We start from the raw sequence: 57,671 nt of genomic DNA on the forward strand, positions 1-57,671 counted from the left end.
TATCGAGGCGGTCGGCCCGGGGGTCGACGAGTCGCGTATCGGCGAGTATGTCATCCTCGCCTGGCGCGCGCCGTGCGGCGAGTGCCGTTTCTGCAAGACGGGCCACCCCAATCTTTGCGCTGCCAGCCTCAACGCCCAGAAGCGGATGCGCACGACTGACGGTGTCACCTTGACGCCAGTCCTCGGCATCGGCACCTTCTGCACCCACACGCTCGTCCATGCCAGGCAGGCTGTCCCTGTCTCGCCCGACCTGCCGCCGGAGCAGATGTCGCTGATCGGCTGCGGCGTGATGACCGGCGTCGGCGCAGCACTCTACTCGGCCGGCGTTCGGCCCGGCACGAGCGCGGCAGTATTCGGCTGCGGCGGTGTCGGCGATAGCGTCATCCAGGGCGCGAAGCTGGCCGGCGCGACGACGATCATCGCCGTCGACATCGATCCCCGGAAGCTGGAGTGGGCGAAGCAGTTCGGCGCGACGCACACGATCAACGGGCGCGAGGAAGACCCTGTTGCGAAGATCAAGGAGATCACCGGCGGCAACGGCGTCAACTACTCATTCGAGGCGGTCGGCATCCCACAGACGCTGGAGCAGGCGCTGTTCTGTCGCGATCTGGCCGGGACATGCGTCCTGATCGGCGTGCCTGGCCCTGGCCCGACGTTGGAGCTGGATATCCAGCGCTTCTTCGATCTCGGCGGCAGCTTCAAGGTCTCCTGGTATGGCGACTGTCTGCCAACCCGCGACTTCCCGCTGCTGGCTGACTGGTACCAGCAGGGCGAGCTCAACCTCGACGCCCTCGTCACCCGTCGGATCAGTCTCGAGGAGACCGAGGAAGCCTTCGACGCCATGAAGCGCGGCGAGACGCTGCGCTCGGTCATCGTGTTCGACCGCTAGGCGGTATTCCTCGCTGCTACCCATAGAGCTCTCACTCCTCTCCCAGCATTCGGAGAGGGTGGGAGCACTGTGTGCAACGATGGCGGCCGCCCCTTACATTCTCGCCAACCCTGCCTTCGCCGCCTGCTCCCACCAGGCGACGTCGGCGCGCCCACCTTCGCGGTTCGCTTCGTCTCCGCGAAATGCGACACGGGCGGCGATCCAGCCGTGGCGCAGCAGGCCGCCGAGGAGGCTGAGGTCGCGGATGGTGGCCCAGCTGGCCGGGTCGAAGCGCGGGCCGAGGCAGGTGGCAAGGGCGCGCTCGTAGAGCGCCAGCGATGCCTCGCGCGAGATCGGGCTGTGATCGGCCGAGCCGGCGATGTACCAGACGATGTCGAGGCCGGCGACGTCGCGTCCGGCCAGCGCCCAGTCGATCAGTAGCACACGCCCATCCTCGATGCCGATGTTGGCCGGCCGGGCGTCGGCGTGCGCGAGCGTCTGCGGCAGCGACGCCAACGCGGCGACGAGCGGGGCTGGGTCGTTCGCCAGCGCCAGCGCCTCGCGAGCGATGCCGGGATCGAGCAGGCTGGTGAGCTTCTCCCAGCCATCGGGGATGATCTCGTTGAGCGCGCCGTGCTCGCCGGGGTCGCTCTGTGCCGCGTCGGGAGAGACGACATGGTAGTGATGCCACGGGTCGCAGAGGAACTGGTCTGGCCCGATGTCCCAGTAGGCCGCGTGCATCGCTGCAAGGCCAGTGATAATCCGCTCGTGGGCAGAAGGTGGGATCGGCTTGCCCGACGGCAGCAGTGTATCGGCGACGTCGCGCATCAGAACCGCCCAGCCCTCATCGTCGCGGGCGGTTGCGAGGTAGGCATGAACCATCTCGGACGGCAGCCTGTCGAGCAGCCCATGTGCCCAGAGCGCGGCCTCGCGCCCGTGACGATCGTCTGAGACGCGCATGAAATAGTCCCAGGTGTGCGCGACGCGCTTCAGGATCAGCCGAAGGGATCCAGTCTCGATCACCGAGAGAGCGCTCCCGGAATGGGCCGATTCCTGCTGGCCGAGCGCGATGTGGCGGACGTCATCGACCGGCCGGCCGACGATCTCCGAGAGGTTGGCCGGCGCAAGCATCTCTTCGACTGAATCCCAGGTCCGGCGTGTCAGAGGTGGCCTCCTGTCGGCTGCTGGCGGCAGAGATGGCGACGGGGAGGCGTAGATTCGCCTCCCCGTCGCCATCGTATCGTGGCTTGCGCGCTGGCTAGGACTCGAGCAGCAGCGACATCGGGTCCTCGAGCAGCTCCTTGACCTTGACCAGGAACTGGACCGCCTCTCGCCCGTCAACGATGCGGTGGTCGTACGAGAGCGCAAGGTACATCATCGGCCGGATGATGACCTCGCCGTTGACTGCGACCGGGCGTTCCTGGATCTTGTGCATGCCGAGGATGCCGACCTGCGGCGTATTGAGAATCGGAGTCGAGAGCAGCGAGCCGAAGATGCCGCCGTTGGTGATCGTGAAGGTGCCGCCCTGCAGCTCGTCGATGGTGAGCTTGTTCCCGCGCGCCTTCGTCGCCAGGTCGATGATCTCCTGCTCGATCTCGGCGAACGTCATCTTGTCCGCATCGCGGACGACCGGCACGACCAGCCCATCTTCGACGCCGACCGCGATGCCGACGTCGTAGTAGCGCTTGTAGACGACCTCGTTGCCCTGGATCTCCGCGTTGACCGCTGGGAATGCCTTCAGCGCGCCAATCGACGCCTTGGTGAAGAACGACATGAAGCCGAGGCCGACGCCGTGGCGCTCCTTGAACGCGTCGCGGCGCTCCCTGCGGACCTGCATCACAGCGGTCATATCGACCTCGTTGAACGTCGTCAGCATCGCGGAGGAATGCTGCGCCTCGAGCAGGCGCGCCGCGATCGTCTGGCGGCGGCGCGACATTCGGACCCGCTCCTCGCGCCCGCCGAGCATCGGCGTGGCGGGCGGCGGTGGCGCGACGGCCGGGGCTGCCGCTGGCGTGGGCTGCGCCGCTGGCGCAGCTGGTCGCGCGGCGCTGGCAGCCTGGCGGACGATATCGTCGGGCAAAACGCGGCCGCCCGGCCCCGATCCATCGATACGGGCCAGATCAACCGCATACTCCTCGGCCAGCCGGCGGACGGCCGGCCCGGCGCGGCGAGCGATATCGTCTGCTGCCGGCGGAGCGGCGGCAGGAACGGGCGCCGGTGCGGAGGCGACTGGCGCAGGGGCAGGGGCAGCTTGCTCGGCCGGGGCGGTTGCGGCGGCTTCGCCGGCCACGAGCGTGCCGATAACTTCGCCGACCTCGACAGTATCGCCCTCGTTGCGAGTAATAGCTCCGATCACCCCCGACTGCTCGGCGGGAATCTCAACGTTGACCTTGTCCGTCTCCAGCTCGACGATTGGCTCGCTCCGGGCGACGTGCTCGCCCGGTTGTTTGAGCCATTTGACGATGACCGCGTCCACAATGGATTCGCCAAGCGTTGGGACCTTGATCTCAAGCGCCACGTTCGTCTCCTTCGAAGGATCCGATTCAAAGGTCGGCGGCCACGTCCAGCCGGCCGGAACGGTCTATTACGGTAACGTCCAGGCGTTCCGGACGATGCGGGCCTGATTCTCCGCGTGCGCGTCGGCCGAGCCTTCGGCCGGGCTTGCCCGCTCCGGCCGGCCGATGTACTCAATCTCGGTCTTGATGCCCATCTCGCTGCGAAGGACGTACAGCTTGCCCAGCATGTACCACCACGAACCCATGTTCAGTGGCTCCTCCTGAAGCCAGACGATCTCCGTCGCGTTCTTGTAACGCTCCAGCACGTCCCGTACCTGGTCGGATGGGAAGGGATGCAGAAGCTCGATACGGACGACCGCGATCTCCTCGTTGGTATCGTGCTGCTCGTGGGTCAGATCCACGTAGACCTTCCCAGTGCAGAATATGACCCGACGGACCGCTTCGGGCTTCTCGCTGGCAATCGGATCGTCGATGACCATCTGGAACTTGCCGTCGGTCAGGTCGCGCAGGCTCGACCCGGCGCGCGGGTGGCGCAGCAGGCTCTTTGGCGTCATGACGACGAGCGGGCGCGGGTCGGGTTCGAGCAGTAGCGCCTGGCGGCGAAGCAGGTGAAAATACTGGGCAGCCGTGGTGCAGTTCGCGACACGCATGTTGCGATCCGCGCACAGCTGCAGATATCGTTCGAGGCGACCGCTGGAATGCTCTGGCCCCTGACCCTCATAGCCGTGCGGCAGTAGCAGGACCATGCCCGACGTCTGCCGCCACTTGGCCTGGCCGGCTGCGATGAACTGATCGATGATGACCTGGCCACCATTGGCGAAGTCGCCGAACTGCCCCTCCCAGAGGATGAGTGTCTCCGGCGCATAGACGCTGTAGCCGTATTCGTAGCCGAGCGCGGCGGATTCCGACAGCGGGCTGTTCCAGACGGCGAACGCGGCCGCGTCTGGCAGCGACTGGAGCGCGGTAAACGTCGAGCCGTGGTCGGGATCGTGGAGAACGAGGTGGCGCTGCGAGAACGTGCCGCGCTGGGCGTCCTGGCCGGTTAGCCGGATCGGCGTGCCCTCCATCAGGATCGAGCCGAAGGCGAGAGACTCGGCCAGTGCCCAGTCGATTGCGCCGTCGGTGTCGAGCGCCGCCTTGCGCCGTTCGAGCTGTCGCTTCAGCTTCGGATTCAGGGTGAAGTTCTCGGGGAACGTGTGCAGCGCGTTGTTGATCTGGTGGAGGACGCCCGACGACACGGCAGTCTCGATATCAGCCGGCTGCAACGAGGTCAGCGCGTGGTGGTCGTCGGCTGTTGGCTTCTCCCGGGACGCTCCCTCGCGGATTTGCTGGAGGCGATCGATCGCGGCGGCGAGGACCTGGTCACCCTCCCCAGCGCCGATGACGCCGCTATCCTCCAGCTCTTGCGCCCAGATTGCGCGGGCGGTCGGGTGCTGGGTGATTCGGGCATACATCTCGGGCTGGGTGAACGTGGGTTCGTCACCTTCGTTGTGACCCCAGCGTCGGTAGCCGATCAGGTCGATCAGAAAGTCGTGCTTGAATCGATTGCGGTAGGCGATCGCCAGCCGGGCAACCTCGAGACAGGCGGCGGCGTCATCGGCATTGACGTGGACGATCGGGATTTCGAACCCCTTGGCCAGATCGCTGGCATACAGGGTCGAGCGTGAATCCTCCGGCAACGTCGTATAGCCGATCTGGTTATTGGTGATGATGTGGATCGTGCCGCCGGTTGTGTAGCCAATGAGCCCGGACAGGTTCAGTGTCTCGGCGACGATGCCCTGGCCGGGGAACGCCGCGTCGCCGTGAATCAGAATCGGCAGCGCCCCCATCGGGTCATGGGTCGGCAAGCCCGGATTGTCGCGGCCTTCCTGGGAGGCGCGCGCCATGCCTTCGACAACCGGATCGACGAACTCCAGGTGACTCGGGTTTGGCGCCATGATGACCGGCACGTCGACCCGGGTTCCCGAGCCTGGCCCGGCCTCGCGACGCAGGCCGAGGTGGTATTTCACGTCGCCGGTCCAGCCGACGTCGCTGGTGTCAGTCTGAGACACACCGCTCCGTGGCCCATGCTCGAACTCGGAGAAGATTGCCTCGTACGGCTTGCCGAGAACGTGGGCGAGAACATTGAGGCGACCGCGGTGCGCCATGCCGATGAAGATCTCGTGGATCCCGTTGCGCGCGGCGTCGCCCGCAACGACGTCAAGCATCGGCACGACGGCATCGGTCCCTTCGACCGAGAACCGCTTCGCGCCGAGGTAGGTCGTGTGGAGGAATTTCTCGAACGCCTCAACTTCGGTGAGGCGGTTGAGCAGGGCCTTCTTCTGCTCGGCGTCCAGCGGCTGGTGAAACGCGCCCGATTCGGCGGCGTCGCGAAGCCAGTTGCGCTGCTCGACATCCTGGACATGGTCGAACTCGTAACCGATCGCGCCGGAGTAGATCTCGCGTAACTGCTCGATCGCCTCGCGCGCGTTGCGCGACTGTGAGACGAGCGGTCCATCAACGACCTGGGCCGGCAATCGTTCGAGATCGGCGTCGGTCAGCCCGTAGCGCTGCTGATTCAGCTCGGCGGCCGGCGGGCGTGGGGGGGCGACCGGGGCAATGCTGGCCGCCAGATGCCCGTAGATCCGGATATTCTGCGCATAGTTGGCTGCGGCGAGGATCTTCGAGACGTCCGCCGCTGGCGCAGCAGCCGGCGCAGCCGTTGCCGCGCCGTTGCCGCCGATTGGCGGTGGCGTCCATTCGGCGAAGAACGCGCGGGTCTCGGCATCGACCGACGCGGGGTCGGACAGGTACCGATCGTAGAGCTCGAGAATGTAGCCTGCGTTCGGACCATGGAACGCGAAGCGTGCCGACTGTCGCGCCGGGGTGATTTCCTGTGCCATGTCGGTCACCTATCGTTTATGGACGATGCCCGCCATTGGGCGGTCCCTCTGCCCTCGCCCCTTCGGCTGGTGTGGAATGGCGGCCGCGAATGAGCCGTCTGACCAGCCACTTTTCCCTGATGATAGTACAAATGCCGTTACGATGCTTCCACAGGGGAGCGCAATTCGCGGGGGGATTCTATGATCGAGTGGCGAAGCGATGTCGAGCAAGCAAAGACGGACGCGCTGAGGCTGCGGCGACCCATCGTGATCGACGTTTTCAAGTCGCCCTGACGAGGCTGTGATCGGCTGGATGCCGATACGTATGCGGACGCTGAGGTCTCCCGACAGATTGGAGAGCGGTTCGTTCCGCTCAAGCTACACCTGTTCGATGGCCCACGCGATATCGTCCGGCCGCTGGGCGTCATCTGGACGCCAACGATCCTCTTCGCCGATCGCCGGTTGGCAGTCCACTACCGTTCGCTCAACTTCCTGCCGCCCCGCGAGTTCATGACAGTGCTCGATATCGGCGAAGCCGAGGTTGCCCTGCGCTGGAACCAGACCCAACGGGCGATCGACCTGCTCCGCGGCGCCTGGCAAGCTGATCCCGACGGCGCCCTGGCCGACGAGGCACTCTACCGGTTGGGGATCGCCACCTTCTTGCTGACACACTCCGACGCGGCGATGTACGAGGTTTGGGACCTGCTTCGCGAGCGCTATCCTGCCAGCATCTGGTCGCGGCGCATCCCATAGCATGGCGGCTGGGATGCTTGTGGGGAAGATGTCCTCACTGGGACCGGTACTGGCCGGCCGCGAGCGTCAGCATCGCCCACGCGCTGGCATCATGCCGGGTCGTCATTGTCGCGGTCGAGTATCCTGCGCGAGCATGATAGTCGCGCGGATCGGAGGATGGTGGACGGCCAGTGGTGCGTCTGACGAGGGCTAAGGGACGGGATGCAATCGTCGCGCGCTATGGCAGCGTGCGTTCGTTTGTCCTGCGCGCGCTCTACACCTGGTTGACACTGACGATTCTCTACCTCGGCCTCTGGCCGATGCTGGTGATCTACGCGGGCGCGCCGGGTGTCAACCCTCAGGACACGCCGCTCGAGTGGTTCCAGCTGCGGTTGCTGGCGCCGTTGCTGACGGCAGTTGTTGCAGGCTGGCTCTGGCGGGTGTCGCCGGTTCCGACCGACACTGCTGACCGCGAGCGTATCGTTGCGCTGGCGAGGCGAGGGCGGCTCTGGCCGCAGGTGCTGCTGTTTCTGGCCGGCACGATCGTCGTCATCGCCGTGTTCATGCTGGCTGCGAACTTCTCCGGCGGATCGCGCCTGCTGCTGGTGACGCTGGCTGAGGCGGCCGTCATGGTCGTCATCGTCTCTGGCTACCTTCACGGCGCGCTTGATCTCGTCTTGAAGCCGCATCAGGCCACGCTGGCGGTGGGTGGGCTCTATGCGCTGACGTTCGCGATGCGCGCGATGCTGTCTACTGCCTCGCAGGAGTCGGGCGGAGACACGCTGGTCGCGCTGGTGGCGGGGCTTATCGCCGGGCTGTTGATCGGTCTGGCGGCGGCCGGCCTGCGCGCGGCGAGCGGCAGCATCATTCCTGGCATCTTCTCCCTCTGGCTCCTGTTCCTGCTCCTCGGCCTCTCCAGCTTCTACGCGACGTAGCGACAGCCCGACGCTCCTTGACGTGACCACGACGAGCCCATAGTATTCCGCAGGAATATTCAAGCACTGACTAAGAACGTCTACAGCAATCGTCGCACAATCCATACCGTGTCCTGGCGGCGATTGTGTCGTGAAGTGAGGCAGGGCGTGGAACGATCGCGTCGGATCATCGCAGCCAGTATGGCGCTCGTGCTGATTCTCGCCACGGGTGGCTGCGGCGGTAATTCAGCTGACAAGACAGCAATCCCGTCGAGTATCGCCGCCAGTCCCACCGGCGCGCCGGCGGTGTTGCCAACAACCTCCGGAACCGGGTCTCCGACTTCGTCGCCGACGAGCGCGCCGCTCTCCGGGTCCCTGACGGTCTTCGCTGCCGCGTCGTTGACCGATGCGTTCACCGAGATCGGCAACCGGCTCACGGCGGAGAATCCCGGCCTTCGGATCTCGTTCAACTTCGCCGGTTCGCAGGCGCTCGTCACCCAACTGCAACAGGGCGCGCGGGCGGACGTGTTTGCGTCGGCAGACCTGAAGCAGATGACGGCTGCTCAGGGCGCGAACCTGATCGACGGTAACCCGATAGTCTTTACCCACAACCGACTGACGATCATCGTTCCCGCCAGCAATCCGGGTGGCATCAACGCGCCGATCGACCTTGCTAAGCCCGGCCTGAAAATCGTCATCGCCAACAAGGATGTGCCGGTCGGTCGCTATACACGACAGTCGCTCGACCTGATGAGCGCCGACCCGGCCTTCGGCGCGGACTTCCGGGCGCGCGTCGAGGCGAATGTCGTCTCTGAGGAGAATAACGTCAAGCAGGTGGTCACCAAGGTACAGCTCGGCGAGGCAGACGCCGGGATCGTCTATGCGTCCGACGTAACGGCGGCAGTGCAGGGCGATGTCGCGACAATCGGGATCCCGGATTCCATGAACGTGATCGCGGAATATCCGATTGCGCGTGTTGCTGGTGGTAACGCGGCGCTCGGCCAGGCGTTCATTGACGCGGTCCTGTCCGCGGCCGGGCAGCAGACGCTACAAGCGCACGGATTTCACTAGCATCGTCCGCAAAAGCTGCAACCTTGTGCCCGGTATCTTCCGCACGGCGATGGTGTGGCCTATGATAGCAGTGGTGGCCTGCGCCTTGCAGGTCTGATGATGCTCGGTGCTGGCAGGTGGCGCGAATGTCGCGACACAGCCGCCGGCCGGGCTCTCAGCCCGGAAGGGGGATATGCATGAGCTCTATTTACGACCCACATCGACCCCAGGAAGGGTGGGGCCGTGGCTGGGAGATTGGCATGGGGGTCGTCGTTGGGTTTCTGATCCTCCTGGCGATTCTGACGCTGATTTTCTAACCAGCAAGTGTTCAGGCAGCGGAGAGATATCTCGCCGCTGCTCAATCTGACCATGCTAACTGGGGTCTGCCGACCCGATTGGCTCAGCGTGATCGTTCAGACAGGGTCGTCGATCAGGGGATGGCTACCGAGCAGCGCTACTTGCGAACGGAGCGCAGCAGGATAACTGGCTGGCGAACATGGTCGAGGATCTTCGCGGCGACGCTGCCGGTGAAGAAGCCCTCCAACCCCGCCTTGCCATGCGTGCTGAGCAGCACGAGACGGCAATCCGTCTCATTCACCGCCGCCGCGATCTCGTCGGCGACATCGCCACGCCGGACGAGCGCGACGACCGACGGATCGCCGATCTCGTCACGGACCCCGACGAGATAGCGGGCAGCTTCCCGGACCTGCATTTCGAGCAACGCCGCTGTGGCTGTTGGCAACATCGTCGCTGGAACAGTCCGCTCGCCACGAATTGCGCCAAGGGTCGGCACGACACGAATGAGCGTCAGCTCCGCGCCGAGCGCCGTCGCCAGGTCGCGGGCCAGCGGCAGCGCTTGAGCGGCGTCGGCGGTGCCATCCAGCGTGACGGCGATGCGCGGGCATTCAAACTGTCGCGCCGACTGTTGCTTCGGCCGGACGACCAGCACTGGCCGGTCGGTCTGCTGTAGCACCTGCTGGGCGATGCGCCCGAAGACGAACCCGCGGATTCCGCCCCCACCGTGTGTCGTGATCGCGATCAGATCCGCGTCGAGCTCGCTTGCGTGCTGAGCGATGCTGGCTGCGATGTCGTGCTCCGGGTTAGGGTGGACGTGCTGGGCGAAGGTTGTCGAGCCGTCCCAGCGACGAGCGACATCGGCCAGGTAGGCCGAGGATTCATCTTCCTCGCTCAGATGCAGCTCGCCGTGGACGCTCTCGGGCGCGTCGTGCTCGAGGACATGGAGCAGCGTTACTGTCGCGCCGGTCACTCGTGCGAGTGTCAGGACCGGCGGGAGTGATGACTCGGCCAGTGCCGAGCCGTCGAGTGGGACGAGGATGTTGCGGATCTCCGATGTCGTCATCGTCATCATCCAAAGAACGTCTCGTAGAGCAGAAACAGATTGAGCCCAATGATAAGCGCGGCGACGATGCTGGCGAGGATCGTCGTTACCTTCAGGTTCGTGAGGTCACCCATCAGGTCGCGACGATGGGTAAAGCGCACGAGAGGAATCAACGCGAAGGGAATGCCGAACGAGAGGACAACCTGGCTGATAACCAGCGTCTTCGTCGCCTCGATGCCGAGGGCGATGACAATCAGCGCCGGGATCATGGTGATCGATCGTCGGAACCAGAGCGGCACCTGCCAGCCGAGGAACCCGCGCATGATGACCTGGCCAGACATGGTGCCGACGGTCGATGACGACAGGCCGGCCGCCAGCAATGAGACGCCGAAGATCGTGCTGGCCGATCCACCGAGCAGCGGGGTGAGGGTCTCGTAGGCGCGCAGTATGAGATCGTCCCCCTCGGAGATCACGTTGGTGCCGTGGAAGGTGACGGCTGCCATCAGCAGCATGGCTGCATTGACAAACCCTGCCACCCCCATTGCGATGAAGACATCCACCAGCTCGAAACGGAAGAGTCTCCGACGCTGGTTGGCGTCTTGGGCGACGATGCGATCCTGCGTCAATGCTGAGTGCAGATAGATGACGTGCGGCATGACTGTCGCGCCGAGGATGCCCGACGCGAGCAGAATGCTCTGGGCGCCGGCGAGCTGTGGCCGGGCGATCGCCGACATCGTGGCGCCGAAGTCCGGCTTGCCCAGGAAGAGCTCGACGATGTAGCAGGCTGCGATGACGCTGACGAAGCCGGTAATGACCGCCTCCAGCGGCCGGAAGCCGTAATGCTGCATGCCGAGGATGGCAAACGTGACGATGCCGGTCAGGATGCCGGCCGGCAGCAGCGGGATGCCGAATAGCAGATTCAACCCTACTGCCGCGCCGAGGAACTCGGCGAGGTCAGTCGCCATCGCGACAACCTCGGCCAGCCCCCACAGGCCGTAGACGACCGGTCGGGGATATTCGCGGCCGATCAGCTCGGCAAGATTGTGGCCAGTGGCGATGCCCAACTTCGCCGAGAGTGACTGGATCAGCATCGCCATCAGGTTGGAGACGACGACGACCCAGATGAGCATGTACCCGTAAGATGCGCCAGCGTCGATGTTCGTTGCGAAGTTACCGGGATCGACATAGGCGATGGCAGCGATGAAGGCCGGCCCGAGGAACGGGAGGATCCGTCTCCATTGTGAATGACTGCTGGCTCCGGACAACACATCGCCGGCAGTGGCAATCGTCGCAGTGTCCGCTTTTCCGCCGATGACCTCGCCGGCATAGCGGCGTCTCACATGATGCTTGTCGGCGCCGTTCTGGCTCGTCGTGCCGTTGGCAGGCTGGCCTGTTCCTGGTTGCTCGTCCGGCATTGAGTAATGGTGTCACCGATCCTATGGCATCCCGCACGTCAGTATTAGTCTAGCCTCATCCTACGCCCATGCTGGCAAGTGCGCAATACTGGCTGATCGAGCGGGACGCTTGAGGCTACGATCGATTGCAGGAAGGGGGTGACCATGGCAGCGCGCGGGAAGGGGGTCGGCGTCCTGACCCGACGCGACTTCTTCGGCGACCTGGCTGACGCCGCCCGCCGCCAGCTGCCCGTGGAGCGACAAGAGTTTGAGACGCGTCAGACGATGAACCTGCTCAAGGTGCATTACGGCGCGAACTACCGCATCCACTACGAGATCTGGATCAATGCGGAGAAGCAGCAAATCGAGGTCGGCCTGCACTTCGAGGATGGGCCGGCCAGCACCGCGCGGCTGCTGACGCACTTCGACGCCGCGATTCTCGAGATCAAGCACGAGCTCGGCGCGCAGGTCGAGCTGGAGCGCTGGACACTCTCCTGGGGCCACCTGTTCGAGCTGCACGAAGTCGAGCCACTGACGCCACTCTTTGCCGAGCAGCTGGCCGGCCGGCTCGTTCGCTTCATCGATGTTCTCCAGCCAATGCTCGAAGAGGGCTACGAGTTGGGACTTGCCCCGCGAACCCCGCACCCTAGCACGTTCCACGAGCGTTTCCGTGGCCGTGGCCGGCGTGGTTAGCCCGCGGTAAACGCCTTCAGCCCCTTGACGCACTGCGTCGCGCCAGACAGAAGCATGTAAGAGTCGGATGAGGTGACGAGGAAGCGCATGCCCATGTCGTGCCAGCGCTGCATGTCGGCCGGTTCCTTCTCGACCATGCCAACCGCCTTGCCGTGCTTGCGGCCGACCTCGGTGATCCGGGTCGCGGCGGCCAGGAAGTCTGGGTGGCTGAAGTTGCCGGGGCAGCCGATCGAGATCGACAGATCCTGCGGGCCGATCAGCAGCACGTCGACACCATCGACCGAGGCGATCTCTTCCAGGTTGTCCAGCGCGGCGGCCGACTCGATCTGGACGATGACCATCCCCTCACGGTTGGCGTCCTCGATCGCTTCGACCACACCCTTGCGGATGTAGGCGTTGCGCCCGTCGCCGCCGGCCCCACGCCGGCCGAGTGGCGGGTACTTCGCATACGACACGGCTGCCTCAACTTGCTCGCGATTCTCGACGCGAGGGATGATCACGCCTTGCGCGCCCGAGTCGAATGCCCGGGCAACCAGTGAGTAGAGATTGTCGGTCGGTCGGACGATCGGGACGATGTCGCAGAGCAGCGCGGTCTGGACGAGGCCAAGCATCGTCTCCCAGTCGAACATCGCGTGCTCCATGTCGAGGAAGAGGAAGTCGAACCCGGCGGCTGCCATCAGCTTGATGCCGCCGATCGAGCGCATCTCGCTGATGATCGGCCCTGCGACTGCCTTGTCCTCGCGAAGCGCTGCCTTTACCCGGTTGTGCTGCACGGTGCGTCCTTTCATGGTGGGGGGAGACCTCACCCCACCGGCCCCCTCTCCCGCGGGGAGACGGGGGTGTCAGTAGTCGAGCGTGGTTGTTACCAATCTCAATTCGTCAATGGTGATGCTCCCATCCCTCATCCCTCGTCCCCGATCCGAAATCCCGCCATCGCCTCGTAAAGTGTGATCAGGGCGGAGTGGTCGAGTTGGCCGTCGCCGCGGGCGGCCATGCTCTCGTAGAGCTGGGTGACGAGCGCCGAGACGGGCAATGGCGCATGGAACTCGCGCCCGGTCGACATCGCGATATTCAGGTCCTTGCGGTGCAGATCGATCCGAAATCCCGGCTCGAACTGGTGGGCGATCATGCCCGGGCCGCGCATCTCCATCACACGGCTGGCCGCCAGCCCGCCACTGAGGACCTGCACGACCTTCTCGGGATCGACTCCCGCCATCGCGCCGAGCAGTAATGCTTCGCTGACGGCGGCGTAGTGGATCGCGACGACGATCTGGTTGCACGCCTTGACCGTCTGCCCGGCGCCGGGCCCGCCAACGTGGATGATCGTCTTGCCCATCGCCTCGAACAGCGGCCTGGCCCGGTCGAAATCGGCCGCGCTGCCGCCGGCCATGATCGACAGTGTTCCGGCGATCGCTCCTTTGTCACCACCAGAGACCGGCGCGTCGAGCGCGCTGGCGCCCCGCGCGATCAGGGCATCGCTTACCGCGATCGCGGTTGCGGGGGCGATCGTGCTCATGTCGATCAGCAGATCGCCCGCGCCCATCTCGGCGAGGATGCCCGCCTCGCCGAAGACGACATCGGAGACTTCCGGCGAATCGGGCAGCATTGTGATGACGATATCGACGTCTGCGGCGACAGCGCGAGCGCTCCTGGCTGCTGTCGCCTGCTCGACCTCGGCCACGATCTCATCGACGTCGTCCTGGCTTCGGTTGTAGACGACGATTTCGTAGCCTGCTTTTGCCAGGTTGCGAACCATCGGCCTGCCCATGATCCCCAACCCGATGAACCCGACTCGTTCTGCCATCTCTCCTCCGTCTTGTCGCCGGGCGGCGCCAACGTGGGGCGGCGCACGCTGCCCGTCCGCGGGAGCATGCTACCGTCCGGAGGATGAGGGGTCAACCGGCTGATTCGGGCGGGTGATCCGCCGTGGCTGGGCTATTATTTGCCAATGTGATCGGAGATGAGGACATAGGGGCATCGTGCGTCGCGGCGACGCACGGCGGTTGGCGGCTGAAGGGAAGACCGGACATGACCAACATGGAGGACAGGATGTCGGGCGCGTCCGGCCGGGGAGCGCCGCCGAAGATTCTCATCATCAATGACTCTCCGGAATTCCTCGACCTGATGCGTGAGATCCTCGTTTCGGAAGGCGGCTACGAGGTCGCAACCCTCGATCAGAGTGAGGGAGTCGTGCATCAGATCTCTCGCAATCGACCCGATCTCGTGATTCTCGACATCGTCTTTCATCAGCCACCTGATGGTCTCATCGTTGCCGCGATGCTTGCCGATGCCGAGCATACCCGCGGCCTGCCAGTGCTCTTCTGCACAGCTCTCGGCGAGCGCGATATCGCGGAGGAAGCCCACCGCGAGATTCACAGCCGCAATCAGCGGATTCTCTACAAACCGTTTGAGATCGACACGCTGCTGGATGTCATTGCCGATATGCTGGAGTCGCCGGGGGAGTCGCTTACGGTACGGGATGCTGCCGGGTGACAAACCGACGCATCCTGAGGGGCCGGCCCCTCAGGATGCGTTATCGAGTCGTCTGTCGCAGCCAGCCCGCCGGGCCGGTAGCCATGTCGTCGGGCAGGCGATCTTCCCGGTTCAGTCCCCGGCCGGCTGGAGCGCCCCGACAGTCTCGACGCGGCGCTTGGGGGCGCTTCCGCCGAGCAGCCGCAGGCCGTTCGAGACAACGATGATCGTGCTGCCCTCGTGGCCGATGACGCCGAGCGGCAGAGTGGTTATGCCAAGCAGCGTGCCGGTGACGAGGACAACGATGACACCCAGCGCGAAGGTCAGGTTCTGGCGGATGATTCTGCGTGTCCGCCGGCTGAGCTCGACGGCATAGGGCAGTCGAGTCAGGTCGTCGGCCATCAGGACAACATCGGCTGTCTCGAGCGCGACATCGGTGCCGGCCGCGCCCATTGCGATACCGATCGAGGCGGTCGCCAGCGCCGGGGCGTCGTTCACTCCATCGCCAACCATGATGACCGTGCCGTACTGGCGCTTGAGCTCCTCGATGATGTCGAGCTTCTCCTGCGGCATCAACTGGCTATGAAACTCGTCCACGCCGGTCTGTCGGGCGATGGCTCGCGCGGCGCGCTCGTTGTCCCCTGTCAGAATGATCGTCTTCTCGACGCCGAGCGCCTTGAGCTGCTCGATGACCTCACGGGCAACCGGTCGGACGGTATCGGCGACACCGATGACACCAAGGAACCTGACGCCGTCGGCGTGCTGGATGCCGACGAACATCGTCGACTTGCCGTTGTCGCGCAGCTCGTTCGCCTCGTCGATCAGCGCCGCCGGGATGGCGAATCCGCGGTCGACGAAGAGTGCGTCGTTGCCCGCCAGGACCATATCTCCATCGACGACCGCCTCGATGCCCCGACCGATAATCGATGTGCCATCGTGTGCTTCCGGCACCGGCAGTCGCCGTTCCAGCGCTGCCTCGACGACCGCCGCGCCGAGCGGATGCTCGGAGAGCCGCTCGACCGCAGCGGTCAGGCGCAACAGCTCCTCTGGCGCTACCCCGCTGGCCGGGCGCAGGTCCGTCATTCGTGGCCGGCCGACGGTGAGTGTGCCGGTCTTGTCGAAGGCCACGACCCGCGCGACGCCGATATCCTCCAGGTGGGCAGCCCCCTTGAACAGAATGCCCTGTCGGGCGGCATTGGCCAGCGCCGAGAGGGTCGACGCCGGTGTCGAGATAACCAGCGCGCATGGGGAGGCGACCACTAGCAGAATCATCGCCTGGTAGAACGTTTCGTTCAGTGTCCGGTCGGTGGCAAGCGCGGGAATGATGGCGTAGAGCGCCGCGGCGAGGATGACGCCGCCAGCGTAGAGCCCCTCGAACCGATCGGTGAAGCGCTGGGTGGCTGATTTCTCCGCCTGGGCCGTCTCGACAATCTGGATGATCTTCGCCAGTGTGCTTTCGCTCGCCAGCCTGGTGACCTGGACGTGCAGGACACCGTGGCCGTTGATCGTTCCGGCGAAGACACCGTCGCCAGCGCGACGGACGACCGGCATCGACTCACCGGTAATCGCTGATTGATCGACGGCCGATTCGCCTCGGACGACCTGGCCGTCGGTCGCGATCCTCTCGCCATTCTTGATGATGACGACGTCGTCGAGCCGTAGCTCCTCGACCGGAACGATCGACTCGGTCCCGTCGCGCAGCACCCGAGCCTCGTCGGGACGCAGATCCATCAGTGCGCGGATGGCGCTATAGGTGCGGCCCATTGCGTAGTGTTCGAGGGTGTTGCCGAGGGAGAAGAGGAACAGCAGGATCGCGCCCTCGACCCAGTGGTCGATGATTGCCGCGCCGATTGCGGCGACGATCATCAGCAGGTCAACGTCGATATTGCGATTCCACAGGCTGGTGAGCGCGGTTCTGGTCGCGAAGGTTCCGCCTGCGATGTAGGCGACGACGTAGAAGGCGACCTGGCCACTATGGCCGATGACGCCGGCCCTGCCGAGTCCCCAGCCGAGCAGGAGCGCGATGAGCGTGGTAACCGTTGCCACCGCCAGGCCGTAGCGATCCAGCAGGCTCGGCCGTTCCTCTTCGACCTTGTGCTGGTGCGGCCGGAGGTCGTGTTCCTCTATTGATGCGATCACGGGTGTGTCCGTGTCTATCGCCATGTGCGCCCCCGTTACTCCTCGCTGGCATCACGGTGATGCCAGTTGAGAATCATTCGCACATAGTATCAAATCTCACTCGTGACGAGGGCAACTACGGAATCGCTGATACCGTTACAGTCATGTGTCAATACGGGAGGGTGGCAGAGGCAGCCGGGAGGCGATGAGACCCCCCGGCTGGATTCGATGCGCGTGTTTCGGATGGCTGCCGGCGCCTAGGGGCCGGCCTGGACGCCGGGCAGGTCGTCGACCGGGAGCTCCAGCGGCGGCTCGGGCGCAACGGTCTCGGAGTCGACGACCGGCACGATCTCGCGATCGTCGGCCAGCAGGGCAATGGCGACGACCTCGTCCATGCTCTCGACCCAGTGGAACGTCATCTCGTCGCGGATCGTCTCCGGCACTTTGACCAGGTCGCGCTGGTTCTCGGCCGGCGCCATCAACGTCCGGATGCCGGCGCGGTGAGCTGCGAGCGTCTTGTCGCGCAGGCCGCCGATCGGCAGCACCCGTCCACGCAGCGTGATTTCGCCAGTCATCGCGATGTCGTTGCGCACCGGCCGGCGAGTGATAGCCGAGATCAGAGCGAGCGCCATTGTGATGCCGGCCGAGGGGCCGTCCTTCGGCGTCGCGCCCTCGGGCAGGTGGATGTGCAGGTCGATCTTCTCCTGGAAGTTTTCGGGAATATGGAGCTCCTCGGCGCGCGAGCGCGCATACGAGAGCGCCGCGCGGGCAGATTCCTGCATCACCTCGCCGGCCCGGCCGGTGATCGTCAGATTTCCGCGTCCTGGCATGCTGGCAACCTCGACCGGGATCAGCTCGCCGCCAACCTCGGTTGTGCCCAGCCCGATCGCGACGCCGACCTGCGCCTCGCCGATGCTCTGCTCGAATCCGAAACGTTTCGGCCCGAGGTACTCCTCCAGCTTCGTCTCGGTCAGCTCGATCGCACGCTGCCCGTTTCCCCCGATGCGTCCCTTGACGACGTCGCGAGCGACCTTGCGGCAGATCGCCGCCAGCTCGCGCTCGAGCGCGCGGACCCCGGCCTCGCGGGTATAGTCGCGGATCACCCGCCGCCAGACTGGCTCGGTGATTGCGAGCTGTCCCGGCTCGAGGCCGTGGGCGGCGAGCTGCTTCGGCAGCAGGTGCCGTGAGCCGATCCCGACCTTCTCCTGCTCGGTGTAGCCAGCCAGCTCGATGATCTCCATCCGGTCGCGCAGCGGCCGGGGGACGTTGCTCAGGTAATTGGCGGTCGTAATGAACAGCACCTTCGACAGGTCGTAGGGTATGTCGAGGAAGTGATCGGTGAAGTCTTTGTTCTGCTCGGGGTCGAGCACCTCGAGCATGGCCGAGGCAGGATCGCCGCGGTAGTCGGACGACATCTTGTCGATCTCGTCGAGCAGCACGACCGGGTTGATTGTGCCGGCGGTCTTCATCGCGCCGATGACCCGGCCGGGGAACGCGCCGATGTATGTGCGCCGGTGGCCGCGGATCTCTGCTTCGTCGCGGACGCCGCCGAGGCTGACCCGCACGAATGAACGGCCCATCGCCTCAGCAACCGAGCGGCCGAGGCTGGTCTTTCCGACCCCTGGCGGGCCGGCCAGACAGAGGATCTGAGCGCCCATCGCCACCGGAATGCCCTGGTCGTGCGTCAGCTTGCGGACTGCCAGGAACTCGACGATGCGCTCCTTGACCTGCTCCAGCCCGTAGTGGTCGGCGTTGAGGACCGCCTCGGCATGGTCGAGGTCGAGGTTATCCTCGGTCTGGGTGGTCCACGGAAGTGCCATGACGGTGTCGATATAGTTGCGGACAACCGTTGCCTCAGCCGAGACGGCGGGCATCCGCTCGAGCCGGAGGATCTCTTTGTTCAGGCGATCGGCAATGGACTCGGGCAGGGCGGCTTCGCGAATCTTCTCGCGCAGCGCTTCGATCTCGTTGCCCCCCTCGCCGGCCAGCTCGTCATGGATCGCCTTGAGCTGCTCGCGCAGGTAGTACTCACGCTGGTTCTTATCGATCTGCTCGCGGACCCGATTCTTGATGCGCTGCTCGAGATCGGCCATCTCAACCTCGGTCGTCAGGTGGACGGCGATATTCTCCAGCCGGCTGGCCGGGTTGAGATTTTCCAGATACTCCTGGCGCCTGCGGACCTCGCTGATGAGCTGCGTCGTCAACAGGTCGGCCAGATGGCTGCTGTCCTGCGTCGTGAGGATCATCTCCATGACCTCGGCGCTGAGCTTGCTCTTTGTCTCGCTGTAGCGTCTGGTCAGCTCGCGGGTGATCTCGATCAGGGCGGCAGCCTCGGCCGGGGGGATCTCCTCCTCATCGGCCGGCTCGGCGCGGACGGTGTAGAACGGGCGGGAACTGTTGTCGAACTGGACGATATCGACTCGATGGAGTCCTTCGAGGACGACCTGGATGTTACTGCCCTGCTGGCGCTCGACCGAGACGATCTCGGCTAACGTGCCAACGGAATACAGATCATCGGGGCGTGGGTCATCGACATCGGGATCGTGGTGGGCGGTCACAACAATCCGCCTGTCGCGGTCGAGCGCGTCTTCGACTGCCTGAATCGAGCGGCTACGGCCGACCAGCAACGTCACGACATTGCGAGGGAAGATCACGACGTTCTTGAGCGGAAGGAGCGGATAGCGGACCGTGTAGAGATCGTAGCGGCTCATCTATGAAACCATCCTCATCGGCCCTCGTCTGCCCCGATCGCTGGCCACGACGAAACGAGGGGGACCGGCACAACTCCTCCGGACACTGTCAATACCCACTGTCCGGCCTCGGCAGGCGACCCGTCGCCAGAGCCTGGTTGCATCATCTTGAATGCGGACCGCGCACGCTGGCCTCTGCATCGTTGCGCCCCCATTGTAGCCGATCGGCCCACCTCTGGTGACTGGCAGGCAAAGGGCATGCGCCAGTCTGGTCGAAGCGTCCGGGCGGGCGCGGTCAGCGCAGCACCGTGTACGTTCGCGGCTGGCTGGCGTCCCGGGTGTCGCGCAGGCTCAGAATCTCGGGCCGGCCGGCGCCTGGCAGTCAGAGGATGCCTCAGCTGCCGAGCGGCTGTCGTCGATCGACGGACGCAGCCCGCAGAACCGGTCGCCAGCGAACCCAGACAGCGACCGCCAGGAGCGCCATCGAGACTGCGGCGAGAATCGGCTGGATCGGCTCGAAGATCCGCACAGCGCCGCCCGCGCCGAGCAGCAGGACCACGATCTTGTTGCAGGTCGGACAGCCGATGGCGAAGAACGACAGGAACCCGCCGATCGTTGTCTTGCCCTGCTGGGTCGAGCAGACGTTCGCTTGCGGAAGCGCGTACGACGCCGCGAGTAGCCCGCCGAGCAGCGCGGTGACGATCAGAAAGACATAATCCTGCGGACGAACGGGCAGCATCCGAGTGAAGATCGGGTTCGGGATGACGTCGGTGGGGATGCCGATCGCGAGCAGGGTGAAGGTGAATCCGGCAAGACCGTAGATCGTAGCTCGGACGGTCTCTGACATTCGATTGGCGGTCTGCATCTGCGCTCCTGTCTACATTGACTCCGTTGATTGTGGCCCACACGCGCTATCCCGCGCCAGTATCGCGCGGCTTGACAAGCCCGCCGGCATCGGCGACGGTGTTGAGCGTCGATGATCGAAGGGAGGTTGCGCATGACAGCAACAATCGGGATGGACGAGGCCAGAGAGCGGATCGCCGCCGAGGCACGGGCGCTGCACCCGCGACTGGTCGCGATCTCTCAGGATCTGCATGCACATCCGGAGCTGTCATTCGAGGAGCATCATGCGGCAGCGCTGTTGACCGGCGAGCTGGAGGAGCACGGCTTCGAGGTCGAGCGCGGCACGGCGGGGATGGAGACTGCCTTCATCGCGACGTACGGCAGCGGCGAGCCGGTTGTCGCGATCCTGGCCGAGTACGACGCGCTGCCGAAGTTGGGCCATGCCTGCGGCCACAACCTGATCGCGACCTGGGGTGTCGGCGCGGGGATCGCGCTCCGCCGGGCGCTGCCGGACATCTCCGGCACGATCAAGGTGATCGGCACGCCCGCCGAGGAGGGGGGCGGCGGCAAGGTCATCATGGCCGAGGCCGGGATATTCAACGGCATCGACGCGGTGATGATGATGCACCCACGCGACACGACCTACGCGGATCGCGGCTCGCTGGCCATCGCCCACTACGAGGTCGCCTTCCACGGCAAAGCGTCGCACGCCTCGTCGGCGCCGGAGAACGGGATCAACGCCCTCGACGCGCTGCTGCAGGTCTACTTCTCGATCAACCAGCTGCGGCAGGCGTTCCCTCCGCAGACGCGGATCCACGGCATCATCACCCACGGCGGCGACGCAGCGAACATCATCCCCGATTACGCGGCCGGCAGCTTCCTCGTCCGCGCCAACGACCAGACCTACCACGAGAAGCTCAAGCAGCAGTTTCGTGATATCTGCGAAGCCGCCGCGCTGGCAACCGGCGCGCGCGTCGAGATCGACGAGGGGATCGGCTACAAGCAGCGCGTCTGCAACAGCGCGCTGGTCGAGACCTTCCGCGACAACCTGGAGCGGCTCGGCATCGCGTGTGAAACGCCAACAGCAACGACCGGCGTCGGCTCCAGCGATATTGGCGATGTCAGCCAGCTTGTGCCGACGATCCACCCCTATCTGCAGATCTGTGACAAAGGCACCTCTGGCCACACCACCGGCTTCGCCGAGGCGGCTGGCAGCGCCAGAGCCGACGAGCTCACCGCGACTGGCGCGACGTTGCTGGCCTGGACCGCCGCGGAGGTCCTGCTGCGTCCGGAGCTCCGCGAGCAGCTGCGTCTGACGTTCCGCGAGCAGATCGGACGAGACCCCGCGCGCTGAGCGACACGCGAACGACGTGGCGCGGTTTCTGCCATATCGGAGCTATCTGCTGGTCGCCATCACCGGAAGGGGCGTCTCGACGATGATCCGATTGAAACGCGCGTACGAGCCAGCGTCGGACGACGACGGCGCGCGCTACCTGATAGACCGGCTCTGGCCGCGCGGGATAAAGAAGGAAGATCTGCGCATCGACGGCTGGCTGAAGGAGATTGCGCCGAGCACCGAGCTCCGCAAGTGGTTCGGTCACGATCCGGCGAAGTGGGTCGAGTTCCAGCAGCGCTATCGGCGCGAGCTGGAGGATAACGCCGCAGCATGGCAACCACTGCTCGATGCGGCACGGCAGGGAACCTTGACCCTGGTCTACAGCGCGAAGGACACCGAACATAACGACGCGGTCGTGCTTCACGCATTGCTCGAAGAGCGGCTGGGCCAACACTAACGGTTGCCGGTTGTGTTCCGCGAGGTCCCGACCTGCCGTTCTTGCAGGGTGACACGGCGGCCAATCGATCTATAATGTCGTTGTCGAACACCGCTGCGACCGCTCACCGGGCCGGCATCCGACCCGCGGGTCGATCGTCTCAATGCGAAGGCAGATCGTTCGATGGGATCGGACCCGGGGTAACTGCGACATCAGTCGAGGGCCAGTTCGTCGTCGACGCACGGCAGCGGATCATTCAGTGGAGCGCTTCCGCCGCCGCGCTGACCGGCGTGTCCGCCGACCATGCCCTGTCGCGCCCATGCTACGAGGTTGTTGGCGGTCTCGATGATTTCGGCCGGCCGGCCTGCCGGTCTGGCTGCCCTGCGTTCGCGGCCCTCCGCGCCGGTCATCTCGTTGGTCATTGCGCGACGCCCGCCCGGCACGACACGAGCCCATCGACCCGGCTGCACTGCGAGCTTCACGCGCTGCCGGCCGCAACTGGTGGCGCCGTCGGCCGTCTCTTCGTCGAGGAAAGCGAGTCCGATCGCAGCGGCGTGGCGGGAGGCGCGGATATCCTCGGCGATCTTGCCGCGCTGGCCACACTTGCAAGCTCGCTCACCATCGCCGATTTCCCAACCGGCGTCGAGCGCGCGCTCGACATCCTCTGCGACGCAACCGGAACCGAATCGGCCGAGCTGTTTCTGACCGAGCCCGCCGGACACGACATGCTGCTGACGACCTACCGCGGGCCGTTCCGCAGCGCCTTCTGCCAGATGGTCCGCTTCGCACCGGGCGAGGGGTTCCCCGGCCGCGTTCTGGTCGAGCAGCGTCCAACAGGGACGAATGCGCTGGAGGAGGACGATCGTTACCTCCGCTCGCGGGTCAAGGCGAAAGGGTATCGATCGTACCTCTGTGTGCCGCTGACCGTGCCAGAAGGGGTCATCGGTGCGGTCTGCCTCAGCTCGCGTGATCCGGATGTGTCGCTGCCCGCTGCAGAGCGCCTGCTGACATGGGCGAGCACGCCGATTGCCACCGCGCTCCAGGCCGGGCTGTTGCAGGTTCGCGAGCAGGTGCGTGCTGGCACGATTGCGCCGGTTATCGTGGACGACCGGGAGCCGGATGCATTGCTGGAGCGCGTGCTGCGTCACACCTTGACCAAGGCGGAAGCCGACGGAGGCGCGATTGCGCTATTTGGCAACGGCGGGGGTGTCGCGCGACGCGTTGCCGCTGGCGACGCGGTGGATATCCGCTGCCCCGCGCTATCGGGCGGGGCCTGTGGTTGCCCTGCGCTCGACGGGCAGCATGGCGTTGCGCTCTTTGGCGCCCGGGCCAGCTGGCCGGTCGCCTGTCGCCGCGCGCGTAGCTTGGGGGCGATGCACTACTGCCTGCCGATGCAGGATGGCGGCGAGTCGATCGGGGTGATCCAGCTCGTCTACCGCGACGCCGCGCCCACGCCGCCGACTCGTCATCTGCGCATTCTGCTGGAGGTCGCTGACCAGGCGGCCAGTCTGGCCCGGCTTGCCCGCGACCGGGAGGAGGCGCGACGCACCGCCGAATCGACGATGCTGCGCCTGCTCCAGTCCCGATCAACCGTCATGGAACTGTTGCCAGCCGAGGGCGAACCGCTGCTCCGCGTCCGCTGCTTCGGCCGTTTCGAGATCGAGCGCGACGGCGCGCTTGTTGCGCCGGAGACGTTCAAGCGACGCAAGGCGCTGACGCTGCTGAAGATTCTGCTGACGCACGCCGATCGACCGGTGTCGATCGAGACGCTGACCGAATGGCTCTGGCCCGAGAGCGACCCACGTGCCGCGGCCAACCGACTCTACGTCGTGGTGCATGCGCTCCGCGAGGCGATCGAGCCGGCCGGCGCACATGGCGACTGGTCGTTCGTGCGCACGAATGGCGACCAGTATCTCTTTGACACCAGCGATTGCTGGGTCGACCTCGTCGAATATCGCGCCGCCCTCGACGCCGGCCGTCAGGCAGAGTCGGCCGGCGAGCCAGAGCGAGCGCTAGCTGCCTACGACGCGGCCACGCGCCTCTATCGGGGCGACCTGCTGGAGGACGATCCGTTCGATGAATGGTGCCTGATGGAGCGCGAGCATCTGCGCGAGACGTATCTCGACGCATTGCATGGCGTCGCCGTGCTGTCGCGCGAGCGGGGCGAGATCGACCGGGCGATCGACGCTTATCGCCGGGTATTGCAGGTCGATCCATTGCGCGAGGAGTCCCAGCGCCAGCTCATCGAGACCCTCTCGAACGCCGGCCGGCGCGCTGAGGCGCTGCGCCAGTACGAGCATCTTCGCGCGCTCTTGCGTCGCGAGCTGGATATCACCCCGATGCCCGAGACCGAGGACATCGTCCAGCGCATCCGCGCCGCGACGCCACAATCGGGCCGCGTCGCCGACTCCCTGTAAGCCAACCGAAAGCCTGCGCCCTTACTACTGTTCCACGTCGGCTGTCTTGCTCGACGTGGCGACGGTTGGCGAGCTCGTCAGCCGAGAGGACGGGAGTCGAGCGTGATGCCTCCCTGACGAGCCGAGAGAAGAAAATCGACAATCGCGTGTAAGGCACGTGAAAGCGCGGGATGCGATACCAGATGCCAGACCCGCCCATGGCGACCACGCGAGCTCGCGTCACGACCCGGTGACCTTCGTGATCGTCCTGTGGCTGGAGCCGCGTGACGAGATGCGGGAGCCGGAGTGGCGCTGGCGGGTGCGCGAGGTGAGGGATGGCGAAGAGGCGAGCTTCCGGCGATTGGACGATGTGTTGGCCTACATCGCGGCGCGGAGCGGCACGGCCGGCCCCGCCTGAGATGTTCGTGTCCGGCAGATGAGGTGAGGCGATGAGGGGTGAACCTGTTCTGACCGGCGCCCGCCGTCGAGCGAGGCTGCCGTTGTTGCTGCTGATCGTCGTTGCGCTAGCGGGAATCCCGATGCTGGCGATTGCCGCCGCGCCGTCCGCCGACGAGGGAAAGACGCTGTTCCAGCAGAAATGCAGCAGCTGTCACACCATCGGCGGGGGGACACTGGTCGGCCCGGATCTGGCCGGCGTGACCGGGACTCGCGACCACGACTGGCTCGTTCGCTGGCTCAGCGACCCGCCGGGAATGGTTGCCAGTGGCGACCCGACGGCCACTGCGCTGCTGGCGCAGTTCAACAACGTCCAGATGCCGAATCTCGGCCTGAGCGCCGATCAGGTTGATTCGCTCCTTGCTTACCTCGCCGCGCCGGGTGGGGCGCCGACCTCTCCGGCGGCGACGCTGCCGGCCGGCGATGCGGCGCGGGGCAAGGAGTACTTCATCGGGCAGAAGCGCTTCGCCAATGGCGGCCCGCCCTGCATGGCCTGCCACAGTATTTCCGGCATCGGGGTGCTTGGCGGCGGGAAGCTCGGGCCGGATCTGACCGGCAGCTACGCGAAGTGGGGCCCCGCTGGCCTTACCTCGTTCGTGACTCAGCCGGCCACCGTCACGATGAGCGCCGTCTGGACGCAGACCCCACTGACCCCGCAGGAGGGTGGCGACCTGATCGCGTTCGTGCAGCAGGCATCGGTCAGCCAGCGGCCGGCCAACACGGTCGTGCAACTCGCGGTGCTGGCGGTGCTGGTCGCGGTGGCGCTACTGGTCGTCGCAAGGCTGACATGGAGAGAACGGCTGACCGGCGTGCGGCGACGAATGGTTGCGAACGCTCGACGTTGAGCCAAAGAGCAGGGGCGAGCGCGCCCCGCGTGGAAGGTCGGAGCAGATGGGCTGGATACAGGACCTGGTCAATCCCAAGGCGCGCCGGTGGGAGGAGTTCTATCGGAACCGCTGGCAGCACGACAACATCGTCCGCAGCACGCATGGCGTCAACTGCACCGGTGGCTGCTCCTGGGCGGTCTACGTCAAGGACGGCATCATCACCTGGGAGATGCAGCAGACCGACTATCCGCAGCTCGACCCGAACCTGCCGCCATACGAGCCGCGCGGCTGCCAGCGTGGGATCTCCGCCTCGTGGTACGTCTACAGCCCGATTCGGGTGAAGTACCCCTACGCGCGCGGCGCGCTGCTCGATCTATGGCGGGCGGCCCGCTCCCAGCATGCAAACCCCGTCGACGCCTGGGCCGCGCTGATCGAGGACGAGACGCAACGGACGCGCTTCCAGCGCGCTCGGGGCAAGGGCGGATTCCGGCGCACCAACTGGGACGAGGTGCTGGAGATCGTCGCCGCTGCCAGTCTCTACACCGCCCGCCGCTGGGGACCGGACCGGGTGTTCGGCTTCTCGCCGATCCCGGCGATGTCGTATCTGTCGTATGCCGGAGGGTCGCGGTTCCTGCAGCTCTTTGGCGGCGTGAACATGAGCTTCTACGACTGGTACGCCGACCTGCCCAACGCCTTCCCGGAAGTCTGGGGCGACCAGACCGACGTCTGCGAGAGCGCCGACTGGTTCAACAGCAAGTACATCATCTCGATGGGCTCGAACCTGAACATGACCCGCACCCCAGACGTGCACTTCATCTCCGAAGCGCGACACAAGGGGACGAAGTTCGTCGTTGTTGCGCCGGATTTCAGCCAGGTGGCCAAGTACTCTGACTGGTGGATTCCGATCGAGGCCGGCCAGGACACAGCGCTCTGGATGGCGATCAACCACGTCATTCTGACCGAGTTCCACGCCAACCGCACCGTCCCGTACTTCGCCGACTACGTCAAGCGCTATACCGACGGGCCATTCCTCGTCGCGCTGGATCAGGATGGCGACCACTACCAGCCGGGCCAGCTGCTGCGCGCCGGCCGCGTCGCTCGCTATGCCGATGTTGAGAATGGCGAGTGGAAGTTCCTCGTCTACGACCAGAACAGCGCCGAGCCGCGCATGCCGGCCGGCACGGTCGGCTTCCGCTGGGGGTCGGAAGAGGGCAAGTGGAACCTCAAGCTGCAGGATGCTATCGATGACAGCCCGCTCGACCCGGCAATCTCGATGCTCGGGCGCGAGGAAGACATTCTGAACGTCGCGTTCTACGACTTCGCCGAGGCGCGAGAGTCGGTTCGCGGCGTGCCGGTCCGATACGTCGAGACGAGTGAGGGACGCGTCGCGGTCACGACCGCCTACGATCTGCTGATGGCGCGTTTCGGCGTCGGGCGCGGCCTGTCGGGCGATTATCCCGCCGACTACGACGAGGTCAACGCCTACACGCCGGCCTGGCAGGAGAAGTACACCGGGATCGGCCGCGACACCGTGATCCGGCTGGCCCGCGAGTTCGCCAACAACTCCGAGGCGACCGAGGGCAAGACGATGATCATCGTCGGCGCCAGCGTCAACCACTGGTACTACAACAACCTTGCCTACCGCGCGCCGATCACTGCGCTGCTGCTCTGCGGCTGTTGCGGGCGCAACGGTGGCGGCATGAATCACTACGTCGGCCAGGAGAAGCTCTCGCTCGTCGCGCCGTGGACCAGCCTGGCGTTCGCGCTCGACTGGGTCAAGCCGCCGCGCCAGCAGCAGAGCCCGATCTGGCACTACGCGCACAGCGATCAGTGGCGCTACGAGGGCGACTTCACCGACTATGCCGCCGTTCCACCCGACGCCAAGTGGGCGAAGGGCCACGCGCTCGACCTCGCGGCGGCCGCGGTCCGAATGGGCTGGATGCCGTTCTACCCGCAGTTCGACCGTAACTCACTGGACGTAGCCGCCGAGGCGAAGGCTGCCGGCGCGACGACGCGGGAGGAGGTGACCGAGCGGACGGTTGCCCAATTGAAGGATGGCAGCCTGAACTTCACCATCGACGATCCTGACGCGCCAGAGAGCTGGCCGCGCGTCTGGCTGATCTGGCGTGGCAACGCGATCCAGTCCAGCGCCAAGGGACACGAGTTCTTCCTGCGTCACTACCTCGGCACGCACGACAACATCGACGCCGACGAGCATGCGCGGGATTCGGTGCGCACGATCACCTTCCGCGAGCCAGCGCCGCGCGGGAAGATGGACCTGGTCGTCGACCTCAACTTCCGGATGGACACATCGGCGCTGTACTCCGACATCGTCCTCCCGGCCGCGTTCTGGTACGAGAAGAACGACCTTAACACGACGGACCTGCACTCGTTCATCCATCCGCTGGGCCAGGCGGTGCCGCCGGTCTGGGAGTCGAAGACCGACTGGGAGATCTTCAAGGCGCTGGCGCACAAGGTATCGGAGATGGCGCCGGACACCTTCCCCGAGCCGGTGACCGATATCGTCACGCTGCCGCTGCGCCACGACACGCCGGATGAAATCTCGCAGCCCGAGCCACTCGACTGGCGGGCCGGCGAGTGCGAGGCGATCCCCGGCAAGACGATGCCGCATTTCCACCTCGTCGAGCGCGACTACAGCAAGATCTACCAGCGCTTCATCTCGCTCGGGCCATTGATTCGCGAGGACGGGATCAGCGGCAACGGCGTCCACATCCCGATCGCGCCGTTCTACGACGAGCTTCTGAAGAACCCGCTCGGTGGTTCGCCCGACCCGCGCCACATGCGCTGTGTCGAGTGGGACGGCCAGCGCTACCCCAGCCTGGAGGATGCGCTGGACGCGGCGAACACGCTGCTCTACCTCGCGCCGGAGAGCAACGGCGAGGTCGCCTGGGTGGCCTACCACGAGGAGGAGAAGCACACCGGCGTGCAGCTGACCGACCTGGCCGAGGACAACCGCGGGGTGCGGATCAACTTCGACGACATCACCCGCCAGGTGCGGCGCAACCTCAGCAGCCCGTGCTGGTCGGGGATCGTCAACGACGGGCGCGCCTACGCCGCCTGGACGCTCAATGTCGAACGGCTGGTGCCGTGGAGGACCCTCACCGGCCGGCAACAGTTCTATATCGACCACCCCTGGTACATCGACTTCGGCGAAAACCTGCCGACCTACAAGCCGAAGCTCAACCCGGTCAAGACCGGGGATATCGTCCGCAGCCCGGTCGATGACCAGTGCCTGGTGCTGAACTACATCACCCCGCACGGCAAGTGGAATATCCACTCGACCTACAAGGACAACCACCGGATGCTGACTCTTTCGCGCGGGATGGATCCGATCTGGATCAACGACAAGGATGCCGAGAAGATCGGTCTCAACGACAACGACTGGGTCGAGGTCTATAACGACAACGGTGTTGTCGTGACTCGCGCGGCGGTCAGCGCCCGCGTCCAGCCAGGCACGGGGCTCTACTACCACGCGGTCGAGCGCACGATCTACGTGCCCAAGTCGCAGGTGCGCGGGAAGCGCCGCGCCGGAGGCCACAACAGCCTGACGCGGACACGGATCAATCCGGTCCAGCTGGCTGGCGGCTATGGGCAGTTCACCTACGGCTTCAACTACTGGGGGCCGATCGGCATTCTCACCCGCGATACCTACTGCGTCGTGCGCAAGCTATCCGAGCTGGAGTGGTAGCGCCACTGGGGAGGAACAGGACGATGGACATTCGCGCGCAAGTCTCGATGGTCTTCCACCTCGACAAGTGCATCGGCTGCCACACCTGCAGCGTCGCCTGCAAGAACATCTGGACCGACCGCAAGGGCACCGAATACATGTGGTGGAACAACGTCGAGACGAAGCCAGGCACCGGTTACCCGACGTTGTGGGAAGATCAGGACAAGTATCACGGGGGCTGGGAGCGCAAGAACGGCCACACCGACGAGCCGGCCGAGATCAAGCTGCGGCTGCATAGCCGGACCGGTGGCCTGAAGAACATCTTCGCCAACCCGTACCTGCCGACCGTCGACGACTACTACGAGCCGTGGACCTACGACTACGAGCACCTGTTCAGCGCGCCGGAGGGCGACGACCAGCCGACCGCGCGGGCCGTCTCGATGATCACCGGTAAGCCGATGGACACGATCGAGGCCGGCCCGAACTGGGACGACGACCTCGGCGGGTCGCCGGTCTACGCCGCCAACGACCCCAACATGGCGAAGCTCACCGACGTGCAGCGCGAGCAGCTGTCCGAGGTCGAGCGGCTGGTCTTCTTTTACCTGCCGCGCATCTGCAACCACTGCCTGAACCCCGGCTGCGTCGCCGCCTGCCCGGCCGGCGCGATCTACAAGCGTGGCGAGGATGGCATCGTCCTCGTCAGCCAGGAGAAATGCCGCGCCTGGCGGATGTGCATCTCCGGTTGCCCCTACAAGAAGGTCTATTACAACTGGAGCACCGGCAAGTCGGAGAAATGCATCCTCTGCTTCCCGCGCCTGGAGAGCGGCCAGCCGCCGGCCTGCTTCCACTCCTGTGTTGGCCGTATCCGCTACCTCGGCATCCTGCTCTATGACGCCGACCGTATCCAGGAGACGGCAACGCTGCCGGACGAAGAGTTGGTCGAGGCGCAGCGCGAGATGATCCAGGATCCGTTCGACCCGCAGGTCATCGCCGCCGCGCGAGCGAGCGGTGTGTCCGACGCGCTGATCGACGCTGCGCAGAAGTCGCCGGTCTACAAGTTCGTCAAGCTCTGGAAGCTCGCTCTGCCGCTGCACCCGGAGTTCCGCACGCTGCCGATGCTCTTCTATGTCCCGCCGATGATGCCGGTGCTGGCGAACGTCGAAAAGGGCGCATACAACGTTGCTGGCGCCGACCAGGAGGGGTTGGGCGCGATGCTCAGCTCGCTCGAACAGGCGCGGATGCCACTGCGCTACATGGCCAGCCTCTTCTCGGCCGGCAACGAGAAAGTCGTCGAGGAGGTCTACCGCAAGCTGATCGCGGTTCGCGTCTTCAAACGTGGGGAGACAGTAAAGGATTACTCAACCGATGAGGTGAAGCAGGCGCTGGCCTCCGGTGGCACAACCGCCGAGGAGGTGGAGGCGATCTTCCGCCTGACGGCGCTGCCGACGTTCGACGAGCGCTTCGTTGTGCCGCCACTCGCCCGCGAGCAGGCGATCGAGCAGACCCTCGACCCGTTCAGCCATAAGCCAGCGGCAGGCTTCGGCTTCCGCGAGGCTCCGAAGCGGAGGTTCTAGCGTGAATGACGATGCCGGGCGACTCAGCCTGACGTATTTCGCCGACCTGCTGGAGTATCCGCGCGGCGACATCATCCGCGTCGCGGAAGAATGCGCGGCGCTGCTTTCGCCAGCGCTGCCAGAGGCCGCCGGCCCACTCCGCGATTTTGCCAATGGGATGACCGGTCTGCCGCGCGGGACGATCGAGGAGATCTACACCTCGACGTTTGACCTCGACCCGGTCTGCTACCTCTACGTCGGCTACCACGTCTTTGGCGAGACCTACAAGCGCAGCGTCTTTCTGGTGGCGCTCAAAGAGCGTTACCGCAATTGCGGCGTCGGTATCGACAGCGAGCTTGCCGACCACATCTCGGCAATGCTGCGCTACGTCGTCGCGGGCGACGACGCCGAAGATGTCGACGTCGTCGTCCGCGAGGCGTTGCTACCCGCGCTGCAACGAATGACCGGCCGGGCGAAGTCGGCCGGTCATGACGACGAGGGGGAATCGCCCCCTGTCGAGACGCCGGCCGGGGAGCGGCAGCTCTATCGGGGACTGCTCGAGGCGCTGCGGTTGGTGCTGATGGAGATGGCCGGCATCGAAGATGAGTCGGAGATCGAGCTGGCCGCGCTGGCCCATCGGTCGCTGGCCCACTGAGAGGGGGGCGTCATGTTCGATAGCGTGCTGTTCGCGACATTCCCTTACCTCGCGGTCATCGTGGCGGTCGGTGGCGGGCTCTTTCGTTATTACCGCGATCGGTTCACCTACTCCAGCCAGTCGTCGCAGTTCCTGGAGACTCGCGCGCTCTTCTGGGGGTCGGTTACCTGGCACTATGGGATCATCCTGATCCTCGCCGCCCACGTGCTGGCGCTCTTGCTTCCTGGCCTCTGGGGGGCGCTGATCGCAAACCGGGTCTGGCTCTATGTCATGGAGGTGACTGGCCTGGCGCTCGCCTTGCTGACGATCTTCGGCATGGTGTTGTTGATCCAGCGAAGAATCCGCAAGCCACGGGTTTTCGCGGTGACGACCGGGATGGACTGGCTCCTCCTCGCCGCGCTGCTCACCCAGATCGTGCTGGGCTTCTGGGTCGCGCTCTTCTATCGCTGGGGGTCGGACTGGTATCTCCACACTGCCGTGCCGTGGCTGATTTCGCTGGCCAAGCTCCAGCCGAACATCACCTACGTCACCGTCCTTCCCTGGACAGTCAAGCTCCATATGCTGGGCGGGTTCCTCATCATCGCGCTCTTCCCGTTCACTCGCCTGGTGCATCTGGTGACGTTCCCGATCACCTACCTCTGGCGACCGTATCAGGTAGTGGTCTGGAACGTGCGCCAGCGGGCGGTGCGTTGATGTCACGAGGGGATGACGCCATGACGACCGACAGAAGGTTGGCGGAGCTGCTGATGGCCAGCGCCGAGCTTCACGCGCACCTCTGCCCGCGACAGGTTCTGGGTGTGCGGATGAGCCTGCTGGCCGGCAATCTGCTGGGCCTCGATCTGCCGCAACGAGACAAGCGACTGATTACGATCGTCGAGACCGATGGGTGCGCCGCCGATGGGGTCGCCGTCGCTGCTGGCTGCTGGGTTGGCCGGCGGACGCTGCGGGTCGAGGATTTCGGCAAGGTTGCCGCAACCTATGTCGACAGCAAGACGGGCTGCTCGGTTCGCATAACGCCACGGCGGGATGCCCGCCGCCTGGCCGGGCAGTACGCCCCGCCGACCGACGATCGCTGGTGGGCACAACTCATCGGCTATCAGCGGATGCCCAACGAGCTTCTGCTCGACTGGCGGTCGGTTGCCCTGCGCACCCCCGTCGAGGATCTGGTGAGTCGTCCGGGGCTGCGCGCTATCTGCGCCGTCTGTGGCGAGGAGGTCATGAACGAGCGGGAGGTCGAGCGCGACGGCCTGACGTTGTGCCGCGCTTGTGCCGGGCAGGCGTATTACTCGAGCAGAGGGAGCGACGTCGCGAGTCTCGATGTCGTCGACACGCGCGCGGGGTCGCTCGCCTGGCGATGAGCGCCTGCCGGTATCCGGCTGGACTCCGGCGGGCGACCGCGACGGTGGTGGCCGAGCTCCACCCCGGCTATTTCGCGTTGGTGATGGCGACAGGCATCGTCTCGATTGCGTTGCATCAGCACGGATTCGAGGCGCTCGCTCGTGTGCTGCTTGGATGTAACATCGCAGCCTGGGCTGCGCTCTGGCTGCTGACGCTGGCGCGCCTCGCGCGCTACCCTGTGCGCGTGTGGGCGGATGTGCTCGATCCCCAGCGGGCGCCGGGGTTCCTCACGGTCGTTGCCGGGACGAGCGTGCTGGGGCGTCAGCTGGTGTTGATGACGAGAAGCCATACGCTGCCCTTTGCGCTCTGGGCAGCGAGCGGGGCGCTCTGGATCATTCTGCTCTACGGGTTCATCGCCAGCGTCATGCTCCGCGAGGAGCAGCCAGATATCGCACATAGCCTGCATGGCGGATGGCTGCTGGCCATCGTGGCGACCCAGGCGGTCTCGCTATTGGGGACGCGGGTCGTCGACCAGGCCGGCCGTGGCAGCGAGCTGCTGCTCTTCGGCATGCTCGCACTGTTTCTGCTCGGTTGCCTGCTCTACTTCTATATCGGGGGGGCGGTCTTCTTCCGTCTGCTGTTTCTCCGGCCAGTCGCCGCCGCGCTGACGCCGCTCTACTGGATCGCGATGGGCGCAGCCGCGATTACCGTTGTGGCCGGCGCGACGCTGATCGAGAGCGTAGCCGAGTGGCGCATCCTCCCACCGATCCTGCCGTTTCTGATTGGCATGACCCTGTTATTCTGGGCTATTGGCACCTGGTGGATCCCGCTGCTCGTCATCCTCGGTGTCTGGCGGCATGTCCTCCGGCGGCATCCGGTGGTCTACGAGCCGCAGTATTGGGGCATGGTCTTCCCGCTCGGCATGTATGCCGTTGCAACGCACGAGGTGTCGGTGGTGCTGGGCCTGCCGGCGCTGGATTCGTTGTCATCTGCGTTCGCATTCGTTGCGCTACTGGCATGGGCAGGCATTCTCGCCGGCATGGCGCGTCGGGTTGCAGACCGGCTTGCAGCAGCAACCCGCCCAGGACCGGAAGTATCCCCCGTCGAGAAGCGCTAAGTCATACGCCCGAGCGTAGCGATCGTTCGCCGCGATTGTGGCTGGTATGGTTGGATCCGGGATCCGATCGACTTCGTCGCGGGGAACAGTCCATGCGCTCACGCTATCGACATCTGGCTATGTCCGCGTTCGCCGTCGCGCTGGCGCTGGCTATGGCCACGCCGGTGCTGGCAGCGCCGCGCTTTACGGAAACGGCGCTGCGCAACGGCTCGTCTCCCTCGGCGTCCGTCGCGACGCGAGGCAGTGGCGTTCGGTTGCTGACTGCCTACTACACCCAGCGCGACGGTTCGATCTATGCCGATAGCAACTGCGGGATCGCCGCGATTGCGATGTCGATGGCGGCCTTCGGCCATGTCGAGCCGCTGCTGCCGCTGCGTGAATCGGTCAACGCGTTGACCGGCGACTGGCAGCCGGATAGCGGCCTCGACTGGTCTTCCCTGATCGCGGCGCTCCAGCTGCGCGGCTTCGTGGCCGACGGGCCGTACGCTGGCGGCAGCTACCGGAGCTGGACCGTCGAGGAGATGCTGGCCGAGACGCGGGCCGGCCGGCCGGTGATCGCTCTCACCCACCAGCGCTCGCTCCCTGGCCATGCCGATATCGACTACGACGGCGACCACTACGTCGTCTTCCTCGGCGCGACCGACGACGGACGTGTCGTCTATCACGACTCAGCCCTCCCCGGCGGCGAGGGCGCCTACCGCACCACCGACCGCGCGACGTTCGAGTACGCCTGGTCGCACACCTGGATCGGCCAGAACAATACGGCCATGGCGGTGTATCAGCCGTAGGGCCATCACCCCCCGCCCCTCTCCCAACCTTAGGAGAGGGGGAACGTGGGGAGTGACCTCTCGAGCAACCTTATTCGAGTCGCGGCCTACAGCTTCTCGCCCCGGGTGATCGGCGTCGGGACGACCCACTCGTCGCCGCGCTCGGTGGTGATGTATTCCGGCCACTTGAGGTCGTGGGGCGGGACGATATCCTTCGGCAGCAGCGGGCCGACCCAGTGCTTCCCGCCGACCCCGTCGCCGGTGCGCTCGACGAACTCCGCCTTCGCCTTCGCCAGCTCGTCCTCCTTCGTCGCCAGGTCGAGGAGCGTCGCGGCGATCGTCTGGCCGGCGACGAACATGCCGGGGTCCATGATCTCCGGCCGACCGCCCATCGCGAGATACGTCCAGGCCGGATACTGATATCCAGCGGATGGCGGGCGCAGGCGCGGGCGGGCGGTCAGCAGCCGCACCGATGGCGCGTGCCACATGTATTCGACATAATCGTCAGCGCCGATAAACTGTTGCCACGGCGGAAGTTGCGAGCGGACCTGCGCCTCGTAGTCCTGTGGCGGCAGGAGCTGGCTGACGTCGGGCGGGAAGGGGTTGTCCATCTGCGCGAGGCCGAGGTTCTTCTGGATTTCGCGGCCGAACGCCCGGGCGCTCTCGTCGTACTCGGGCGGTCCGACCTGGGCGAGGTTGCGCCAGGTGAGGTCGGCCATCGCCTGATTCGGCAGCGCGACGCGCGTCTTCGACACCCAGCGCACCGACACCTCGCAGCCGGTGACGGCGGCGGCGTGGCGGGCGTTGTCGGCCAGCACCTCCCAGATGCGCTCCTGCATCTTCAGGTCGGTCGTCCGCCACGCGTACTGGATCTGCGAGAAGCGCGGCGGCAGATTGTCGGCGGTCGCGTCGCCCGCGTGGAGGATCACTTCGTTCAGCGTCCAGTTGCCGGCCGCGGCGAACATCGCGTCGCGGGTGAACTTGGTGTTGGTGTACATCAGCATCAGCGCGTCGACCGCGCCCGGCACGCGGCCGGCCAGCCGGTTGGCGCCAGCGGGCACGGCGGTCGGATCGCCCCACGCTTCCGGCTCGACGCACTCGAAGGTGAAGACGCAGGCGTAGTACGCGCCGAAATGCGATTGCCACTCGACCGTGTTCTGCGGCCAGGGGTGGTAGCAGATGAAGGCGTCGAACCCGTCGTAGTACCCCTTGGCGGCGTGGATCGGCTTCGAGCCGCACAGCTTCTCGGCCGGCTCGCCGAAGAAGACGAGCTGCCCCTTGATGCCGTATTTCTCCATCGCCGCCTTGGCCGCCAGCGCGCCGGTCAGGCCGGCGACGCCCAGCATCGAGTGCGGGTCGGTGTGGCCGGAGGTGTACGGGTGCAGCCCCTCGCGCGGGGCGCGGAACGGCGCCGGCTGCTGCGAGTTGCCCGGCACGGCGTCGTACTCGGCGTAGGCGCCCAGCACCGGGCCACCATCGCCCCAGCGGGCGACGAACGCCGTCGGCATCTCGCCAGAGCCCTCCTCGACGTCCCAGCCGTCGGCCCTCAGCAACTCGACGTAGGCCTTCGCCGACTTGTACTCACGCCAGGCCGGCTCGGCGTAGTTCCAGATCTCGATATCGAGGTCCGACAGCCGCTGCCGGTTCTCCTCGATCCAGTCCATCGCGTACTGCTTTGCTGGGTAGCGCTCGCTCATGCTTCGCTCCTCTACGGCCAACGGGCGTTGGTGGTTTCCCAACCCCGTCGGCCAACATTCGAACCCCTCGTCCTGTCATTCTCGCGGGTTCCCCGATTCTGTCATTCTTCGCTCCGTTCAGGATGACAGAGAAATGGGAAGTTGCCGGCCTGCCATATTCACCGCGGTCGCTGTACTCAATACATCGACTAGCATGAAATGTCAGGATGGCAGCGTCCCTGTACGCTGTCATCCTGAGCGCTCACGCGAAGGATCTCTCTTGCTTTCGACTGTGTCCAGCCAGGGGAGATTCCTCGCTGCGGCTCGGAATGACAACGAGCGGTGGTGGCTGTCGCACCACAATACAGGACACATCACGCTGGTCGGTGCACTCCACATGGCAGGAAGAGGGAGTCGCTCCTCTCCCCCGGCGGCGCTCCTCCGGTCGCTTCATCGCTGATCGTCGCCCGACTCCGGTTCCCGGTCAACTGCCTTCATCAGAATATGAAGCGTGGGTCGTCCGCACTGAGGATCGCCGTTCGCGGCTCGACGGACCACGCCGTCGTGATTCTCCCGGCCAGCGCGTCGATCAGCGCCGGCACGTCGGTCGCCGCGGAGTCGTGCATCGCCTCGGCGACGATGAGGACGTCGGAGGTGGTCGGGCGAATGGCCGATAGGCCACTCTGGCGGTGAGTCCAGCGGCGAGCGTGGACCTGGCCGGCGTCGTCGGCGAAGATCACCTCGCCGGGCTCGGGGCGCTCGATCTCGCCCGCGAAGCTCAGGTAGCGCTCGTCACCAGTCGCGTGGCGCACCTCGATGTAGCCGGCGACTGCCGCGACATCGAAGGCAGCGACTGGCGTCGCGAAGGCCAGCGAGGCGGCGTTGCACAGGTCGATCAGCGGGTGGATCCTCGGCAGCTCGCCCTCCTTGCGAAAGCGCCGCAGCAGCGATTCGGACGCGCAGCGGTATTGCGTCGGCTTCAGTCCCATCCGGGAGAACACCCGCCGCCAGGCCTGAACCTCCGGCAGCAGGCTCTCGCTCCCGTTGCCCAGCCGCCCTCGCGCGATCTCGGTCAGTTCGGCGATGGGCGCGTCGACATCTGCGTCGGCGCTGATTCCGGCCGTCTGGATGACCCCGACAACCAGCTCGGGGAATTGCCGCCAGATATCGCTGGAATGTTCGAAGTACATGCCGCCTCGATTCCACATGTCGCGGTGCGATCGGCCCGAATGAGGATAATACGAGTATTGAACGCTCGATCGATGCAGGGAGGCGACTGAGTGGCGGACAGGATCCGGATCAACGCGCAGGCGATCGTGGCCTACCAGGATGGTGAGCATCGTATTCTCGAGGCCGGCTGCGTCATCGTCGAAGGGAATGAGATTATCCACGTCGGCAGGGACTTCGATGGCCATGTCGACCAGACGATCGACGCCAGCGACCGGGTAGTGACGCCCGGGCTCATCAATACGCATAGCCACCTGGCCGGCTCGCCACTGGATAAGTCCTTCATCGAGGATCGCGGCCGGCGGCAATTCTCGATGACCGGCCTGTCGGAGATGCTGCCGGCCCGCAGCCAGGCGATCGACATGGAGGGGCAGGAAGCCTGCGTCGAGTACTCGATGGCCGAACTGATCCGCACCGGCACGACGACGATCATGGAGATCGGCGGCATCGGCGACTACGTGGCCGACGCGGCCGAGAAGGCCGGCCTGCGCGCCTACATCGGCGACATGTACCGGTCGGGACGCTGGCTGACTCGCGACGGCCGGAAGATGGAGTACGACTGGAACGAGGAGGCCGGCATCAAGGGCTTCCACAAGGCCGTCGACCTGATCGAGCGGATCGACGGGCGGGCCAACGGACGGATCAAGGGGTTCCTGACCCCCGCGCAGGTCGACACCTGCACCGAGGATCTGCTGCGGATGAGCCGCGAGGCGTCGGACCGGATGCAGGTGCCGCTGGCGCTGCACGTCAGCCAGTCGGTCTTCGAGTTCGACGCGATGGTCCAGCGCCACGGCATGACGCCGATCGAGTGGCTGGAGTCGATCGACTTCCTCAGCGAATGGAACATCCTCGGCCACGCGATCCTCATCGCCGGCAGCAGCTGGGTGCAGTTCGGCGGCGACGACTTGTCGATCCTCGCCCGCCACGGCGCGTCGGTCGCCCACTGCGTTTGGGTCTTCGCCCGCCGGGGGATCGTCATGGAGTCGTTCCCCGCCTACATCGACGCCGGAGTGAACATGACGCTCGGCACCGACACCTCGCCGCAGTCGATGATCGAGGGGTTGCGCTGGACGGCGGTGATCGGCAAGATCATGTCGCGTGACACCGAGAAATCCACCGCTGCCGACGTGTTCAACGCCGCGACGCTCAACGCGGCCAAGATGCTGCACCGCGACGACATCGGCCGGATCGCGCCGGGGGCGAAGGCCGACCTGCTCTTCTGGGACGCTGGCTCGACCTTCATGGCGCCGCTGCGCGACCCGATCAAGAACATCGTCTACAACGCCGGGGCCGAGGACCTTCGCGACGTCATGATCGACGGCGCCTGGGTGCAGCGCGATGGCCGGGTGCTGAACGTCGACGAGCGCGCCGCAAGTAAGCGCTTGCAGCATGCGGGCGAGCGAATGTGGAGTGAGATGGGCCCCGGCGACTGGGCCGGCCGCGGGGCGGACGAACTCTCCCCGCAGACGTTCGGGCGGTACGAGGGGTAAGTGGAGCAGGCGGGGGCGGCATTGCCACCCCCGCTTCAGTCTAGTGGCTGACGGCGCGCTCCAGCGTCTTGGCGTGCTCGACCCACCCGGTGACCATCGATTCCGACGGGAGTTGGCGGACGAGCTTCTTGGCGGCGTTGATCTCGGCCATCGCGGTGTGGAGATTGGCGGGATTCCGCCGGGCCAGCTCGAGCGGGCTGTCCACGCCGGATGCTTCCAGCAGGTCCGCGTATTCCGAGCCAACGCCGCGCACGCGCATCAGGTCGGCGCGGTTGACCCACTCCAGAACGCGCGCGGTGCTCACGTCGATCTTCTCGGCGAGCTCTTCGCGGCCCTTGGATGTGCCGGCCGTCTGCAGGAGGGCCTCGGTCGTCGCGACGCCAGCGCCGGTGAGCTTCTCGGCGTAGGCCGGACCGATACCCTCGATGTCGATGATCTTGACCATGCCTGTCTCCTGTCGTGCGGCACGCGATAACCGACCAGACGGTTGATGGCGGCTCATTCGCGGCTCGATGGCGATAGTGTACGCCTCCGGTCAGCCGTGGCGGCATGCTCCGGAAAGGTAGATGACTAGTGGCCGGGTCTTCACCGTGAGGGGATCATCCCGCTATCGGGGGCCAGAAAAGCCGGAAGCCTGGTTCCTCGGAGACGGCTCCAAAGGCTCTCAGCTCACGTATCGCAATTGCGAGTACCCGATGTATACGTTTGCATTAGTTCTCATAGTCTTCTTATTGCGCGTTGGTGATGAGCATGTCATAATAGGCCGGTCATACATGGGGCCGTGATTGAGGTGCAGATGGTCTCGTCAGATGTCGCCAGTCGATACTTGACCCGACGAATGGCTGCGCTCTTGCTTGGTGCTACTATCTTCAGTGCATGCGGGTCGCCGGTCGCGGCGCCGCCAGCCACAGAGAGTTCGGGATCGGCGGAGACACCGATCACGCCCGTCGCGACCGTCGCGAAGGATGATCGCATTATTCCTCCCCCAACCCCAGATCCCGCCGCGCCATTCCACTTGTCAATGACGGGGCTGCTCGCGACCCGAGAGCCATTGACTGCGGAGGAGCTGGTCGCTCAGTACGACCTCATCGTAACAGGACGTGTTCAAGAGCTCCTGCCGGCGCAGTGGACGACTGAAGACGGGACGCGTCCCATAAACCCCTGGGAATCAGTGCCTAATCAGTACACCATTATCACGCCAGCGATCATCTTTCTTGACGCACCACCAATCGTAAATCGCGATCGCATACCACCAGATACCATGACGCTGACTGTAGCGTACGAAGGCGGACGCGTGGGGAACGACAGCGTCGAGCCGCTCGTGTGGACAGATCGGCTAAACGTTGGCGACCACGTACTGCTCGCGTTATCCGACTATCGCGCCTTCCTTGCGAACCAGCGGACTATGTTCGCTACCCCGAGAGGCCCGGCATGGAACCTCGGGATGACGTATCACCTGACAGCCGATGGCAAAGCCATTTCGTTTCTCGGAACACAGTCAGCGGCTGATTTGCTCGTCGCGACTCGAAGCGCAGCCCCTTCACCATCTGATGGGGTGACGCCGACTCCGTAACATAAGATAGTCAGGAGTACGCGTGATGTGCTGCGACGGAAAGACTCGAGTTGTCACTGCAATCACAGTGTTGTGGTTCTTGTCAATCTTCTTCTATTCCCTTTCAGGAACAGCACATGCTTACTCCACGGGGTATCGTTGGCCCCAAGGTACAAGCGGTATTTACTTCAGCGTCGCTCCTTCGCTCGCCAATTCAATTGGCTTGTCAGGACAGCAAGCAGCCGTCGAGCAAGCGATCCAAAACGCTGCTGCTGAATGGTCCAAGGCGGCCCGGCTATCCATCGTGTACAATTCCGGAGCCTCATATTCGGTGACCGCAAACTGGCTATCCAGCACATTCTTGGGAATCACTTATTATGGAACGAGTGGGTCAACGCTACAATCCGTCCGTACCGAAATGACCACTAACTCTGCCTGGATGCCTTGGCATCTAAATGCAACACAACCGGATGTATACAAGGTAATGCTCCATGAATTCGGGCACTGGCTAACGCTACTGGACCATCCTCAGAATATGTGGGATGGTGCGTATGGTGCCGTGATGTGGTATGGCGCAGAGAAGAGCGCGCTATACATTGACGACAAAGAGGGTGCTACTAACATGTACGGGATTTGGTCCAAATTCGAAGTATCACAATATATAGGGTTGTATCAGGTCCCGCCGACGTACTCTATTGGAGTTGCCAGTTTCGGTAACTGTGGAACAGGTGCTCCAGATTATTGGACGTACAATGTTAGCTCTGAGGGGATTCCATCATCTCCCAGCGGTGGCAGAGTGATGCGGTTTCGCGGATGTGCGACATCAAACGGGTCCACGCCAAACTATGCATATTTACCACTAGCTAGCTATGAGCGTGACTCGAATGGAGAAGATACGAGCGGCCTTCGTTCGCCATGTGGCAGCCCATGCTGGATGAAGATAACGAGCGGCACCCATCTACGATGGGAGCAGTATAACGCAACGAAGTGTACCGTCACTTTCGACCTGGAGTTCACAGATGGGTCAAGCCTTCGTGACTCGGGCCTATACGATAGCGCCGGTAGGAGCGTGCATCCAACGAATCGCACTTGTGTCGTCACACCTCAGGGGTCGTGGTATTCAGTTGATATCGATCTTAGCCCGCTCGCTGGGAAGACGATCAAGCGTTGGCTCTTGGTGTACGACACGCCGCTAGATTCTGGAACGTGGCGGAGTTACTTCGACAACGTGCGAGTGACGTACTAGCCAACTGAGAGCATCGACCGGGATTCGTCCTCATCGCTTCGTTCGCCAGGACAAGTGGATGTGCTCGTGTCGGCGTCACTACGCATCGTCAGATCTCCACGGAATAAGCCCCCCGGCCAAGGGCGGGCCGGAGGGCGTCGTTCATGTCAGGTTTGGCGCTGGTGGATTACCAGCGGTCGTAGCTGCGCGATTGGCGGCGCGACTGGAAGCAGTCGGAGCAGTAGACCGGCTTGCCACTTGTCGGGACGAACGGGACCATGGTCTCGCGGCCACAGCTGTCGCAGACGGCCGGATGCATGACGCGGTCGCCGCGCGGGGCGCCGCCTTCGGAGCGGTAGCCACCGCCAGCGTTGCCACCCTGGCGGGACGCCTTGGCGGCGCGCCTGCAGTCTGGGCAGCGGCTGGGCTGGTTGGTGAAGCCCTTCTCCGCGTAGAACTCCTGCTCACCGGCGGTGAAGACGAACTCCTGGCCACAGTCACGGCAGGTCAGGGTCTTGTCGGTGACACTCATCAGCGTGTCTCTCCTCGATAGGTGTGCCGTCGTTCTCTCGACGGCGTCTCGTAGTACTCCCGTGGCTCACGTGATTCAGCGGGAGAGGCCTCGGAGACACGCCCTTGTTGTCACCGTGATCTTCGCGCGGAATTCTATGATCCAGCCTCCTAATTCTATCATCCCAATGCAATACCCTGCGCCGACCTGTCCACTGGCTTAGAGCGACAACTGCCCACCCGGCCGGCCCCGACTCGAATAGATAGCGAGTATGATTCTCCGTCTCCGGCCCGACCGGGCCGACGCGCCGAGGAGGCCCTACCATGCGCCACGGGATCGTCTTTCCGAACACCGATGTCCGCACCGTCCCCCAGCTCGCCGCCGAGGCGGAGCAGTCTGGTTGGGACGGCGTCTTCGTCCCCGATTGCATCAACATTCCCGCCAGTAGTCCGGAGATCGGCTTCGACCCGTGGGTCACGCTGGCGGCGGTGGCGGCGCGGACGAGCCGGGTCGTGCTGGGGACGATGGTCACGCCACTCTCGCGCCGACGGCCGTGGAAGGTCGCGCGGGAGACGATGACGCTCGATCATCTGTCGGAGGGGCGACTCGTGCTGCCGGTCGGTCTTGGCGCGTTGGACGATGAGGGCTTCGGCAAGGTCGGCGAGGCGACCGGCACACGGGAGCGTGCCGAGTTGCTGGATGAAAGCCTGGCGATCATCGACGGTCTCTGGAGCGGCGAGCCGTTCAGCTTCAGCGGCAGGCATTACACGGTCGGTGAGACGACCTTTTTGCCGAGACCAGTTCAGCAGCCGCGCATCCCCGTCTGGGTGGTTGGCGCCTGGCGGCGCGAGCGCTCGTTGCGCCGGGCGATCCACTGGGACGGGTTGCTGCCGAACGCGCTCACTCCCGAGGGCACGCATCGCGAGGTCACGCCCGGCCTGCTGGCCGAGATAGCCGCCTGGGTCGCCGAGCATCGCGCGGCTGCCACGCCGTTCCACGTCATTATGGAGGCCAGCACGCCGGCCGACGACGCGCCGAGAGCGCGCGAGGTCGCCCGTGAGTGGGCGGACGCGGGCGCGACCTGGCTGCTGGAATCTTTCTGGACCGGTCCGAACGACGTCGACACGCTGCGTCGTCGCATCCAGGCCGGCCCGCCGAGCGTCGAGTGAGACGCGGCACGGCTGGGCTAGCCCAGTCCCTCGACCTCGTCGGCGATCAGCCGGCCGATTTCCAGCGACGAGGTTGCCGCTGGCGAGGGCGCGTTGCGCACGTGCAGCACGCCGTCGGCATGATCGAAGACGAAGTCATCGACCAGCGTGCCCTGCGGGCTGAGCGCCTGGGCGCGGACGCCGGCCGGGCCCGGTAGCAGGTCCTCCGGCTCCAGCTCGGGGATGTAGACGCGTAACGTCTCCAGGAAGCGCTTCTTCGACAGGTCGCGGGCCATCTCGCCGAGGCCGGTGCGCCAGTGCTTGCGGGCGAAGGCGCGGAAGCCGGGGTTGCGGGCCATGTCGGCCAGGTCGTGCCGGTTTGCGTCGCGGAATGAATACCCCTCGCGGGCGAAGGCGAGGACGGCGTTCGGCCCCAGCCAGACATCCCCGTTCATCCGCGGCGTGAAGTGGACGCCGAGGAACGGGAAGCGTGGGTCCGGCACCGGGTAGATATTGGAATGCACGAGCGCGCGCCGCTCGGGCCGCAGGATGTAGTAGTCGCCACGGAACGGGACGATGCGCGGGTCCTCAGCGCCGCCAGTCATCCGGGCAACACGGTCGGACTGCAGGCCGGCACAGGTCACGACGAGCGCGGCCTCGATGTCGCCTCCGGTCGTCGTGAGGAGTGTTCGTCCGTTGCGCCGCTGGATGGCGGTGACCTCGTGGCCGGCGCGGATATCGCCGCCCAGTTGGCGGATGTCGTTGGCGTAGGAGAGGGCGACCTGCAGATAGTCTACGATCCCGGTGTTCGGCGACCAGATGGCGCGGATGCCGCGGACGTGTGGCTCGCGCTCGCGCAGCTCGTCCTGCTCGATCAGCCGCAGACCGGGAACCTGATTCTCCTGTCCGCGTTCGTAAAGTGCCTGCAGGCGGGGCAGCTCGGATGGGCTTGTGGCGACGATGACCTTGCCGCAGCGCTTCCAGCCGATGTCGTTCTCGTCGCAGTAGCGCATCATCGCCGCCGCGCCGGCGACGCAGAGGCGTGCCTTCAGCGAACCCGGCACGTAGTAGATGCCGGAGTGGATGACGCCGCTGTTGTGGCCAGTCTGATGCTGGCCGATTGTCGCCTCCTTTTCGAGGAGGATCAGGGACGTGCCAGGCCGGCGCTGGAGGATCTCTCGGGCGGCGGCCAGGCCGACGATTCCGCCACCGACGATGACGATCGTCGCGATGCCATCCAGCATCGTCGCGGTGGCCGGCAGCGTGGTCGTCGTCCGTCCCTCGACCGCGATTGTCGTGGTCGTCCCGTCATCAGCCATTGCAACCCTCCACCCCTCCGACCAGGCCGATTGTCCTGCCGGGGATGATACCGCCTGGGGTTCGAACGATTGATTCTGGGCAAAATGAAGCGGTAGAGATGGAGGCACCCGATTCCATCTCTACCGCATCGAAGGGGGCGTAGTCCCCGAACCAGTGTCTCCCCTCCTGGTCCGGGAGCGCCTTCTGTGTGGGATACGGACGCGCATCCGATCACCAGGTGATCTTTGCTCGTCCTGCCGAGACTGTATACGCTTGCATACCCCGGCCGCTGTGAGAAAAGTCACTACTTGTATCGCAGTATGACCGATGACTGGGCGGACTGGAAGGGCCTGGCGCCGGTTGACACGAAACTGTAACGCGCTTGTGCTTTTCGTCACGAGTGTGTGATGCCTCCGACTCTACCCTTCAGACAAATAACTGGCTCCACGAAGCGTATCGCTCAGGATGCCTGACATCCGGTAAGGGCCGGATGGTGAATGAGGCGGGACTGACGCGATGGTATGTGAAGGGGGATATCCGATGTCGGATCCATTCAACCGGTCGCGCGTCAACCGCCGTAACCTGCTCAAGGGAGTCGGCGCGGCGGCGATCCTGGCGCCGGCCGGTGGCGCTCTGCTGGCGTCGTGCTCGATCGGCGGCGGCGACAAGAAGAAAGAGGAGAACGGGAATACCGGCGCGGGTGTCCCGAGCTCTGTGAGCGAGATCGCCGAAGCTCGTGGCCTGACGCCGGACGATATCACCCGCGCGGTCAAAACCTACGTGCCGGGCGGCAAGCACGACGAATACATGATCTTCGCCTCGGGCGGCCACGGCGGGCAGGTGCTCGTTATCGGCGTCCCGTCGATGCGGCTGCTCAAGCTGATCGGAACCTTCACCCCGGAGCCGTGGCAGGGATTCGGCTTTTCGGATGACACGAAGGCCGTGCTTGCCGAGGGCGCGATTGATGACAAGGTGCTTGGCTGGGCCGACACCCATCACCCGGGCCTCAGCGAGACGAATGGCGAGTACGACGGCCAGTATCTGTTCATCAACGACAAGGCGAACGCCCGGTTGGCCGTGATCGACCTGCGCGACTTCGAGACGAAGCAGATCGTCAAGAATCCGCACTTCATCAGCAACCACGGCGGCGCCTTCGTGACGCCGAACACCGAGTACATCACCGAAGGCGCGCAGTACGCCGTGCCATGGGGCTGGGAGTACGCGCCACTGAGCGACTACAAGACCGACTATCGCGGGGCGATGTCGTTCTGGAAGTTCGATCGCGAAAAGGGACGACTGGATCAGTCCAAGTCGTTCACCGTCGAGGTGCCACCCTACTGGAACGACCTGTCTGACTGCGGTAAGGGCCCGAGCGAAGGCTGGATGTTCTCCAATACCTTCAACACCGAGCTGGCGATCGGCGGCAACCGCGCCGACGGCAGCCCGTCGGTCCCGCCGGTCGAGGCCGGCGCGTCGCAGAACGACATGGACCTCATGACGATCATCGACTGGAAGAAGGCGGAGAAGGTCTTCGAGGACGGCAAGGCCAAGGACCTCAAGGGGATGGCCCTGATCGACATGAAGACCGCTGTCGCCGAGGGCATCCTCTACCAGGTGCCGGAGCCGAAGAGCCCGCACGGTGTTGATGTCACCCCGGATGGCAAGTTCATCGTTGTCGCCGGCAAGCTGGATCCGCACGTCACGATCTACAGCTTCGAGAAGATCCAGGCGGCGATCGCCAAGGGCGGCTTCGAGACCGATGTGTTCGGCGTGCCGGTCCTCAAGTACGAGGACTGCATGGAGGCGCAGGTCGAGCTGGGCCTCGGTCCACTGCACACGCAGTTCGACGACCAGGGCTATGCGTACACCAGCCTCTTCCTCGATAGCGCGATCGCGAAGTGGAAGCTTGGCGAAGCGGGCAAGCCGGACACCTGGAAGATGATGGACAAGCTCTCGGTCCACTACAACGTCGGTCACCTGAGCGTCTGCGAGGGCGACACGGTCAAGCCGAAGGGCAAGTATCTGATCGCGCTGAACAAGTGGGCGATCGATCGCTTCACCCCGGTCGGCCCGCTGCACCCGCAGAACTTCCAGCTGATCGATATCACCGGCGAGAAGATGGACCTGCTCTATGACAGCCCGATCGGCGTCGGCGAGCCGCACTACGTCCAGACGATCGCGATCGACAAGCTGAAGGTCTGGACGACCTACCCGGAAGTGGGTTGGGATCCGATCGCCCAGGCGCCGTCGCCAGTCGCAACGCTGGCCGGCAAGGAGTCGGTCGAGCGAGACGGCAACAAGGTCACGATCAACATGACCTCGATCCGATCGCACTTCACCCCGGACACCATCGAGGTGAACAAGGACGACGAGATCACGTTGCATATCACCAACGTCGAGATGGCTCAGGACTCGACACACGGTTTCGCCTTCCCGGGCCAGCACATCCAGCTCAGCATCGAGCCGGGCGAGACGACAACAGTGACGTTCACCGCCGATCACGCAGGTGTCTACCCGTTCTACTGCACCGAGTTCTGCTCGGCGCTTCACCTGGAGATGATGGGATACTTCGTCGTCAAGCCGGCGTAACCACGACATTCGGGCCGCCGGGGATCGCCCGGCGGCCCACCACACCGTCGCGGGTGTGTATGGGGTTGTGAAAGGGATTCGACATGGCTCAGGCAATGCACTCAGCATCCACCAAGCGGGAGTTATCAGCGGTGCAACGGCGCACCGAGGCCAAAGGGATCAGCATGTCTCGCGCAGACCTTCTCCGTCTCGGCGGGCTCAGCCTCGCCGCGGCGTTGCTCGTGCTCACGATCTTCCTGCCCTACTGGTCGATCACGCTGCACGCGCCACAGTACCCGAAGGGGTTGACGATCAACGCGTTCGTCCACGAGATGCGCGGTGATGTCTCCGAGGTCGATGGCCTCAATCACTACATCGGCATGATCAAGCTCGAGACAGCGGCATCACTGGAGCGCACCGTCTCCCGGATTGCGATCCCGATCATTGCCCTGCTCGCGCTGCTGTCGTTCTGGGTCCAGGGTCGCTGGCGCTGGCTGCTGGCCACGCCGGCCATCATCTATCCGGTCATCTTCGCGATTGATCTGTTCAGCTGGCTCTACTATGCCGGCCATGCTCTCGACCCGAAGGCGGCCCTCAGCTCGTCGATTCACCCATTCACGCCCACGATCCTCGGCACCGGGATCATCGGCCAGTTCAGCACCGTCGCATCGTTCGGAATTGGCTATTATCTCGCCGTGCTCTCTGCGATCATCGTGTTGGCCGTGACAATCCGAGGACGGTCACGCGATGTCAGCCCGAGCTAACACCCCCATCGTCCGAGTCGCGTTCGCCCTTGTCTTCCTGCTGTCACTGGTCGCCGGTATTCTGCCGGCGCCAGTCGCGGCGGCGGCCGAACCAGACCTGATCGTCTGCCAGACCTGCGATATCTCCTCGCTCGCTGACGCGGTGGCCCAGGCGCCCGACGGCGCCCGGATCGAGGTTCGCGGCGGGGTCTACCCCGGGCCGATTACGATCACCCGCGATGTCGAGCTGATCGGCGTCGACCAACCGGTCATCGATGGCGGTGGCAAAGGCACCGTCGTTCACGTGACCGGCGCGACAGTCACCATCTCCGGCTTCACCATCCGCGGCACCGGGACGACGCTCGACCACGAGGACAGCGGCATCCTGGTCCAGAAGGGGCACGCAACGATCGTCGACAATGTCGTCGAGGACAGCCTCTTCGGAATCTACCTCAAGGAATCTCACGGCAGCATCATCCGCGGCAATATCATCCGCTCCAAGCCCTTGCCGATCGCCCTGCGTGGCGATGGCCTCAAGGTCTGGTACAGCGATGACATGCTGATCGCAAACAACCAGGCGGACGATGGCCGGGATGTCATTCTCTGGTACTCCAACCGCGGGATTGTCCGCGATAACGAGTTCAACGGCGGTCGCTACGGCCTGCATCTCATGTTCAGTGATAGCGCAACGATCGAGCGCAACTCGCTTTCGCAAAACTCGATCGGCCTGTACATCATGTACAGCCGCGACGCGCTGGTTCTGGGTAACACGCTATCGAACAACAAAGGTCCGAGCGGTGGCGGGTTGGGGCTGAAGGACGTCGACGGATTAACCGTCCAGGGCAATCGGTTCGTGAACAACCGAATGGGCGCCCAGGTCGACACCTCGCCCCGCGAGCCGCATATCCAGCACTACTGGATCGGCAACGTCTTTGCCTACAACGAGGTTGCGCTCGGGTTCATGCCATCAGTGCAGCGCAACACGCTGACTGAGAACTCATTCATCGACAACATTCAGAATGTGACGATTCTCGGCGGCGGCGAGTTGAAGGACATCACCTGGTCGGCCGACGGCAAGGGCAACTACTGGAGCGACTATGCCGGCTACGACGCTGACGGTAACGGTGTCGGCGACGTGCCGTACAAGTCGCAGCAGTTGTTCGAATCGCTGATGGACGACCACCCACAACTACGACTATTCCTGTTCAGCCCGGCCGCAATGGCGATCGATTTCGCCGCCCAGGCCTTCCCGGCCGTCCGGCCGCGCACGCGCTTCGTCGATGATGCGCCGCTGATGTCCCCGCCGGCCATTGCCGAGCTGCCACAGATGGCTGCCGCGTCGACCGGCCAGCGGCTGGCGAGCGGGCTCGTCTGGCTGCTCGTTGCCGGCGGCACGCTCGGGCTGATCCTGTCGATGCGTCGTCGGACGATCGTTTCGGCGTCGCCGATACCCGTTGAGCCCAGGGAGGCACCCATGAATACACCAGCGCCGGCCGTTGCCGTTGCGCCACCACCCCCGGCCCGGAAGTCGGCCGATGCCGCTGTCGACGTCCGCGGTGTGACCAAGCGTTACGGACGTGTTGCGGCGGTCGATGATGTCAGCTTCGAGATCGAGCGCGGCGAGGCAGTCGCCCTCTGGGGCCCGAATGGGGCCGGCAAGACGACGATCTTGCGTTGCCTGCTGGGCGTCGCTCGCTATACCGGAGATGTCCGTATCGACGGGCTCGATCCGGCGCGCGACGGCCGGAACGCGCGTCGGCATATCGGCTACGTCCCCCAGGATCTGGCGCCGTCGGCGATGACGGTCGAGGAGATGATCTCCTTCATCTCGTCGCTGAAGAAGACGCCTGCCGCAGAGGGCATGGCCCAGCTGGAGACCTTGGGAATCGCCGACGCCCGCGACAAGGCGCTCAGCGCACTCTCCGGCGGCATGAAGCAGCGTCTGGCGCTGGCGCTGGCGCTGATCGGCAGCCCGTCGATCCTGCTGCTCGACGAGCCGACCGCCAACCTGGACGCGGCCGGCCGCGCCGAGCTGCTGGAGTTGTTGCGGGAGCTGAAGCATGGCGGCAAGACGCTGGTCTTCTCGTCGCACCGTCCCGACGACATTCTGACACTGTCCGACCGCATCCTGATGATCCGCGATGGACGCCTGGAGCAGTCGATGTCGCCGGACGAATTCTCGGCTGAGATCGGGAGCGGCACACGGCTGGTGATGACACTGGCCAACGGCCACGCCCGCGAGGCGGTCGAGACGCTGGCCGAGCTTGGTCTGGAGCCGGATTCCGCCGGCAAGCGTGTTGTAGTAACGATCCAGAGCCGTGAGAAGGCGCGGGTGCTTGCGGCGCTCGCCCGGAATGGTGTTGAGATCGACGACTTTGAGCTGGAGCGAGGGTCATGGACTGGTCAGCAGTAGTTGCTATTGCCAGCCGCGACGCCCGGGCAGGGCTGCGCAATCGCTGGTTCATCCTGTACGCGATCGTTTTTCTGGTCCTCAGCGTGGGGTTTTCCTGGGTCGCCCTGGCGGGAACCGAGCTGACCGGCCAGGCTGGCTTTGGCCGCACCTCGGCCGGCCTGCTGAACCTGATGTTGCTGATGGTCCCGCTCATCGGTCTGACGATCGGCGCGCAGGCGATCGTCAGCGATCGGCAGGATCGCAGCCTCGAATACCTGCTGGCCCAGCCGGTTTCCCCGGCCGAAGTCTATGTCGGGAAATACCTGGGCGCGGCGTTTTCGCTGGTGGTGCTGCTCGTCTTTGGCTTTGGCTGGGCGGGTGTGATGTTGGCCCTGCGGGGCGCCGTCGGTAGCCCGGGCGACTTCATCCTGCTGGTTGTTCTGACCGTGCTGCTGGGGCTGGGGATGCTCAGTGTTGGCTACCTGATCTCGAGCTTCTCTCCGCAAACGGCAGCGGCGCTCGGCATTGCGGTGTCGCTCTGGCTGGTCTTCGTCATCATCGGCGATCTCGGGCTGATGGGTAGCTCGCTGGTCATGCGGCTCCAGCCATCGACGTTGCTGATGGCGACGCTGATGAACCCGCTGGACACATACAAGATCCTCAGTGTCGACTTGCTGCAATCTTCGATGGAAGTGCTCGGCCCGGCCGGAGTCTATGCGATCGACCGGTTCGGGGCAGCGCTGGCCCCGGTTCTCCTGGCGGCTGTATCGCTATGGATCCTGGCGCCGCTGCCGATCGGCTACTGGCTGTTCAGAAGGGTAGACGTGCGATGAGCGGACGTTGGTTGCGAAGCTTCGGGTTGATCGCGATACTGACGAGCGCAGCGCTCGTGCTCGCTTCCTGCGGCGGCCAGGTGAAGGCCGACCAACCACCGAAGATCAAGTTCGGGGTGGACACTTGCAGTCGCTGTCACATGATCATCTCGGAGGAGAAGTACGCGGCGGGACTCGTGGCCGCCGACGGGCAGGAATGGACGTTCGACGATACCGGTGAGATGTTCCTTACCATCAAGGAGGAGGGGCTGAAGGACCGGCGAGCCTGGGTGCATGATTTCGACTCGGCCAAATGGATCGATGCGACCACAGCGTTCTTCGTCGATTCTCACGATATCATGACACCGATGGGCATGGGCGTGGTAGCGTTCGAGCAGCGCGAGGCAGCTGATAAGCTGGCCGCTGAAAAGAGCGGCACCGTGCGAGACTGGAGTACGATGCTCGTGGAATGGGAAATGCACGGGCATCATTAGGAGCGGGGCTTCTTCCGTCGCGGGTGTGAAGCAGTCGCAGTGGTTGGTTGGAGTGAAGGGTCGTAGGACGATGAATCGAATTCTGGCGGTTCTTGCCATTATGCTGTTGCTGGTGGTCGGCGTCGCATGTGGCAGCAGCGAAAGCGCGAAGCCGACGGCGACAGCTGGCAGCGGGTCGGCGGCGACACAGCCGAGCGGCGGCGCGGCGACGCAGCCAAGTGGCGGCGCGGCAACCCAGCCAAGTGGCGGCGGAACGCTGCCCGCTGGCAACGCGGACAATGGGAAGGCCCTGGCAACCAGCCTCGGCTGCGTGGCATGCCACTCGACCGACGGCTCGAAGCTGACCGGCCCGAGCTGGAAGGGTCTCTACGGCAGCCAGGTGGAGCTTGAGGGTGGCACGACCGTGACGGCCGACGACGCCTACATCCACGAGTCGATCATCGACCCGAATGCGAAGGTCGTGAAGGGCTATGCGCCGATCATGCCGAGCTTCGCCACCCAGGTCGATGATCAGAAGGTCGCCGACCTCATCGCCTATATCATGACGCTGAAGTAGTCGCGCTCTACCCGTTTCGTTGACACTGCGACGGATCACGCCCCGGCCAGAGCGGTCGGGGCGTTTTTTCTGTGTCGCTAATAGTGGATGCTCACCGTCGACCCCTCGCCGAGGAACCTCCAGAACCAGCCAGCGTCCGCGTTCAGTAGCCCGATGCAGCCATTGCTGGTGAAACCGCCAAATTCGGACGACGGGGTCCAGTAGTTGCCATGCAGGGCAAAGCCACCGGTCTTGAAGTACTGCGTGTACATCACGTGATCGAGGTAGTAGTACTCCGGACTTCCCTTGGGAATGCCGACAGTCGCCGAGTCCATCGTCTCGTCCCTGACCCGATAGAACACCTGGAACGTGCCGATCGGCGTGCGGTCGTCCCGGCCGGCGGTGATGATCGCGCTGTAGACCGGCCGATCGCCGTCGTAGGCAATCGCGTAGAAGCTCGATAGATTTACGTCCACCCAGTGGCCATCGAATGTTTCGGGTGGGGGTGGCGCGATGAATGGCGTGACGAAATCTGCTGAAACGTAGCGGCCGTCGCCGATCCGAAACCAATGCCCGCCTTCGTCCTGGTTGGTCACCATCTCATAGACGGTGACGGTGTGCCGTGCAAATGTCGTGGTCAGGATCGGCGCGTCGGTCGATGGTTCCGAGCGGATGTTCAGCTCGGTTGCCTGAACGACTCCCATCCATGCGCCGTCGAGCGTGTGGATTGCGTCGTGCCAGGCCGGGTCGCCGTCGAGGATCTCGCCGCTATCTTCCTGCGTTTCGGGCGACGCGGTTGGTTCGGCTGTTGGCATCGGCGGGGCCGGCGTCGCCGTTGCCGCGGGCGTTGAGGCAGGTGGCTCGGGCGTCTGCGGCAACGGCGCGACCGCTAGCGTCGTCGCCGGCGGCTCTGCGCGTGGTGGTGTCACCGTCGGACTCGGGGCGGGGCCAGCGAGCGTGTTGTCGACCGCCATCGTCGTGCATCCGGTGAGTATCAGTGTCGCGCCCAGGAACAGGATCAGTGGCCAGCGCGCCAGGAGGCGATGATCGTCTGGCACGGCAGAGTGGCCGGCCGTTCCGGTGAATTCGGTCATGAAGAGCGAGTCCCGTCAGTTCAGGCGTAGAAACGCGCGGCGGGCGGCGGCTAGTCGATCATCGTCGCCGGGTTCGGCCGCGGTTGTCGTCAGACAGTCTGCGAGATTCTCGGCCAGCAACGTCAGGCCGACGGCGTTGAGCGCGGCGCGCATCGCGGCGAGCTGGGTCAGAATGTCATCCAGCGACGCCCGTTCGTCGAGCAAGCGCTGAAGGCCGCGGGCCTGACCTTCCAATCGGCGGAGACGATTGCGCAGCGCCCCGGCTGCCCGGTCGCTGAGCCACTCGGTCTGCCCGGACGGCTCATCCATTGTGGCTGGCCTGGCTAGCCACGAGGGTGGCAGCTCTGGTTGCGCGGTCGTCGCGAGGACCGCGCCGTGTCGTTCGATCACTCCCTCGGCGGTGCCACGCTCGAGAGGCAGGAACCGGATTCCGGCGGCCTGGGCGATCGCGTGCGATACAGCGCAGAAGCCATCCGGCACGGCAGCGACGATATCTACGTCGTGGCCGAGCAGTAGCTCAACGGCAGCAAGCCGCTTGCCCGCTCGTAGCGCGGTGGCCGGATTCGCGATTCGGTCGGCTGATTGGGCGTTGGTGTCATAGATGACAAGCTCGGCTGCGTCATCGAGGCCGGCGAGCTCACGTGCGGAGACGGCGGCGGCAATCTTCATCGAACCCCCTTCAGATACCCACCGGGGTATCTTAGGCGATCCGGCTGACAAACGCAAAGGCGGGGCGCTCGTTCGCCCCGCCTCTCGTGCTGTTGTTGGCCGGTCGATCAGGCGAGCGCGGTCTCTCCTGCGCTCGATGGGGCCGGCCGAGTGCGGCCTGGATCGCGTCCGGGGCGGACCGCCGGCGTCGACCGCAGCAGGCGCATGCCGTTTGCGATGACGACCAGCACCGAGACCTGGTGGATAAACATCCCGCCGGCCATGTGGATCTCGCCGAACAGGACGCCGGCCAGCAGCGCGCCGACGGTGAGCAGGGCGACTGCGACGTTCTGTCGGATGTTGCGAACCGTGGCCCGCGAGAGTGCGATCGCCTCTGGCAGCTTACTCAGATCGTCGCCGACCAGCGCGATGTCGGCCGTCTCGATCGCGACATCGGCGCCGGCCGAGCCCATCGCCACTCCGACATCCGCGGCGACCAGCGCCGGGGCGTCGTTGATGCCATCGCCGGCCATCGCAACGACATACCCTTCCTTCTGAAGCCTGCGGATCAGCGTCAGCTTGTCGTCCGGCATCAGGTCGGCGTGGATCTCGTCGATGCCAACCTGCCGGCCGACAGCGAGCGCCGTCTGCCGGTCGTCGCCAGTCAGCATCAGGACGCGCTCGACGCCGTTGGCGCGTAACTCGGCGATTGTTCGGGCCGCCTCGGGACGGACGGCGTCGGCGATGCCGAGAATACCGATGACACGATCGTCGAGCGCAACCGCGACGGCGGTGCGGCCGGCCTGGCGTAGTTGCGCGAGCTCCTCGACGACGCGCTTCCCGACCGGGATTCCGAGACCGCCCATAAGATCGGTATTGCCGACAGTGACCAGATGCCCAGCGTGCGCTGCCGCGACGCCCTGCCCGGGGTAGACGGTGAAGGAGTCAGCATCGAGCGCCGGGATGTCTGACGCGGCCGCCATGACAGGCCGGGCCAGCGGGTGCTCCGATCCGGATTCGGCAATCGCGGCCCAGCGCAGGATCTCCTCCTGGTCGGCAGTCCAGCCCTCACCGGTTGTTGTGGGGTGGGCGTCGGCGTGGTCGGCGAGCGGCTGGAGAGCGATGACCTCGGTCAGCGACGGGCGGCCTTCGGTCAGCGTGCCGGTCTTGTCGAACGCGACGGCGTTGATCCGGCCGGCCTGCTCAAGGTGCTCGCCGCCTTTGATCAGAATGCCGCGGCGAGCTGCTCGCCCGATGCCGGCCATGACTGACACCGGCGTCGAGATGACCAGTGCGCCAGGGCAGCCGATCACCAGCAGTGTCAGCGCCAGCTCGATGTTGCGGCTGACGATCCAGGCCACGACACTCAGTCCGATGATCGCTGGGGTGTACCAGCGGGCGAAGCGTTCGATGAAGCGCTGAGCTGGGGCCTTTGCCTCCTGCGCCTCCTCGACACGGTCGATGATGCGACCGAGCATCGTGTCGGATCCGATGCCCGTCGCCCGGACGCGCAGCAGCCCGTTGAGCGCGATCGTTCCAGCGAAGACGCCCGATTCGGCCGACTTGTCCTCCGGCATCGGCTCGCCAGTGATCGCGCTCTCATCGACGGCTGCCGAGCCATCGATCACCCGGCCATCGACTGGTATTCGCCCGCCCGGCTTGACGACGACGATGTCGCCCAGCCGAATATCATGGATCCGCTCCTCGATGACGACGCCATCACGCTCGACCAGCGCCGATTCGGGGGCCAGCTCGACCAGTTCCCGCAGCGCCGCTCGCGTCTTGCTGATCGTGCGCGCCTCAAGGTATGCGCCGAGCATGAACAGGAAGGTGACGGCGGCCGCCTCCCAGACCTCGCCAATGAGCAGTGCGCCGACCGCGGCGATCGTGACCAGAAGCTCGATACTGACCTGCCGCAAGCGCAGCGCGTTGAGCGCCCGGCCGGCGATGTCGCTGCCGGCCACGAACGCCGCAGCAATCATCAGCCATGCCCAGGCTGTCTGAGCATCGAGCATGTACTTCACGCCGAGCCCGACCGCGATCAGCAGCCCGCTGGCCGCGGTCAGCCACTGGCGGCGGATCAGCGGATTCGCGAGCTGCTCGCGTATCGAATTGTTGTCTGTGGTCTGCATGTCGTTCCTGTCATCAACCTTCTGGGGGGCTTGGCGAGCGCACTGCCGGTCAGACTGGCGAGACGCGCGCCTTGTAACCGACTGCCGCAACCGCCTTGATTAGCTCTTCGCCGCTGGTCCGAGTCGGGTCGTGCAAGACCTCGATCTTCCCGGTCGCGAACTTCACCTTTGCGCTTTCGACACCCGGTCGGGCAGTGAGCGCCTTCTCGATCTTCGACACGCACGATGGGCAGCTCAGATTGTCGCTCCGCAGGATCGTTCTGGTTGTCATCTGTCTCCTCCTTGGTGAAAGACCGTTCCATCCTCTATCCCCACTGTAGGGAGATCGAGGAGGCAGATGAATGATCTAGGTCAATTAGCGGGGGGATGGGGGATGAGGGACGGGAGATGGGGGACGGGGCTCTTCTGGCTTACGCCATTTCAGCGATTTCGGTGAGGCGGGGAAGGTCGATGACGACGATCCATTGCCGGCCGCTCTCGATGACGCCGTCACGGCGGAGCTGGCTCATCACCCGGCTGGCTGTCTCGGTCGTCGTGCCGGTCATCGCGGCAATGTCCTGCCGCGAAATGCGAGTCTGGATCAGCGTGCCGCGTTCGTCGGGGACGCCGAGCTTCCCAGCGAGCTTGACCAGCGCCGCGGCAACGCGAGCCTCAGCCGGAGTCGTGCTGATCTGCGAGATCGTTGTGTGCGCTTCCTGCAGGCGCTTCGCGACGATGCCGAGCACCCGCAATGCGACGTCCGGTGAGCGGTCGAGGATGGCCTGGAAGTCGTGGGCGCCGATGCCGAGCACGCAGGAGAAGGTCTGCGCCTCAGCGGTGTCGGGGTAGGTGACATCGCCGAGGGCAGCGAGCGTGCCGAACATCTCGCCGGTCGCCAGGATATCGAGCAGCGTGTCCTCGCCGCTGGCGCTATGGCGCAACAGCTTCACGCGTCCGTGGGCAACGACATAGAGGCGCTCTGTCCTGTCGCCGCTCATGTAGATCGTCGCCCCAGCCTCCACGTCGTAGGAGCGGAACTGGCGGTTGATCTCCTCCAGGCGTTCGTGAGACAGATCATGAAAGAACG

46 protein-coding genes (2 of these 46 running past the window's edge) are annotated in these 57,671 nt (G+C 65.0%); 26 read left to right on the forward strand and 20 right to left on the reverse strand.

Annotation, left to right across the window (positions count from 1 at the left end):
* Window positions 1-889 carry the 3' portion of a zinc-binding dehydrogenase gene (locus tag V9F06_02370; GenBank protein ID MEI2616471.1) on the forward strand. It extends 206 nt beyond the left edge of the window, so only the last 889 of its 1,095 coding nucleotides appear in the window; its start codon lies beyond the left edge, outside the window; it ends in the stop codon at window positions 887-889.
* A 93-nt stretch (window positions 890-982) separates the two neighbouring features.
* On the opposite strand, the gene V9F06_02375 is transcribed toward V9F06_02370, so the two are convergent.
* From V9F06_02375 to V9F06_02385, 3 genes are all read right to left on the reverse strand, one after another.
* Entirely contained in the window at window positions 983-1,999 is a 1,017-nt protein-coding gene (locus V9F06_02375; GenBank protein ID MEI2616472.1) for a hypothetical protein, read from the reverse strand.
* 127 nt (window positions 2,000-2,126) lie between these two features.
* Window positions 2,127-3,386: a 2-oxoglutarate dehydrogenase complex dihydrolipoyllysine-residue succinyltransferase gene (gene odhB / locus V9F06_02380; GenBank protein ID MEI2616473.1), complete on the reverse strand. Its 1,260-nt coding sequence runs from the start codon at window positions 3,384-3,386 to the stop codon at window positions 2,127-2,129.
* A 66-nt stretch (window positions 3,387-3,452) separates the two neighbouring features.
* Entirely contained in the window at window positions 3,453-6,266 is a 2,814-nt protein-coding gene (locus V9F06_02385; GenBank protein ID MEI2616474.1) for a 2-oxoglutarate dehydrogenase E1 component, read from the reverse strand.
* Between the two features lie 441 nt (window positions 6,267-6,707).
* Here V9F06_02385 and V9F06_02390 point away from each other — a divergent pair, with 441 nt between their 5' ends.
* The 3 genes from V9F06_02390 to modA all read left to right on the forward strand — a co-directional run bounded on the left by V9F06_02390 (window position 6,708) and on the right by modA (window position 8,962).
* Window positions 6,708-6,998, forward strand: a complete 291-nt coding sequence (locus V9F06_02390) for a hypothetical protein (GenBank protein ID MEI2616475.1) — start codon at window positions 6,708-6,710, stop codon at window positions 6,996-6,998.
* Window positions 6,999-7,168: 170 nt separating this feature from the next.
* Window positions 7,169-7,912: a hypothetical protein gene (locus tag V9F06_02395; GenBank protein MEI2616476.1), complete on the forward strand. Its 744-nt coding sequence runs from the start codon at window positions 7,169-7,171 to the stop codon at window positions 7,910-7,912.
* 147 nt (window positions 7,913-8,059) lie between these two features.
* Window positions 8,060-8,962: a molybdate ABC transporter substrate-binding protein gene (gene modA / locus V9F06_02400; protein ID MEI2616477.1), complete on the forward strand. Its 903-nt coding sequence runs from the start codon at window positions 8,060-8,062 to the stop codon at window positions 8,960-8,962.
* Window positions 8,963-9,395: 433 nt separating this feature from the next.
* Here the strand turns inward: modA and V9F06_02405 are convergent, their stop codons facing one another.
* Together V9F06_02405 and V9F06_02410 are read right to left on the reverse strand one after the other, a co-directional pair.
* Window positions 9,396-10,301 (reverse strand): universal stress protein, encoded by a 906-nt coding sequence (locus tag V9F06_02405; protein MEI2616478.1) that lies wholly within the window; start codon window positions 10,299-10,301, stop codon window positions 9,396-9,398.
* Window positions 10,302-10,306: 5 nt separating this feature from the next.
* Window positions 10,307-11,695 carry an Nramp family divalent metal transporter gene (locus V9F06_02410; GenBank protein ID MEI2616479.1) on the reverse strand — a complete coding sequence of 463 codons (1,389 nt, stop codon included), beginning with the start codon at window positions 11,693-11,695 and terminating at the stop codon, window positions 10,307-10,309.
* A gap of 144 nt (window positions 11,696-11,839) precedes the next feature.
* On the opposite strand from V9F06_02410, the gene V9F06_02415 reads away from it, so the two are divergent.
* On the forward strand, window positions 11,840-12,367 hold the full coding sequence (locus tag V9F06_02415) for a hypothetical protein (protein MEI2616480.1): 528 nt from the start codon (window positions 11,840-11,842) through the stop codon (window positions 12,365-12,367).
* On the opposite strand, the gene V9F06_02420 is transcribed toward V9F06_02415, so the two are convergent.
* Both V9F06_02420 and V9F06_02425 read right to left on the reverse strand, forming a co-directional pair.
* A complete protein-coding gene (locus V9F06_02420; GenBank protein ID MEI2616481.1) occupies window positions 12,364-13,155 on the reverse strand; it encodes an aldolase/citrate lyase family protein in 792 nt (263 codons plus the stop codon). The genes V9F06_02415 and V9F06_02420 overlap by 4 nt on opposite strands.
* Window positions 13,156-13,268: 113 nt before the next feature.
* On the reverse strand, window positions 13,269-14,171 hold the full coding sequence (locus V9F06_02425) for a 2-hydroxy-3-oxopropionate reductase (protein MEI2616482.1): 903 nt from the start codon (window positions 14,169-14,171) through the stop codon (window positions 13,269-13,271).
* 224 nt (window positions 14,172-14,395) lie between these two features.
* On the opposite strand from V9F06_02425, the gene V9F06_02430 reads away from it, so the two are divergent.
* Window positions 14,396-14,860 (forward strand): response regulator, encoded by a 465-nt coding sequence (locus V9F06_02430; GenBank protein MEI2616483.1) that lies wholly within the window; start codon window positions 14,396-14,398, stop codon window positions 14,858-14,860.
* 111 nt (window positions 14,861-14,971) lie between these two features.
* Here V9F06_02430 and V9F06_02435 read toward each other — a convergent pair whose 3' ends face one another.
* From V9F06_02435 to V9F06_02445, 3 genes are all read right to left on the reverse strand, one after another.
* Window positions 14,972-17,002: a heavy metal translocating P-type ATPase gene (locus tag V9F06_02435; protein MEI2616484.1), complete on the reverse strand. Its 2,031-nt coding sequence runs from the start codon at window positions 17,000-17,002 to the stop codon at window positions 14,972-14,974.
* Between the two features lie 212 nt (window positions 17,003-17,214).
* On the reverse strand, window positions 17,215-19,668 hold the full coding sequence (gene lon, locus V9F06_02440; GenBank protein ID MEI2616485.1) for an endopeptidase La: 2,454 nt from the start codon (window positions 19,666-19,668) through the stop codon (window positions 17,215-17,217).
* 373 nt (window positions 19,669-20,041) lie between these two features.
* Complete coding sequence (locus V9F06_02445) at window positions 20,042-20,512, reverse strand: hypothetical protein (GenBank protein ID MEI2616486.1); 471 nt, start codon at window positions 20,510-20,512, stop codon at window positions 20,042-20,044.
* 132 nt (window positions 20,513-20,644) lie between these two features.
* Here V9F06_02445 and V9F06_02450 point away from each other — a divergent pair, with 132 nt between their 5' ends.
* From V9F06_02450 to V9F06_02505, 12 genes are all read left to right on the forward strand, one after another.
* The gene (locus tag V9F06_02450) at window positions 20,645-21,844 is read left to right on the forward strand and encodes a M20 family metallopeptidase (protein MEI2616487.1); all 1,200 of its coding nucleotides are present in this window, start codon (window positions 20,645-20,647) and stop codon (window positions 21,842-21,844) included.
* Between the two features lie 82 nt (window positions 21,845-21,926).
* Window positions 21,927-22,283: a DUF488 domain-containing protein gene (locus tag V9F06_02455; protein ID MEI2616488.1), complete on the forward strand. Its 357-nt coding sequence runs from the start codon at window positions 21,927-21,929 to the stop codon at window positions 22,281-22,283.
* Window positions 22,284-22,357: 74 nt separating this feature from the next.
* Window positions 22,358-24,679 carry a BTAD domain-containing putative transcriptional regulator gene (locus V9F06_02460; protein ID MEI2616489.1) on the forward strand — a complete coding sequence of 774 codons (2,322 nt, stop codon included), beginning with the start codon at window positions 22,358-22,360 and terminating at the stop codon, window positions 24,677-24,679.
* A gap of 229 nt (window positions 24,680-24,908) precedes the next feature.
* Window positions 24,909-25,076, forward strand: coding sequence for a hypothetical protein (locus V9F06_02465; GenBank protein ID MEI2616490.1), 168 nt, complete (start codon window positions 24,909-24,911; stop codon window positions 25,074-25,076).
* Window positions 25,077-25,107: 31 nt separating this feature from the next.
* A complete protein-coding gene (locus V9F06_02470; protein ID MEI2616491.1) occupies window positions 25,108-25,959 on the forward strand; it encodes a c-type cytochrome in 852 nt (283 codons plus the stop codon).
* Window positions 25,960-26,005: 46 nt separating this feature from the next.
* On the forward strand, window positions 26,006-29,650 hold the full coding sequence (locus V9F06_02475) for a nitrate reductase subunit alpha (protein ID MEI2616492.1): 3,645 nt from the start codon (window positions 26,006-26,008) through the stop codon (window positions 29,648-29,650).
* Between the two features lie 23 nt (window positions 29,651-29,673).
* Window positions 29,674-31,203: a nitrate reductase subunit beta gene (gene narH / locus V9F06_02480; protein MEI2616493.1), complete on the forward strand. Its 1,530-nt coding sequence runs from the start codon at window positions 29,674-29,676 to the stop codon at window positions 31,201-31,203.
* 1 nt (window position 31,204) lies between these two features.
* On the forward strand, window positions 31,205-31,837 hold the full coding sequence (locus V9F06_02485; protein ID MEI2616494.1) for a molecular chaperone TorD family protein: 633 nt from the start codon (window positions 31,205-31,207) through the stop codon (window positions 31,835-31,837).
* Between the two features lie 12 nt (window positions 31,838-31,849).
* Window positions 31,850-32,530: a respiratory nitrate reductase subunit gamma gene (gene narI, locus V9F06_02490; protein MEI2616495.1), complete on the forward strand. Its 681-nt coding sequence runs from the start codon at window positions 31,850-31,852 to the stop codon at window positions 32,528-32,530.
* Between the two features lie 20 nt (window positions 32,531-32,550).
* Complete coding sequence (locus V9F06_02495) at window positions 32,551-33,195, forward strand: FmdE family protein (GenBank protein ID MEI2616496.1); 645 nt, start codon at window positions 32,551-32,553, stop codon at window positions 33,193-33,195.
* Complete coding sequence (locus tag V9F06_02500) at window positions 33,192-34,292, forward strand: tellurite resistance/C4-dicarboxylate transporter family protein (protein MEI2616497.1); 1,101 nt, start codon at window positions 33,192-33,194, stop codon at window positions 34,290-34,292. The genes V9F06_02495 and V9F06_02500 overlap by 4 nt, the downstream gene beginning before the upstream one ends.
* Window positions 34,293-34,384: 92 nt before the next feature.
* Window positions 34,385-35,080 carry a C39 family peptidase gene (locus tag V9F06_02505; GenBank protein MEI2616498.1) on the forward strand — a complete coding sequence of 232 codons (696 nt, stop codon included), beginning with the start codon at window positions 34,385-34,387 and terminating at the stop codon, window positions 35,078-35,080.
* An 86-nt stretch (window positions 35,081-35,166) separates the two neighbouring features.
* On the opposite strand, the gene V9F06_02510 is transcribed toward V9F06_02505, so the two are convergent.
* Complete coding sequence (locus V9F06_02510; protein MEI2616499.1) at window positions 35,167-36,756, reverse strand: amidohydrolase; 1,590 nt, start codon at window positions 36,754-36,756, stop codon at window positions 35,167-35,169.
* A 476-nt stretch (window positions 36,757-37,232) separates the two neighbouring features.
* Window positions 37,233-37,925 (reverse strand): phenylalanine--tRNA ligase beta subunit-related protein, encoded by a 693-nt coding sequence (locus V9F06_02515; GenBank protein ID MEI2616500.1) that lies wholly within the window; start codon window positions 37,923-37,925, stop codon window positions 37,233-37,235.
* 90 nt (window positions 37,926-38,015) lie between these two features.
* On the opposite strand from V9F06_02515, the gene V9F06_02520 reads away from it, so the two are divergent.
* Window positions 38,016-39,452, forward strand: coding sequence for a chlorohydrolase family protein (locus V9F06_02520; protein MEI2616501.1), 1,437 nt, complete (start codon window positions 38,016-38,018; stop codon window positions 39,450-39,452).
* Between the two features lie 40 nt (window positions 39,453-39,492).
* Here V9F06_02520 and V9F06_02525 read toward each other — a convergent pair whose 3' ends face one another.
* On the reverse strand, window positions 39,493-39,897 hold the full coding sequence (locus V9F06_02525; protein MEI2616502.1) for a DUF4332 domain-containing protein: 405 nt from the start codon (window positions 39,895-39,897) through the stop codon (window positions 39,493-39,495).
* A 2,519-nt stretch (window positions 39,898-42,416) separates the two neighbouring features.
* Window positions 42,417-42,761, reverse strand: coding sequence for a zinc-ribbon domain containing protein (locus V9F06_02530; protein ID MEI2616503.1), 345 nt, complete (start codon window positions 42,759-42,761; stop codon window positions 42,417-42,419).
* 302 nt (window positions 42,762-43,063) lie between these two features.
* On the opposite strand from V9F06_02530, the gene V9F06_02535 reads away from it, so the two are divergent.
* Window positions 43,064-43,909, forward strand: coding sequence for an LLM class flavin-dependent oxidoreductase (locus V9F06_02535; GenBank protein MEI2616504.1), 846 nt, complete (start codon window positions 43,064-43,066; stop codon window positions 43,907-43,909).
* A gap of 17 nt (window positions 43,910-43,926) precedes the next feature.
* Here the strand turns inward: V9F06_02535 and lhgO are convergent, their stop codons facing one another.
* The gene (gene lhgO, locus V9F06_02540; protein MEI2616505.1) at window positions 43,927-45,207 is read right to left on the reverse strand and encodes an L-2-hydroxyglutarate oxidase; all 1,281 of its coding nucleotides are present in this window, start codon (window positions 45,205-45,207) and stop codon (window positions 43,927-43,929) included.
* Window positions 45,208-45,727: 520 nt separating this feature from the next.
* Here lhgO and nosZ point away from each other — a divergent pair.
* From nosZ to V9F06_02570, 6 genes are all read left to right on the forward strand, one after another.
* The gene (gene nosZ, locus V9F06_02545; protein MEI2616506.1) at window positions 45,728-47,776 is read left to right on the forward strand and encodes a Sec-dependent nitrous-oxide reductase; all 2,049 of its coding nucleotides are present in this window, start codon (window positions 45,728-45,730) and stop codon (window positions 47,774-47,776) included.
* 164 nt (window positions 47,777-47,940) lie between these two features.
* A complete protein-coding gene (locus V9F06_02550; protein ID MEI2616507.1) occupies window positions 47,941-48,519 on the forward strand; it encodes a cytochrome C in 579 nt (192 codons plus the stop codon).
* Window positions 48,503-50,911: a nitrous oxide reductase family maturation protein NosD gene (gene nosD, locus V9F06_02555; protein ID MEI2616508.1), complete on the forward strand. Its 2,409-nt coding sequence runs from the start codon at window positions 48,503-48,505 to the stop codon at window positions 50,909-50,911. The genes V9F06_02550 and nosD overlap by 17 nt, the downstream gene beginning before the upstream one ends.
* Window positions 50,893-51,723, forward strand: a complete 831-nt coding sequence (locus V9F06_02560) for an ABC transporter permease subunit (protein MEI2616509.1) — start codon at window positions 50,893-50,895, stop codon at window positions 51,721-51,723. Before nosD ends, V9F06_02560 begins: the two co-directional genes overlap by 19 nt.
* A complete protein-coding gene (locus V9F06_02565) occupies window positions 51,720-52,196 on the forward strand; it encodes a nitrous oxide reductase accessory protein NosL (protein MEI2616510.1) in 477 nt (158 codons plus the stop codon). Before V9F06_02560 ends, V9F06_02565 begins: the two co-directional genes overlap by 4 nt.
* Window positions 52,197-52,266: 70 nt before the next feature.
* Entirely contained in the window at window positions 52,267-52,752 is a 486-nt protein-coding gene (locus tag V9F06_02570) for a c-type cytochrome (GenBank protein MEI2616511.1), read from the forward strand.
* Between the two features lie 77 nt (window positions 52,753-52,829).
* On the opposite strand, the gene V9F06_02575 is transcribed toward V9F06_02570, so the two are convergent.
* The 5 genes from V9F06_02575 to V9F06_02595 all read right to left on the reverse strand — a co-directional run.
* The gene (locus V9F06_02575; protein ID MEI2616512.1) at window positions 52,830-53,825 is read right to left on the reverse strand and encodes a L,D-transpeptidase family protein; all 996 of its coding nucleotides are present in this window, start codon (window positions 53,823-53,825) and stop codon (window positions 52,830-52,832) included.
* A gap of 15 nt (window positions 53,826-53,840) precedes the next feature.
* Entirely contained in the window at window positions 53,841-54,494 is a 654-nt protein-coding gene (locus V9F06_02580) for a metal-sensing transcriptional repressor (GenBank protein MEI2616513.1), read from the reverse strand.
* A 107-nt stretch (window positions 54,495-54,601) separates the two neighbouring features.
* Entirely contained in the window at window positions 54,602-56,605 is a 2,004-nt protein-coding gene (locus V9F06_02585; protein MEI2616514.1) for a cation-translocating P-type ATPase, read from the reverse strand.
* A 49-nt stretch (window positions 56,606-56,654) separates the two neighbouring features.
* On the reverse strand, window positions 56,655-56,876 hold the full coding sequence (locus tag V9F06_02590; protein MEI2616515.1) for a heavy metal-associated domain-containing protein: 222 nt from the start codon (window positions 56,874-56,876) through the stop codon (window positions 56,655-56,657).
* A gap of 139 nt (window positions 56,877-57,015) precedes the next feature.
* Window positions 57,016-57,671, reverse strand: the 3' portion of a protein-coding gene (locus tag V9F06_02595; protein ID MEI2616516.1) for a Crp/Fnr family transcriptional regulator. Its footprint extends 94 nt past the window's final position; the window shows 656 of its 750 coding nt (coding positions 95-750); the start codon falls outside the window, past its right edge — the gene reads right to left on this strand; the stop codon is at window positions 57,016-57,018.

This window comes from Thermomicrobiales bacterium (genome assembly GCA_037045155.1).
In the GTDB taxonomy this organism is placed as follows: domain Bacteria; phylum Chloroflexota; class Chloroflexia; order Thermomicrobiales; family CFX8; genus JAMLIA01.

What these genes read in the sequence shown, in the direction of transcription:
- V9F06_02375 (MEI2616472.1), bottom strand. Translation starts at nt 1,999, where the DNA reads ATGCTTGCGCCGGCCAACCTCTCGGAGATCGTCGGCCGGCCGGTCGAT.
- V9F06_02590 (MEI2616515.1), bottom strand. Translation starts at nt 56,876, where the DNA reads ATGACAACCAGAACGATCCTGCGGAGCGACAATCTGAGCTGCCCATCG.
- V9F06_02385 (MEI2616474.1), bottom strand. Translation starts at nt 6,266, where the DNA reads ATGGCACAGGAAATCACCCCGGCGCGACAGTCGGCACGCTTCGCGTTC.
- V9F06_02435 (MEI2616484.1), bottom strand. Translation starts at nt 17,002, where the DNA reads ATGGCGATAGACACGGACACACCCGTGATCGCATCAATAGAGGAACAC.
- V9F06_02550 (MEI2616507.1), top strand. Translation starts at nt 47,941, where the DNA reads ATGTCTCGCGCAGACCTTCTCCGTCTCGGCGGGCTCAGCCTCGCCGCG.
- V9F06_02580 (MEI2616513.1), bottom strand. Translation starts at nt 54,494, where the DNA reads ATGAAGATTGCCGCCGCCGTCTCCGCACGTGAGCTCGCCGGCCTCGAT.
- V9F06_02425 (MEI2616482.1), bottom strand. Translation starts at nt 14,171, where the DNA reads ATGGCAGAACGAGTCGGGTTCATCGGGTTGGGGATCATGGGCAGGCCG.
- V9F06_02460 (MEI2616489.1), top strand. Translation starts at nt 22,358, where the DNA reads ATGTCGTTGTCGAACACCGCTGCGACCGCTCACCGGGCCGGCATCCGA.
- V9F06_02510 (MEI2616499.1), bottom strand. Translation starts at nt 36,756, where the DNA reads ATGAGCGAGCGCTACCCAGCAAAGCAGTACGCGATGGACTGGATCGAG.
- V9F06_02415 (MEI2616480.1), top strand. Translation starts at nt 11,840, where the DNA reads ATGGCAGCGCGCGGGAAGGGGGTCGGCGTCCTGACCCGACGCGACTTC.
- V9F06_02445 (MEI2616486.1), bottom strand. Translation starts at nt 20,512, where the DNA reads ATGCAGACCGCCAATCGAATGTCAGAGACCGTCCGAGCTACGATCTAC.
- V9F06_02495 (MEI2616496.1), top strand. Translation starts at nt 32,551, where the DNA reads ATGACGACCGACAGAAGGTTGGCGGAGCTGCTGATGGCCAGCGCCGAG.
- narH (MEI2616493.1), top strand. Translation starts at nt 29,674, where the DNA reads ATGGACATTCGCGCGCAAGTCTCGATGGTCTTCCACCTCGACAAGTGC.
- nosD (MEI2616508.1), top strand. Translation starts at nt 48,503, where the DNA reads ATGTCAGCCCGAGCTAACACCCCCATCGTCCGAGTCGCGTTCGCCCTT.
- V9F06_02515 (MEI2616500.1), bottom strand. Translation starts at nt 37,925, where the DNA reads ATGTACTTCGAACATTCCAGCGATATCTGGCGGCAATTCCCCGAGCTG.
- V9F06_02575 (MEI2616512.1), bottom strand. Translation starts at nt 53,825, where the DNA reads ATGACCGAATTCACCGGAACGGCCGGCCACTCTGCCGTGCCAGACGAT.
- V9F06_02535 (MEI2616504.1), top strand. Translation starts at nt 43,064, where the DNA reads ATGCGCCACGGGATCGTCTTTCCGAACACCGATGTCCGCACCGTCCCC.
- V9F06_02470 (MEI2616491.1), top strand. Translation starts at nt 25,108, where the DNA reads ATGAGGGGTGAACCTGTTCTGACCGGCGCCCGCCGTCGAGCGAGGCTG.
- lon (MEI2616485.1), bottom strand. Translation starts at nt 19,668, where the DNA reads ATGAGCCGCTACGATCTCTACACGGTCCGCTATCCGCTCCTTCCGCTC.
- V9F06_02570 (MEI2616511.1), top strand. Translation starts at nt 52,267, where the DNA reads ATGAATCGAATTCTGGCGGTTCTTGCCATTATGCTGTTGCTGGTGGTC.
- nosZ (MEI2616506.1), top strand. Translation starts at nt 45,728, where the DNA reads ATGTCGGATCCATTCAACCGGTCGCGCGTCAACCGCCGTAACCTGCTC.
- lhgO (MEI2616505.1), bottom strand. Translation starts at nt 45,207, where the DNA reads ATGGCTGATGACGGGACGACCACGACAATCGCGGTCGAGGGACGGACG.
- V9F06_02405 (MEI2616478.1), bottom strand. Translation starts at nt 10,301, where the DNA reads ATGACGACATCGGAGATCCGCAACATCCTCGTCCCACTCGACGGCTCG.
- V9F06_02565 (MEI2616510.1), top strand. Translation starts at nt 51,720, where the DNA reads ATGAGCGGACGTTGGTTGCGAAGCTTCGGGTTGATCGCGATACTGACG.
- V9F06_02455 (MEI2616488.1), top strand. Translation starts at nt 21,927, where the DNA reads ATGATCCGATTGAAACGCGCGTACGAGCCAGCGTCGGACGACGACGGC.
- V9F06_02420 (MEI2616481.1), bottom strand. Translation starts at nt 13,155, where the DNA reads ATGAAAGGACGCACCGTGCAGCACAACCGGGTAAAGGCAGCGCTTCGC.
- V9F06_02525 (MEI2616502.1), bottom strand. Translation starts at nt 39,897, where the DNA reads ATGGTCAAGATCATCGACATCGAGGGTATCGGTCCGGCCTACGCCGAG.
- V9F06_02410 (MEI2616479.1), bottom strand. Translation starts at nt 11,695, where the DNA reads ATGCCGGACGAGCAACCAGGAACAGGCCAGCCTGCCAACGGCACGACG.
- V9F06_02505 (MEI2616498.1), top strand. Translation starts at nt 34,385, where the DNA reads ATGCGCTCACGCTATCGACATCTGGCTATGTCCGCGTTCGCCGTCGCG.
- V9F06_02530 (MEI2616503.1), bottom strand. Translation starts at nt 42,761, where the DNA reads ATGAGTGTCACCGACAAGACCCTGACCTGCCGTGACTGTGGCCAGGAG.
- V9F06_02450 (MEI2616487.1), top strand. Translation starts at nt 20,645, where the DNA reads ATGACAGCAACAATCGGGATGGACGAGGCCAGAGAGCGGATCGCCGCC.
- V9F06_02585 (MEI2616514.1), bottom strand. Translation starts at nt 56,605, where the DNA reads ATGCAGACCACAGACAACAATTCGATACGCGAGCAGCTCGCGAATCCG.
- V9F06_02500 (MEI2616497.1), top strand. Translation starts at nt 33,192, where the DNA reads ATGAGCGCCTGCCGGTATCCGGCTGGACTCCGGCGGGCGACCGCGACG.
- V9F06_02560 (MEI2616509.1), top strand. Translation starts at nt 50,893, where the DNA reads ATGGACTGGTCAGCAGTAGTTGCTATTGCCAGCCGCGACGCCCGGGCA.
- V9F06_02475 (MEI2616492.1), top strand. Translation starts at nt 26,006, where the DNA reads ATGGGCTGGATACAGGACCTGGTCAATCCCAAGGCGCGCCGGTGGGAG.
- narI (MEI2616495.1), top strand. Translation starts at nt 31,850, where the DNA reads ATGTTCGATAGCGTGCTGTTCGCGACATTCCCTTACCTCGCGGTCATC.
- V9F06_02430 (MEI2616483.1), top strand. Translation starts at nt 14,396, where the DNA reads ATGACCAACATGGAGGACAGGATGTCGGGCGCGTCCGGCCGGGGAGCG.